Origin of the sequence: Lacisediminihabitans sp. (assembly GCF_043726815.1) — a bacterium.
Taxonomy (GTDB): domain Bacteria; phylum Actinomycetota; class Actinomycetes; order Actinomycetales; family Microbacteriaceae; genus Lacisediminihabitans.
Map to the genome: position 1 here is coordinate 1 of NZ_JAYSJZ010000034.1, position 53,416 is coordinate 53,416.

Genomic DNA, 53,416 nt, shown 5'->3' on the forward strand with positions numbered 1-53,416 from the left:
GACGCTCGAGGTCGATGTCGATGACCTTCACGAAGACCTCGTCACCGACCGAAACGACCTGCTCGGCGAGCTCGACGTGCTTGCCGGAGAGTTCCGAAATGTGGACAAGACCCTCGATTCCCTCTGCGACGCGCACGAACGCGCCGAACGGAACCAGCTTGGTGACCTTTCCTGGGGCAACCTGACCGATCGCGTGCGTGCGTGCGAACACCTGCCACGGGTCTTCCTGCGTCGCCTTGAGCGACAGCGAAACGCGCTCGCGTTCGAGATCCACTTCGAGGATCTCGACCGTGACCTCCTGGCCAACTTCGACGACCTCTGAGGCGTGCTCGATGTGCTTCCATGAGAGTTCGGAGACGTGAACGAGTCCGTCGACCCCGCCGAGATCGACGAATGCGCCGAAGTTGACGATCGACGACACGACGCCCTTGCGAACCTGGCCCTTGGCGAGGTTGTTGAGGAACGTGGTGCGGCTCTCGGACTGGGTCTGCTCGAGGAGTGCGCGACGCGAAAGCACAACGTTGTTGCGGTTCTTGTCGAGCTCGAGGATCTTCGCCTCGATCTCCTGGCCGAGGTACGGCGTGAGGTCCCGCACGCGGCGCAGCTCGATGAGCGATGCCGGCAGGAAGCCACGGAGGCCGATGTCGACGATGAGGCCACCCTTGACGACCTCGATCACCGAACCGGTGACGACGCCATCCGACTCCTTGATCTTCTCCACGTCGCCCCACGCACGCTCGTACTGAGCGCGCTTCTTGGAGAGGATGAGGCGGCCTTCTTTGTCTTCCTTCTGGAGGACGAGGGCTTCGACAACATCGCCGACCTGGACGACCTCGGTGGGGTCCACGTCGTGCTTGATGGAGAGTTCGCGGGAGGGGATGACACCCTCGGTCTTGTAACCGACGTCGAGGAGGACCTCGTCACGATCGATCTTTACAACGGTTCCTTCGATGAGGTCGCCGTCGTTGAAAAACTTGAGAGTCTTTTCGACCGCGGCAAGAAAATCTTCAGCAGATCCGATGTCGTTGATGGCGACCTGCTTCGGTGCCTTTTCGGTCGTTACGATTGTCATGTAGTAGTTGCTCCAGGATGGACATGTGTTTGGCCGGTCGCAGGGTGGTTCTCTTGGTCTTGCTAGGGGTTGTGTCTCTGACGTGCTGTGTCTCTGACGTGCAGAGTCCCGCGACAGGCAGGCGGATGAAACTTCGCAGAATTGCGACGTTCTAGTCTACCGCCCTGTCAGGCCCCGCGCCACCTCGGTCGCGCGCAACGGCCTCATCGGCTGACGATGTCCCGCAGGGCCCGGTCGAGAACGGGATGTTCGAACCGGTAGCCGGCGGCCTTGAGGCGCTCCGGCACGACCCATCGGCTCTTCAAGACGAGTTCGGTCTCGGTGCGGATCAGCGCCGAGCCGATCTCCAGCATCCAGCGCGGCGCGGCCAGGCCGAACGGCACGCCGAGCACGTCGCGCAGGCGCGCCATGAAGCCGACGCTGTCGGTGGGATTCGGCGAGCTGGCGTTGACCGCCCCGTGGATGTCGCCGTGGTCGCGCACGAAGCTGATGATGCCGAGCACGTCGGCGATGTGGATCCAGCTGAATCTCTGCGCGCCGTGCGGGGTGCGGAACGCGTGGTAGGTGCCCGCCGCACGCCTGGCCGGCGTGGAGAACCACGGCCCGTCCAGTTGCGGGCCGCCGAGTCCGACGCGGGCCAGCCGGCGCAACGGCACGAGGGCGCTGCCGTCGCCGAGCACGATCGCCATCCGGAGCGCCACCCGGCGGGTTCCCGGTAGGTCGTCGGCGAAGAACGCCTCCTCCCACGCCTTCGCCACGCTCACCGAGAAGCCCTCGCCGAGCTCCCCCGTCGACTCGGTCATCGGCCGGTCGTCGGAGTGGCGGTAGATGGTGGCAGTTGACGAGTTGATCCAGAGGGGTGGCGGGGTGGCGCAGGCGCGGATGGCGGAGGCCAACTCCCGGGTCGTGTCGACTCGCGAGCGGAGGATCTCCGCCCGGTTCGCCGGGGTGTACCGGCAGTTCACGCTCTTGCCGGCGAGGTTGATGAGCAGGTCGGCGCCGTCGAGCAGCCGCGCGATGGCGGCGGTGTCATCCCATTCGGCATCCGCGCCCGCACGCCCGACGGTGGACACCCGTGCCCCCTCGCCCCTGAAGGCGTCTGCGAGATAGTGCCCGATGAATCCGGATGCCCCGGCGATCACGACATGATCGGTCACGATCCAGCCTCCCCCGTGCGGATGCCGTAGCGGAACGACCCCGAGTATTCGTAGAGCCTACCGACCAGCGGCGCGTCGATCGTCACGCTGACCTGCTGCAGGCCCGACTCGTCGTCGAAGCTCTCCACGAGCGGCCACCGCGGTGCGGCCGGCGGCGTCGACGATCGGGCGGTTGATTACGGTGAACGGCACGTCGCGTTGCCACACCGCGAACAGCACCCCCTGACGGCCGAGAACCCAGAGAGCGGGCCAGAGCCACCGGCGCGGGGTGCCCACCACGTCGAAGACGCCCTCGCCCCGGCCGAGGCTGCCGACCGGGATGGCGCCGAAGTAGGCGCGCAGCCGCGGGTGAAGCCCGTCAAGGGCTCCCCCCACGACCGCGCGATACGGCGACCCGTCGCCGGGTGCGGCCGACACGACTACTGCAGAAGCGCCGCCTTGAGGGTGTCGAGGCCGACGCCCCCGATGTCGAGCGCCTTCTTGTGGAACGCGCGGATGTCGAAGTCCGCGCCCTCACGGCTGGCCGACTCATCGCGAAGCTGCTCCCAGATGCGCTGCCCGATCTTGTAGGACGGCGCCTGCCCCGGCCAGCCGAGGTAGCGGTTCACCTCGAAGCGCACGAACTGCGGGCTCATGTTCACGTTGTTGCCGAGGAACTCGAACGCGTAGTCGCCAGTCCAGGGCCCGGAGCCGTCTGGCAGCGTCTTCTCGAGGTGCACGCCGATGTCGAGCACCACGCGGGCGGCGCGCATCCGCTGGCCGTCGAGCATGCCCAGCCTGTCGGCCGGGTCGTCGAGGTAGCCGAGCTGCTCCATGAGGCGCTCGGCGTAGAGCGCCCAGCCCTCCGCATGGCCGGAGGTGCCGGCGTTGCGGCGCCAGGTGTTGAGCAGCGCCTTGTTGTAGACGGCCTGCCCGATCTGGAGGTGATGCCCGGGAACGCCCTCGTGATAGACCGTGGTGAGCTCGCGCCAGGTGTCGAACTCGGTGACACCCTCGGGCACGCTCCACCACATGCGTCCCGCCCGGGAGAAGTCGTCGGTGGGAGGCGTGTAATAGATGCCTCCCTCCTGGGTGGGGGCGATCATGCACTCGAGCCGCCGAACCTCGGCGGGGATGTCGAAGTGAACCCGCGAGAGCTCCTCGACGGCACGGTCGCTGGTCTCCTGCATCCACTTCTGCAGCGCGTCGGTGCCGTGCAGCTTGCGCGAGCTGTCCTCGTCGAGGAAGGCGATCGCCTCGAGCACCGAGGCACCCGGCTTGATCTCACGGGCGATGGCCTCCTGCTCGGAGGTCATCCTGGCCAGCTCCTCGATGCCCCACTCGTAGGTCTCGTCGAGGTCGACGACGGCGCCGAGGAAGTCCCGCGAGGCGAGCGCGTAGATCTCGCGGCCCACGGCATCCCGCTCCGGAGCGTGCGGCGCGAGCTCGTTCTGCAGGAAGTCGGAGAGCACCGCGTAGGCGGCGGCCGACTCCTTGGCCGCCGACGCGAGGTCGCTCTTCAGCGACTCCGGCAGCTCGGACTCCCCCGCCTTCGCCCCGCTCGCGAGCTGGAAGAAGAAGCCGGTGTCCGCGACCTGCTTGGCGGCCTGCGCCACCACCTCGCGGATCTGGCGGATGGCCGGCACGTTGCCGGCGGCGATGCCGGTGCGCAGGGTCTCGATGTAGCCGTTCATGGCCGCCGGGAGGTTGCGCATGCGCGTGGCCATGTGCGACCAGTCCTCCTCGGAGTCTGTCGGCATGAGGTCGAAGATCTCCCGCAGGCCCTGCGGCGCGGAGGCGATCACGTTGAGATCACGCTGGTCGAAGCCGGCCTCGTGCTTGTCGATCTGGAGCTGCAGCTCCCGGGCCAGGTCCATCTTGGTCACCGCGTCGACGGCGTCGACAGGGGTGGACGCCTCGATCTGGGCGAGGGTCTTCTTCACCTCGGCGATCACCCGCTCGGCGCCGGCCGGTGAGTAGTCGGCGTACTCGCCCTCCCTGCCCTCCCGGCCGAGGTACACGCGGTACTCGGGGAAAAGGTCGAGCTCGGTGTCGACCCAGGCTTCGGCGATGGCATCGATCGGTGTGGGGGTTCGGACCTCGTGGGTCTCGGTGGAATCAGTCATGCCCCGAGCCTATGACAGGGGGCCGATCGGCCGGGAGGCCGCCATTCCGGCGAGTCGGCGGCTACTCCTTGTCGAGGTCGCGGCCCAGGAGTTCAGCGAGAATGTCGAGGGCCGCATCCGCACCCTCGCCGTCGGCGGCGATGGTGACCTGGTCTCCGTGGTCCACGCCGAGGGACAGGATGCCGAGGATGCTCGCGGCGTTCACGGTCTTGCCCGCCGCATTCGTGATGGTCACCGGCACCCCCGCCTTGGCCGCGGCCTGGCTGAACAGGGCGGCCGGCCGCGCGTGCAGGCCGATGCTCGATGCGACCGAGACGGTGCGTTCTGGCATTTCTGACTCCTTACGGGCGTGCGCGGTGTCTTCGCGGTCTACTTCGAGTGCTTCGGGCGCAGCAACCCGAGAACCTGGTCCGGTGAGGTCGCCGCGCAAAGCGTTGCTGCATTGTCTCGCGCGAGAAGCACCGTGGCTAGCTGTGAGAGCAAGGCAATGTGTCCGTTGCCCTGCGCGGCAATGCCCACACAGACCCGCACGTCGTGGCCGTCCCAGTCCACGCCCGCCGGAAACTGCACGATCACGAGCGCATCGCGGCACACGGCATCGCTGCCGGCGAAGGTGGCGTGCGGGATCGCGATGCCCTCCCCGACGTAGGTCGACACGGACCTCTCCCGCTCGAGCATCGCCTCGACGTGCGAATCGTCGACAGCGCCGCACTCGCGCAGGGCGGCGCCGACCTGCCGGATGGCGTCATCCCGGTCCACCGCCGACCGGCCCAGCCGGATCGATTCCTCGGCGAGCAGCCCGGCGAGGGCCGGTGCGGTCTTCCTGGCCATGGTCAGTGCTCCGTCGGTGTCGTGATTCTCCGGGCGGCCGACACTCAGTGTGCCGCCGCGTCCCAATTCTTGCCGGTGCCCACCTGCACGTCGAGCGGCACCTTCAGGTCGGCGGCGTGGCTCATGCGGTCGGTGACGATCGCGGTGAGCGCCTCCAGCTCGCCGTCGGCCACCTCGAACACGAGCTCGTCGTGCACCTGGAGCAGCATCTGCGAGGCGAGGCCGCCCTCCGTGATGTCGTGGGCGACACCGAGCATCGCGCGCTTCATGATGTCGGCCGCCGAACCCTGGATCGGGGCGTTGAGCGCCTGGCGCTCCGCGTTCTCCCGCAGCACCCGGTTGGACGACTTCAGGTCGCCGAATGGACGGCGACGCCCGAAGATGGTCTCCGTGTAGCCGTCTTCCCTCGCCTGCTCCACGACGCTGCGCAGGTATTCGCGCACCGCGCCGAACCTCGTGAAGTAGTCGGTCATCAGCTGTTTCGCCTCGGCATTGTCGATGCGCAGCTGCTTCGACAGCCCGAAGGCGCTCAGTCCGTAGGCCAGGCCGTACGACATCGCCTTGACCTTGCTGCGCATCGCCGAGGTGACGTCTTCCGGCGCCACTCCGAAGATGCGCGCGCCGACGAACCGGTGCAGGTCCTCGCCGGTGTTGAAGGCCTCGATGAGTCCGGGATCGCCGGACAGGTGGGCCATGATCCGCATCTCGATCTGCGAATAGTCGGCGGTGAGCAGGGTCGTGAACTCCGGACCGCTCTCGAAGGCCGAGCGGATCTCGCGGCCCACCTCGGTCTTCACCGGGATGTTCTGCAGGTTCGGGTCGGTGGACGAGATGCGTCCGGTGCTCGTTCCGGTCTGGTCGTAGCGGGTGTGCACCCGGTTGTCCGGTTCGATCGCCTTCTCGAGAGTCTCCACGATCTGGCGGAGCTTGGTGGCGTCCCGGTGCTGAAGCAGCAGGCCGAGGAACGGATGCGGATTCTGCTCCTGCAGGTCGGTGAGTGACGCCGCGTCGGTGGAGTATCCGGTCTTGTTGGACCGCGTCTTGGGCATGCCGAGGTCTTCGAAGAGCACCTGCTGAAGCTGCTTGGGCGAACCGAGGTTGATCTCGCGTCCGCCGATCTCGGCGTAGGCCTGGCGCGCCAGGTCGGCGGCCTTCTCCCCCAGCTCGCGGTTGAGCCGGCTGAGGATCTCCCGGTTCACCGTGATTCCGGTGCGCTCCATCTGGGAGATCACCGGGATGAGCGGAACCTCCATCTCGTCGAGCACCGCGCGGGAGCCGGCATCCAGACGCTCGGCGAGGTATTCGGTGACCCGCAGGATGTACCAGGCCTCGGTGGCCACGCTCTGCGCGTCGGTCTCGGGAACGAGCTGGTTGGGGTCGGACTCGACGAGGCGGTCGCCGAGGAAGTCGTAGACCTGGGCGCCGAGGTTCTGGGCGTGGCCGCCCGGCTTCACGAGCCAGGCGCCGATCGTGGTGTCGAACGCGATGCCGCCGAGCTTCAGCCCGGCCCGCTCGAGCGCCTTGATGGCCGGCTTCGAGTCATAGAGGTACTTGGGGGCGGGACCGGCGAGCCAGCTCTCGAGGGCGGCATAGTCCGGTCGCCCAGGCGCCCACGGCACGTAGGCGCTGTCGTCGATCGACGCGATCCCGAGGCCGGCCAGGCCCTCCGGGCCGTATTCCAGCTGCAGGCCGAGCGGCACCGTGCCCGAGCCGGACACCTTGTCTAGCCAGTGCCCGAGCTCCTCGTCCACGAGGGTGCGCACCACGGGGATGCCGAAGTCCGAGTCCGTGGCGATCGCCTGCGTCGCATCCGTCGACAGCGTGTCTCCGGCGGCGGCGGCGATCTTGAGCACGCGCTCGAGGAGAGTGCGGAACTGGAGCCGGTCGAAGACCGAGCGAACGGCCGTCTCGTCGATGGGTCGGCGCGCGAGGTCGGCGGGACCCACCGGCAGCTCCACGTCGGTGAGGAGGTGGTTGAGCCGCCGGTTGCGGATCGCGTTCTCCTTCTGCTCGCGCAGCTTCTCGCCCACGACGCCCTTGATCTCGTCCGCATGGGCGAGCACCCCGTCGAGGCCGCCGTAGAGGTTGATCCACTTGACGGCGGTCTTCTCCCCCACCTTGTCGATGCCGATGAGATTGTCGCTCGTCTCGCCGACGAGGGCCGCGACATCCGGATACTGGTGCGGCTCGATGCCGTACCGGTCGAAGACGGCGTCCCGGTCGTAGCGCTTGAGCTCGGAGACCCCGCGCGCGTTGGGGTAGAGCAGCGTGACGTCGTCGTTGACCATCTGGATGGCGTCGCGGTCGCCCGAGACGACGAGCACCCGGTAGCCCTGGGCGGCGCCCTGTGTGGCGAGGGTCGCGAGGATGTCGTCCGCCTCGTAGTCCTCCTTCGTCACCGTGGTGATGCCGAGGGCGTGCAGCGCCTCCTCGAGCAGCGGGATCTGCCCCACGAACTCCGGTGGCGTCTCCCCCCGCGTGCCCTTGTACTCGGGGTACTCGCGGGTGCGGAAGGAGTACCTCGAGATGTCGAATGCCACCGCGAGGTGGGTGGGCTTCTCGTTCTGGAGGAGGTTGATCAGCATCGCGATGAAGCCGTGAATGGCGTTGGTGTGTTGCCCCTCACGGTTCTGGAAGCTGTCGACGGGGAGGGCATAGAACGCCCGAAACGCGAGCGAATGCCCGTCGATAACGAGGAGGGTAGGCTTTTCGTTGTCCGGCACGCAGCCAGCCTAACCGTGGCTGCCGACACGTCGAAGACACAGCCCAAGGAAGCCCATGACCAAACTCCCCGAGCACCTCGCGCCCGAACTCTTCGACCGGCTGATCGCCAGCGGCGGCGGCGAACTCGCGCGCAAGATGGGTATCGAGTACCTGGAGCTGTCGGCGGAGCACTCGGTGGCGACTATGCCGGTGGAGGGCAACACCCAGGTGATCGGAATCCTTCACGGCGGCGCCCACGTCGTGCTCGGCGAGTCGCTCGGCTCGATCTCCTCGGCCATCCACGCCGGTCCCGGCCGGGTCGCGGTCGGCATCGAGATCAACGCCACGCACAGCCGATCGATCTCGAGCGGCACGGTCACGGCCACCTGCATCGCGCTCAGCCTCGGCCGCACGCTTGCGACCCATGAGATCGTGATCCGCGACGAGCAGGGCCGCCGCCTCTCCACCGTGCGGATGACGAACTTCCTCAAGGACCAGTAGGCGCGAGCCGTCCCGTGCCGAAGGCGCCGGAGATGCGTGACCCACGGGCGCAAGGCGGAACGGGAAACTCCGGGTGCGGTGCACCCCCGCCGGCTACTTCTTGGCGGAGAGCTGCTCGATGATCGCCTGGGCGACATCGTGCATGGTGAGGCGTCGGTCCATGGATGCCTTCTGGATCCAGCGGAACGCCTCCGGCTCAGTGAGCCCCATCTTCTCGTTGAGCAGGCCCTTGGCGCGGTCCACGAGCTTGCGGGTCTCGAAACGCTCGACGAGGTCGCTCACCTCGGCCTCGAGGGTGATGATCTGGGCGTAGCGCGCGAGAGCGATCTCGATCGCGGGCAGCAGGTCGTTGGGCGTGAACGGCTTCACCACGTAGGCGAGGGCGCCGGCCTCGGTGGCTCGCTCGACGAGCTCCTTCTGGCTGAACGCCGTGAGAAGCACGACCGGGGCGATGTGGTTCTTGGAGAGCCTCTCGGCGGCGGAGATGCCGTCGAGGAGGGGCATCTTCACGTCCATGATCACGAGGTCTGGTCGCAACTCGGTCGCGAGGGCGACGGCAGTCTCGCCATCACCGGCCTCGCCGACGACCTCGAATCCGGCGTCCCGGAGCGTTTCGACGATGTCGAGGCGAATGAGCGACTCGTCTTCGGCCACAACAACGCGGCGGGGGGTCTGAGGAGCGCTTTCCTGGTCTGTCACGCGCTAAAGCCTACGGTATTCTTTGAGACGTTATCGTGCGCCGGTGTGGCGGAATGGCAGACGCGGAGCACTCAAAATGCTTTGCTCGAAAGGGCGTGGGGGTTCGAGTCCCCCCACCGGCACAATTAACGGGCGGGCCGCGGCCCGGTTCTCGGATGCCACCGCGGTCACCGGCTCGACGGCGTCGGGCTGGGTGTCGGTGTCGTGGTGCTTGTCGCGCTCGGTGATGGCTCCGTGTCGCCGGAGACCGCGGAGGCCGCGATGAGCGTGGCGCCGACCGCAAGCGCGCAGACGGCGAGCACGATTCCCGCCACGAAGACGGCCACCGTTCCGCGCACCCGGCCGAGCTTCTCCGCCATCGATCCGACCGCCTCGAGCACGACGGAGGGCTCGAACCCGGACAACTCCTTGCTGCCGGGCGGGGCGGCCACGGTGACCGTGGTGGGCTTGGCGACCGAGAGCCGCCCGCGCAGTTCGAGGGCGGCGAGCCAGCCGCCGAAAGTGATGATGGCCACCCCCAGCATCAGGGCAATCACGGCAAGGTAGGCGCCGAACCGCTCGACGAAGGTGCCGTTGATCACGTCCCCCTTCCCCACCGTCTGGGCGGCGGAGGCGAGTCCGATCGAGGAGGTGATGGATGCCGTGAGGATGATCTCCAGCAGGATCGCGATCCCCGTCACGATTCCGGTGATCCAGGCGAAGCGCTGGTCCCACAGGCCCTTCTCCACCTCGAACACGTACTTGTCCGGCGGTTCGGCCTCGTCCGGTGGTTCTCCCCCGACCTCGGTCCACGCGGCCGTGGCGGGTTCGGGGGGTGTGAAATTGCCGGTGGAATCGCTCATCTGGTCCTCCTCGACCGCGTCGTTGCGATTCGCTCATGATTGCACTCGGCGGGCGTGGGGGGAAGGGCAATGAGCCGTCAACGACTTGACGGGATGGGACGCCAGTCCTCGTGTGCGAGGCTCGAGGGACGCGATTCCCGCCCCGCATTGGAGCCTCCGCATGCACCAGACCGCCGCACTGCTCGGCAAGACCGCGCTCGTCACCGGGGTCTCCCGACGCAAGGGAATCGGTTTCGCCGTCGCCCGGCAGCTGGCCGAACTCGGCGCCGACGTGTTCATCCAGCACTTCGTTCCCCACGATGCCGGCCAGCCCTGGGGTGCGGACGATCTGGCCGAGGTGCGCTCGGGGATCGTCTCGGCGCAACGCGAGGGTGCCGCCTTCGGGGATCTGTCACTGGACCTCGCGGAGCCCGCCGCGGCAGACGCCCTCGTGACGGCCGCCCGGGCGCTCACCGGCAGACTCGACATCCTCATCTGCAACCACGCCAGGAGCGGCTCGGACGGCTCGATCTTCGACATGACGGCCGAGTTGCTTGACGGCCATTGGGACGTCAACACCCGCTCGACGCTCCTGCTCACCCGGGCGTTCGCCGAACAGTTCAGCGGGCACGGCGGCTCCGCTCCGCTGCGCCCGGGAGAGCGCGCGGCGCCGCCCGGGCCGGTGGACGAATTCGCCACGGGACGAGTGATCTGGATGACCTCCGGACAACTCCACGGCGCCGTGCGCGGGGAGGTCGCCTACGCCACCAGCAAGGCGGCCCTGGCCGGGGTGACCCCCACCGTGGCGAGCGAACTCCTGCCGTGGGGCATCGTGCTCAACACCGTCAATCCCGGGCCGGTCAACACCGGCTATCTCGACCCGGAGACCACGGATCGCCCCCTCGACGAGATCGAACGCGCCGTGCGTGAGACGCCATTCGGTCGCTTCGGCCGGCCCACCGATCCGGCCCGCCTCATCGGCTGGCTCGCCACCGACGAGGGCCGCTGGATGGTCGGTCAGGTGCTGACGAGCGACGGCGGATTCGGGCTCTAGCGTGGCGCAGCCGCCCCATTCTCTTTACTGAGGTACCCTCAGACTATGGCGGGCACGGACTGGATGACGGAGACCTCCCTGAAGCCGACCGCCTCGTCGGCCTTCGGCGGCCTTCTCGGCCTGCTCGGATTCAGCGTGATCGCCGGTGTGCTTGTCGCCGCACTGTTCACCCCGATGATCGCCATCACGAGCAAGGCGACAATGGGCGCGCTGAACGTCTTCGACCGGCTGCCCGAGTACGTGACCCTCGGCCAGCAGTCGCAGCGCACGGTGCTCTACGGCCTGCGCGCCGGTCAACCGGTGCAATTCGCCCAGATCTACGACCAGAACCGGCAGGAGGTGAAGTGGGATGCCGTCTCCGACTTCGCCAAGGACGCCCTCGTGGCCGCGGAGGACGTGCGGTTCTACCGGCACGGCGGCGTCGACCTCGCGGGCATCGCCCGGGCCACCCTCAACAACCTCGCCGGAAAGAAGCTCCAGGGCGCCTCGAGCATCGAGCAGCAGCTCGTGAAGCAACTGGCCATCCAGCAGGCCATCGCCACCATCACGGACCGCAAGAAGCTCGCTGCGGCCAAGGCCGCGGCCCAGGCGACGACCCTCGATCGAAAGCTCAGGGAGGCCAAGCTCGCCGTCGGACTCGAGAAGCGCTACAGCAAGCACCAGATCCTGCTCGCCTACCTCAACATCGCCGGGTTCGGCGGCAACACCTACGGCATCGAGGCCGCAGCTCAGCAGTACTACTCCACGACGGCCAAGGCGCTCACCCTCGCCCAGGCCGCGAGCCTCATCGCCATCGTGCAGCAGCCGAACCTGCGCGCCCCGGGCTCGCCCGACAACTGGCAACGCAACCAGAGCCGCCGGGACGCCATCCTCGGAAGCATGCTCGACGAGTCGATGATCTCCCGGCAGCAGTTCGACGAGGCGATCGCGGTGCCGGTCGACGCCACCACGGTGAAGCTCAGTGCCGCCACCAATGGCTGCTCGTACGCCTCGGCGGCGAAGCCGTTCTGCGACTACGTGATGAACAGTGTCAAAGACCTGACGAGTCTCGGCGCGACGCCGGCCGCCCGCCAGGCGGCGTGGGAGCGCGGCGGATACTCGGTCTACACGACGATCGACCTCGACCAGCAGGAGGTCGCCGAGGCCGACCTCGCGGCGCGCACCCCGGCCAGGGAGACCCGGTTCGCGCTCGGCAGCGCGGTCAGCACGGTGCAGGTCGGCACCGGTCGCATCATCACCATGGCGCAGAACAAGGCGTTCGACGAAACCGGCCTGGCCGACCCGGCTGAGTCCACCGCCATCAACTTCAATACCGACAAGAGGTACGGCGGGTCGTCCGGATTCCCCACCGGCTCCACCTACAAGCTCTTCACCCTCGTCAACTGGCTGCAGAACGGCCACGGGCTGCAGGAATACGTGGACGCGAACATCCGCTCGTACCGGTCGTTCCCGTCCCGGTGCGACCCGGGCGGCGTCTACACCGTTGCCCGCGGCTACTCCCCGAAGAACGACAGCGGGGTGAGCCAGGGGCAGATGAACGTGCTGGCCGCCACCAAGGGATCGGTCAATGCGGCCTTCGTGAACATGGCGTCGAAGCTGGACCTCTGCGACATCCGGGACGTCGCCACCTCGATGGGCGTGCACAACGCGGACGACAGCGAACTCGCCCACGACCCGGGCACGATCCTGGGCACGAACACCCCGTCACCGCTCACCATGGCGAACGCCTACGCCACCGTGGCGGGTGGCGGCAAGCTCTGCCAGCCGATCGCCGTCGACCGCATCATCGCGCCGGACGGGAAGGAATTGCCGGGCCAGGCACAGAGCTGCAGCCAGGTGATCTCGCCGGAGGTGGCAGCCGCCGCCGCCTTCGACCTGCAGGGCCCACTCCAGCCCGGCGGTACGGGCGCGAGCGCGAACCCCCGGGATGGCACGCCCCTCCTCGGCAAGACCGGCACCGCCGAGGCGTTGCACAGCTACATGGTGGCGGCCAGTTCGCAGACCTCGACCGCGGTGTGGATCGGCAACATCACGGGCTTTCAGAACCTGCGTCGCATCTCCATCGGCGGCACCCTCGCCTCGAACCTCCGCACCGCCGTGATGAGGCCGATTCTCGCATCGCTCGACGCGAGCGCGGTCTACGGCGCAGGTCACGCGTTCCCGGAACCGCCGCCCGCGCTGCTGCGGGGGTCGACCATCCGGATGCCGAACGTCGTCGGCCAGAGCGTCTCCGCCGCAAAACGACTCGTCGAGCAGATCGGACTGGCCTTCGCCCAGGGCGAGGTGGTCTCCTCGGCGCTGCCGGCAGGAACTGTCGTGTCGTCCGATCCGAGCGCCGGCTCCAGCATCTCCCGGGGCGGGACCGTCACGGTCACGGTGAGCGACGGGGCCGCGGCACGCAAGACCGGTCCGCCAGACAAACACCCGGGCGGCGGCGATCACCCGGGAAAGGGCTAGCGATTCTTGAGCGAGGTCTGCGACCCGTCGCTCTCGATCGCGATCGGCGGCGACCCGCGTGGCGGCGAGCACCATGTTGGCCGGCGCCGGACTGTGTGCGACTCCGCTTCCTGGTGCCCAACGGGTCAGGCTGACGGTTCGACGGGTTGGCGAAGGATGGTGCGAAGCCTCTCGGGGGCCGCACTGCGCGGATCGCCCAGATAGATCTCGTGGTGTCTGCCCCGGGGTCGCGAACCGCGGGCGGCGATGCCCGCGTGCAGAGCGGCGATGCTCGTGGACTCGGTGGCGTAGGGCCCGACGTGCATGATCTGGGCGGATGGGCCCTCCGCCCACCGTTCGAAGCGGAGTGCACCGATCGCGCCGCCCTTCGCCCGGGCCTGCTCCATCGCGCGTTGGATGACCGTCTCGTCGATGGGCGGCAACTGGGCGATCATCGCGCGCCATCGCCAGGTGCCCCGGTCGGACTCGGTGAAGGACTCCGGATGGGCGAGCTGATCCGCGGTGGCGCCCTCCGCCCACCAGAGAGCCTCGAGCGGCATGACCCGCGGGGCGGCACCGGTCTGCTTCTTCACCAGGAAGTGGGCGCCATAGCTCACGGCGTAGAGGGCCTTCAGCGCCGCCTGGAACTCCGGGCCGGCCGGGGCGCCCCCTCCGTCGATCGAGAAGAATGCGAGTTCCGGAACGTCGACGAAATCGACGCGGCCCTTTCGCGCGGTGAAGAGCGCATCGAGCTCTGCGATTCCGGTGCTCTTTGCCATCGTCAACCTTCCGACGCTCCGTGCGCGAATCCCGAGACTACGGTCCACTGAATTGACAATGAAGGGACTTAGGTCACGCCAGGCGGAGTCCGGTCGCGGCGAGGATCGAGTCCCGGCCTGCGTGGCGCCGGGAGGCACTTCGGATAGGTTGACTTCGTGGAACGTCGAGAGTTGCTCACGGCCCTGGCTGCTGCCGCCGTACTCTCGCTCGCGGGCTGCGCCATCGACCGGTATCCGATCGAACCGAACGCCCGATCCTCCCCCAGTCCCACCGACTCGCCGAGCGCCCTCCCGACCCCCTCGCCGACCTCCTCCCCGACGGCATCACCGACAGCGACACCGACACCGACGCCGCCCACCTCGTCCCCCACGCCCTCCACGACCCCTACGACGCCTCCCGTCGAGCCGCCGGCGCTCGTGAAGGTGCCCCTGCCGGGCGGCAAGATCTACAGCCTGCCCGGAAAGGGCAACCTCCTGGCCTGGACCGTGGACGACGGCACCAACAGCGCCGTCGTGGCCGCGTACGCCCGATTCGCCCGTGACAGTGGCACCAGACTCACCTTCTTCGTCAACGGCCAGAACCCGTCATGGACGGACAACGCCCCGGCCCTGCGCCCGATGGTCGAGAGTGGCCAGATCCAGCTGGGCAACCACACCTTCTCGCACCCGAATCTCCTCAAGCTCTCGGACGCCGGGATCGTGAGCGAACTGCAGAAGAACGACCGGTTCATCCGCAACCTCTACGGGGTGAGTTCCGCGCCGTTCTACCGTCCGCCATACGGCTACACGAACGCCCGCACCGAGGCGGTCGCCGCGAGCATCGGCTATCGTGCCCCGGTCATGTGGTACGGCTCGCTGTCCGATTCCGGCCTCATCACCCCTCAGCAGGTTGTGGACTTCGCGACCACCTGGTTTCTGCCGCAACACATCGTGATCGGGCACGCCAATTTCGCGCCGGTGACCACGGTGTACCCGCAACTGCTGGAGATCATCCGGGAACGCAACCTGAGAACCGTCACCCTCAACGATGTCTTTCGGGTCTGACCCCTAGAGCTGGAACACGAGCGGCGGGTAACTCACCCTCGTCGAGTACCAGAGCCACGACGACCCGGCCGTCTGCTCGATCGACCCGTAGACCTGCTGCGACGGCTGCACGTCCTTGAGGATGAGCGTGATCGTCTGCCTGCCGTTGACCGGCTTGGCGCCGGCGCCGGACAGCGTTCCGGAGCCCGCGTAGCCGCCCACCGTGAACGTGCTCGGACCGTTCGTCTCCACGGTGAAGGTCATCACGTAGGTGCCGACAGTGCTGATTCCGTAGGCGCTCGGCGCGAAATGCATCGACACCGCCGGATTGCGCGACGGGGTCGCCTGGCGATCGAATCCCGCGTAGGGGGCAGCGGCATCCGTCTGCACGATCGTCGCCATGATGAGGGTGAGGTTGGTGCGGCCGAGGCCCACGGTCTTGGTGGGGGTGAGCGTCTCGATCGGGGTGAAGAAGAAGTACGGGCTGAGGCGGATGTCGCCTACCCGATACTTCGTCGCCCAGTCCTCCATGGTGACGTCGGTATCGAAAGTCGCGAGGTCGATCGTGCGGTCGTCGAACGCGTCGGCAACCGATTCTGAATCCGTTGTGTCGTCCATGCTGTCCTCCAGAGCTCGTCGGGTGGTGCGCCGGGGTCTCGGGAATCGACCCCTCACACACAGGAGTCTGGAGACAGCGGGGAAATACCGCAAGAGAGAGATCAGTCGCGGCCCGTGCCGCGCACGCGCCGCGAGAGTGCAGGACATACTGGAACGGTGGGGAACATCGATGACGAGACAAGGCGCGCCTGGGAAGTGGCGTCTCAGAAGCACATTCGCGAATACGAGGCCCTGCTCACCGAGGCCCGTACCGCGACATTGCTGCCGACCGAAGAGCGGCTTCTTCGGCCGCTTCTGGAGGCCGGAGCCGACGTCGTGCACCCGATGAGCGGACACGGGATCGACGACGTCGCTCTGGTCAGCCTCGGTGCGCGGTCGGTCGTCGGCGTCGACTACAGCCCGACCGCCGTCGCCTCCGCACAGCGGCGCGCGCACGAGCTGGGAGTACCCTGCCACTACCTGGTGGCGCAAATGCCGAACAGCACGCTGGACTCCGGATGCGCCGATCTGATCTACACCGGAAAAGGCGCGCTCATCTGGGTCGACGACCTCGCGGCCTGGCTCATGGAGCTGACCCGTCTGCTGCGGCCCGGCGGCCACCTCTTCATCTACGAGGCGCACCCGCTGGTGCCACTGTGGGCGTGGGACACCGACGAGATCCGGGTGCGTGCGGATCGCAGCTATTTCGCCCGCACCAACGTCAACGACACCTTTCCCGCCCACGGTGCGGTGGAACGGCAGAACACCCTTGCCGAGCTCGTGATGGCCCTCGTGCGCGGTGGGTTCGCGATCGAGCATTTTGCGGAGCATCCCGAACCGTTCTGGCGACCGGACGGTGCCGCGGCTGCGGCGTGGGACGGCCGGGTGCCCAACAGCTACAGCCTGCTTGCCAGGATGCGCGACCAGGGCGCGGGCCGTGACGGTGGTCGGTTCTAGGCTGCCGCTCGAGGAGGGTCTTCGATGCCGGAGCGGGTCGAGCAGTGGTGGTCCAGGCGCCAGTGGTCAAAGGGCACGACCGTGCCGTACGAGATCGGGCGGTTCCGCGCGGACTGGGAGCGCTATCCCGTGCTGGTGCGGCAGTACCATCCCGATCTCAATCACGGCATCACCCTCACCCAGGTGCCGCCGGCCGCCGACGTCTACCTCGTGTGGCAATGCGACTCCGGGCACCGGTTCGTGGCCACGCCGGATGAGCAGCGGCAGCGCCCGGGAACCTCCCGCAGACGCTCCACCTGGTGCCCGGACTGTGCGGCGCTCGCGGTTCGACGTCGGGCCCCGACCCCGACGGCCGCCTGGAAGAGCGCCGCGCCCGAATCCGCGGCGTCCCCACCTGAACTCGCCCCGTACGCCTGCGGGCATCCGCGGGATCCGGATCGAATCGAGGCCGCTCCCGGCGGGGCGGGGCCAGCAGACGACCGCTGCTCCCTGTGCCTGCGCCTCGACAGCGCGCCGGTCACTCGCGACGAGCTGCTGTCGATCGTGGCCCCCCGGATGCGCGGGCAGCTGGCGGACGAGACCCGGGTCGGCCGCCGCTACACCTGGCTCTGCCCGAAGGGGCACGGCAGCTACGAGGCCACGATCGAGCGGATGCTCGGCGGCAGTCGCTGCCGAACCTGCCTGCACGCGCGCGCCGCGGCCGACCGGGTCGAGGTCGGCGAGGCGTTCTCCAGCCCCTGGGCCCCGGCCACCGCCTCCGCGGCCGAGGCCGACCTGCGGCAGCGACTCTCCACGCGGCTGGCGGTCGACCTGGCGCAGAATGCGGTGCGGGTGCCTCGACCGTTCTTCAGCCACGTCGAGGTCTGGCCCGACATCGTGATCGCCGAACTGCGGGTCGCCATCGAATACGACACCACCGGCCGGGACGGCCTCGAACACGTGGGGCGGCGAGAGCAGACCGACCGCCGAAAGGACCGGCTGCTGCGCTCGGCGGGCTGGGAGGTGATCCGGGTGCGCTGCGGCAAGCTGCAGCCCATCGGACCGCACGACATCCAGGCATCCGGAGTGTCGGCGACCCTCATCGAGAGAGTGCTCGACGAACTGCGCGAGGTGCGCGGAGATCTCATCGTCAACTCCTACCTGGCCTAGGCACGCCGCGAAGAGGCAAACCCAGATTCTCCGGCCAGCGTCATTGCCGCGCCCGCGCGGTCGACTCGCCAAAAACCCGGAGGATTGCCAGCGCCCACGGACCGCGGACCCAGACCGACTGCCTACGCTCGCCCGGTGCCCAAATGCGGCCAGCTTCGGCCTCCTGCCGGAATCGGCCGCGGGTTAGAGAGAGGTATTCGCAATGACTCAGAACCAGAGCAACGCCGTGTTCAACACCCCCCTGAAGAAGCGCATCGCCGTCGGCGCCGCATCCGTGCTCACCGCCGGAGCACTCCTCGGCGTCGGTGTCGCCGGTGCATCGGCATCCCCCCTCACCCCCTCGACCCCCACGGCCAGCGCCTCCGCGTCGGCTCACACGGACGGCCACCACGGCCACGCCTTCGGCGCCACCGTCGCCAAGCAGATTCGCGAGGCGTTCTTCCAGTCCACCGTCGACGGCGCGAAGGCACAGAAGCTCGCCGTGCTCGCCGTCGGTAAGACCGAGCTTCTCACGAAGCTTCCGGCCGCGCTCCAGACCGACCTCGGCACGCTCGCGAAGGCGCCGGCCGCCGACGCGACCAAGGACGCCGAGAAGATCTCGACCACTGCCCTCGCCGGTGGATACGGCCAGGAGATCAAGTCGGCCGCGACCAACCTCAAGAGCGGCGCGAAGCATCCGTTCGCCGGATCGCTTCGCGACGAGCTCCGCAGCGACATCGCCCAGGGCAAGGACCTCGGTCAGTCGGCCGAAAAGGTCGCCACGACCCTCATCGGGCACCCCGACCTGTTCGCCCAGCTGCCGGCCAACCTGCAGTCCGACCTCACGGCGATCAAGAACGCGCCGGCCCCGCAGGCGGGCGTCGAGGCCACGAAGGCGGAGGCCACCGCCCTGAGCGGCGGATACGGCGCGCAGATTCAGAAGATCGCCGAGCGTCTTCAGGGCGCCACGGCGGGCCAGTAGCACCAGCAGCACGGATCGGCCGATGGCCGGGGGCGACACGCTCCCGGCCATCGGCACGCCCGGGCGCACTCCCGACCGGGCGGGCCCTCAAGCCGGGGCGATGAGCCAGAGCACCGGCAGCGCGGTCATCGCGACGATCGCCCCGCCGAGCAGGAGGCGGGACCAGAGGGGGCTTCTCCAGCGGCCGAGCAGCCGCTCGTCCCTGGCCAACCACCAGATCACCGCCATGAGGATGGGCGCGGCCAGCCCGTTCGTGACGGCGGCGATGAACAGGAACTGGATGGGGTCGAGGCCGATCAGGTTGAGGGCGAGCCCCACGACGATGGACACGAGGATCACCGCGTAGAAGGCCCGCGCCTGGCTGGGCCGACGCTCCAGGCTCTCCCGCCAGCCGAAGGTCTCGGCGATCGCGTATGAGGTGGCGCCGGCGAGCACCGGAACGCTGAGGAGGCCGGTCCCCACGATTCCGAGCAGGAAGAGCACCCCGGCGAACGGCCCGGCGAGCGGAGTGAGGGCCTGCGCGGCCTGCTCTGCCGTCTGAACGGTGGTGATGCCCGCGCGGTGCAGCGTGGCGGAGGCGGTGATCATGATCGCCGCCATCACGAACACCCCCGTGGCCATCCCGGCGAAGACGTCGCCGCGCATCGCCCGAATGTGCATCTCGTTGACGGCGTAGTCCTTCTCAGCCGCCCTGGCCTCCATCTCCTCGGCGGACTGCCAGAAGAACAGGTACGGCGAGATCGTCGTGCCGGCGAGGCCGATCAATAGGGCGATGTCCGTCTTCCCCCAGTCGATGCGCGGAACGAGGAGCGAAAGTCCCACCTGCGGCCAGTCCACGTTCGCGACGAACAGCACGGCGACATACGCGAGCAGCGACAGGCACAACCAGCGGAGGCCCTTGGCGTAACGGTGGTACGGCACGTAGATCTCGGCGAGCACGATCAACACGCCGAACCCGACAACCCCGAGGAACTGCGGCACCGGCACGAGCAGTCGGAGGGCGGCGGACATCGACCCGATGTCGGCGGCGATGTTCACCGTGTTCGCGATGGTGACGAGCGCCACGCAGAGGAACAGCAGCGGTCGGGGCAGCCGATCCCGGATGATGCCCGCGAGTCCCTTGCCCGTGACGAGGGCCAGCCGCGCGCAGGCCTCCTGCACCGCGAACGCCAGCGGGAGGAGCACGGGAGCGCTCCAGAGCAGACGGTTGCCGGTGGCCGCCCCTACCTGGGAGTAGGTGCCGATGCCCGATGGATCGTCGTCGGCGGCCCCCGTGACGATCCCGGGACCGAGGCGCCGGAAGTAGCCCCTGCCGCGGATGCGCGAGCGGACGGCATGGTGGCGTTCCCTTCGCGAGGGTGCCGCGTCCGAGGCGATGTCGTGTGACACGCACACCTCCATCGAGTCCCTCGAGGGCGGCCACGTCGCCGCCCGACCGCGCTGAGGCCAGCGTAGCCGGGCGCGCCGCGGCACCTGTGACCAAAGCCCCTAGTCGTCCGTCGACGCGCTGGATAGTTTCGCAGCACAGGAATGGTTACGCACGAAGGGCGGCACGACGTGATCGAGAAGACGGTAGTGGGCTGGGATGGCACGGCCTCCGCACGGGCGGCGGTGGACTGGGCAGTCGAGAGGGGCGTCGGCAAGGAACTGCATCTGGTGCAGGCATCGGACGAACACATCGCGGCCTCCGAGTTCTTCGCGGCCAACTCCCCGGCCGCCGCCGCGCGGATCGCCCTCATGGAAGACGCCGACCGCATCCGGGAGGCCTACCCGGCAATCGCCATCGAGTCCGAACTCGTGCAGGGTGACCCGGCGGAGGAGCTCGGCCGATACTCGTCGTCCACCACCCTCATCGTGGTCGGCGCGCCCGCGAAGGCCTCGCCCTCGTTCCGCTACAACTGGTCCGTGGGCTCGCGGCTCGCGGCATCCGCCCGGGGACCCGTCGCGATCGTGCCGGCCGACGGCGGGGAGGGCAGCGGCATCGTCGTGGGGGTCGATGGATCACCGTCGTCCCACGGAGCCCTCACCTTCGCCGCCGAGGAGGCGCTGCGCCGGAGCGAGTCGCTGCGCGTCGTGCACGCCTGGCTCGAGCCCGCGGTCTGGCAGGACGTCTACGTTCCGGACGACGACTTCCTCGAGTCGCTCGAGACCATGCACCGGCATGTGCTCGACGAGGCGCTCGCGACCGTGGCCCGGGACTACCCCGGCGTGAGCGTCGAACACTTTCTCGCCCGCGGCAGGGCCCAGGACGTGCTCGGCGAGGCGGCACGGGGGGCGAGCCTGCTCGTGGTCGGCAATCACGGACTGCACGGAATCCGCCGACTCCTGCTGGGGTCGGTGAGCCATGCACTCGTGCTGGGCATCACCACGCCGCTCGTGGTTGTGGGAGCCGTCGCGTCGCTCGGCTGACCCTAGTCTGGCCGGGCGATTCCGTCCGGCCCCCGCTCGGCGCGGCCGGGTTGTGGCTTCTGCACGGCGAACTCTCCGCCCACACGGCCGCCGAACGGGCGCCCGTGGTCCGCATACTCCTCGCGGAAGAAAGCCATGGCCACTGGCCCATCTCGATCCGGGCGCCGGTGCGCAGGATCTGGCCGACGCCCTTTTCCCGCTCAACACCCCCGGCGACCTCTCCGCGAGGGTAGAACACGTACTCGTCGTTCTCGTCGTGCCGGATCTCGGCGTGCACGGGGTCGAGGCCCTCGAGCCGCAGGTGCGCCTGTTCGCTCGATCCGATCCGCGTCACCGTGGGCAGAAGGTCGAACTCCCGCGGCGGTCGGCCGTCCCAGTTCTCCGACCCGACCACGAAGATCAGCCTGGGCCGGCCGGATCCCGGCGTGTAGTGGGTGGTGGTCACCCGTCGCCGCACCCTCCGGCTCACCGTCGGCACGAGCGGGAACAGGGTGGGCGGTGGCAACAGGATGGACTGCGCGGCCGACGGATCCGGCCGGCGCAGAAGCGGGGCGAGCGCCTTGGTGCTGCCCAGCACAATGTGCGGCGAACGGGTGACCAGACGCTGGTTCAGCGGGGCGTTCACGGCACCGATTCGCCCGATCAGCCCGTGCGGCCCGGAGAACGACACGGTGAGTCCGAGCGCGGCGACCTCGGCCGCGATCGCTCGCAGGTCGGAGAGCTTCACTGCCCGGCGCTGCACGAAGAGTTCAGGCTTGCTGGCATAGACCTCGACGTGGGTGCCGCTGGCCGTCACCGTGCCCTCGAGCGAGTCGCTCGTCGAGTCGGGGGTCCCCGGCTCCACGAGCGAGAAGGTGAGGTCGATGTCCAGGCGGGCTGGGGACGCCATGGTCAGGCGCGATGCGGATCTGAGCCGGCGGCGAGGTCGTCACTCGTGGTGACGCGGAGAGTGCCGTTGAGCTTCCAGGTGGCCCGCGGGGCGTCGGGGCCGATGTCGCGCGGCACCTCCACCGTCATGTCGATGAAGCTGTAGTTGACGGCCGCGCCGCGGCCCGTCAGGTACGACCACATCTCGCGGCCCAGGTCTGTCCAGTCCCGGATGTCGTGGCCCTGCGGGCCCTCCGAGGTGTCGAATGGTCCTGCGGCATTCTCGATTTCGGCCATGGTGGAGTCCTTCCCGATCACTGTGTGACCGCTCGTCTCGCACCCGCGACGTCGCAGTCCCGATGAGTGACGGCCCCGCTGCCGCGGAGCCGTCGATAGTGATTTCCACACTAAAGCCAGAATTGAGACTGGCCGCCAGCTTCACAGCAGACGGCCAGACTCAGGTGCGGATCCGCCCTCCCCGCCCCTTCCGAAATCCATGCATTTCTCGCCCTACCTCGGCGTGTTGCTCCTGCCCGACGGCGTGTTGAGCAGGATTGCATGGATTTCGGAAGGTGGAGCGGAAGGTGGAGAGCGGGCGCGGGCGGGCTACTCCGCCGCGTACGCCGGCGCGACCGCGTTGTGGGCGTCGCCCACACGGTGCACCCGCATGTCGTTCGTGCCGCCGGAGATTCCGGGAGGGGACCCGGCGATCACGACGACCTTCTCGCCGATGTCGGCCCGGCTCGAGCCGAGCAGAACGTCGTCAACCTGGCCGAACAGGGCGTCGGTGTGGGTCTTGCGGTCCACCAGGTAGGTTTCGGTGCCCCACACCCAGGCGAGGCGGTTGCGGATGCCCTCCTCCGGGGTGAAGGCGATGATCGGGATGTGGTGGCGCAGGCGCGACATCCGGCGCACGGAGTCGCCGCTCTCGGTGAACACGCAGAGGTACTTGGCCTCGACGAACTCGGCGACCTCCGCGGCGGCGAGGGTGATCGCGCCGCCCTGGGTGCGCGGCTTGGTTCCGAGCGGGGGGATGCGCTCGAGTCCATGCTCCTCGGTCGACTTGATGATGCGGGCCATCGTCTGAACCGTGATGACCGGGTACTCGCCCACGCTCGTCTCACCGCTCAGCATCACGGCATCCGCTCCGTCGAGCACGGCGTTTGCCACGTCCGAGGTCTCGGCGCGGGTGGGGATCGGACTCGAGATCATCGATTCGAGCATCTGCGTGGCCACGATCACCGGCTTCGCCATGCGGCGGGACAGCTCAACGGCGTGCTTCTGCACGATCGGCACCGCCTCGAGCGGAAGTTCGACGCCGAGGTCGCCACGGGCGACCATGATGCCGTCGAAGGCGTCGATGATGGCCTCGAGGTTGTCGACGGCCTGCGGCTTCTCGATCTTGGCGATCACCGGAAGCTTGACGCCCTCCTCCTCCATGATCTCGTGCACGCGGATGATGTCCTCGGCATTGCGCACGAAGGAGAGCGCGATGAGGTCGGCTCCGAGGCGGAGGCCCCAGCGCAGGTCGGCCTCGTCCTTGTCGGAGAGGGCCGGCACGTTGACGGCGACACCCGGCAGGTTGATTCCCTTGTTGTTACTCACCGCTCCGCCGACGACGACCTCGGTCGTGACGACAGTTCCGTCGGTGGAGAGCACCTTGAGCTTGACCTTGCCGTCGTCGATGAGGAGCGGATCGCCCTCTTTCACGTCGTGCGGCAGGCCCTTGAAGGTGGTGCCGGAGATCTCCTTGTTGCCCACGATGTCTTCGATCGTGATCTTGAAGATGTCACCGACCGCGAGGTCGTACGGGCCGTTCTCGAACTTGCCGAGACGGATCTTGGGGCCCTGGAGGTCCACGAGCACCGCCACGGCGCGACCGGAGTCCTTGCTCGCGCGGCGGACGTTGGAGTAAACCTCCTCGTGCACGTCGTAGCTGCCGTGGCTGAGGTTCATGCGGGCGACATCCACTCCTGCCTCGACGATCGCCCTGATGTTTTCATAACTCGATGTTGCCGGCCCGAGGGTGGCGACGATCTTTGCGCGTCTCATCTGTTTCTCTCTTTTTAGGTGCAAATCGAATCGCGGGGCACGAAAGGTACCCCTGGTCTAGAGGGAAATCGCTCGGTCCGTCGGACGGATCGGCGACGGGAGTTCTGTGCTGCCCTCGAGGTAGCGGTCGACGGAGGCCGCGGCGGCGCGGCCCTCGGCGATGGCCCACACGATGAGCGACTGGCCGCGACCGGCATCACCGGCGACGAACACGCCGGCCTCGCTGGTCTGGTAGTCGTCGTCCCGGTCGACGTTGCCGCCGGCCATCGGTACGCGCAGCTGGTCTTCGAGACGGTCGCTCTCCGTGCCGGAGAACCCGAGGGCCAGCAGCACCAGGTCGGCGGGGATCTCGCGCTCGGTGCCCGCCTTGGGCACCCGGCGGCCGTCGAGGTATTCGGTCTCGGCGACCCGGATGGCGCGAACCTCGCCGACCTCGTTGGCGAGGAACTCCACGGTGGAGGCGAGGTAGACCCGCTCTCCGCCCTCCTCGTGGGCGCTCGTGACCTCGAAGAGGGTGGGCGACATCGGCCACGGCTGGTGGCTCGGGCGCTCGCTCGGCGGCTGCAGTCCGATCGCGAGGTTCGTCACCGAGAGCGCGCCCTGACGGTGGGCGGTGCCGATGCAGTCGGCTCCGGTGTCTCCGCCGCCGAGAACCACGACGTGCTTGCCCTCCGCGCTGACCTGGTCGGTGACCGTGTCGCCGGCTCCGACCCGGTTCTGCTGAACCAGGTACTCCATGGCGTAGTGCACGCCCGGAAGGTCACGCCCGGGGATCGGCAGGTCGCGCGGCTTGAGCGCGCCGGTCGCCACGACGACGGCGTCATACCGCGCGCGCAGGTCGTCCCACGGAATGTCGACGCCGATGTTGACGCCGGCCCGGAAGCGGGTGCCCTCGGCCTGCATCTGGCGCAGTCGGGACTCCAGGTGCTTCTTCTCCATCTTGAAGTCCGGGATGCCGTACCGCAGCAGTCCCCCGATGCGGTCGTCGCGCTCGAAGACGGCCACCGTGTGGCCGGCCCTCGTGAGCTGCTGGGCGGCGGCGAGCCCGGCCGGGCCCGAACCGACGACCGCGACGGTCTTGCCGGTGAGGCGCTCCGGCGGGTGCGGTTCGACCCAGTCGTTGGCGAAGGCCTGGTCGATGATGGAGACCTCGACCTGCTTGATGGTGACCGCCGGCTGGTTGATGCCGAGCACGCACGAGCTCTCGCACGGCGCCGGGCACAGCCGGCCGGTGAACTCCGGGAAGTTGTTGGTGGCGTGCAGCCGCTCGATGGCCTGCCGGCCCTCGCCGCGCCACATCAGGTCGTTCCACTCGGGAATCAGGTTGCCGAGCGGGCAGCCCTGGTGGCAGAACGGAATGCCGCAGTCCATGCAGCGGCCGGCCTGCTTGCGCACGGTGGCCGTGTCGCCCTGCTCGTAGACCTCTTTCCAGTCCATGAGCCGCAGGCTCACCGGTCGACGGGCCGGGAGCTCTCGCTCCCGCGTCTTCAAGAATCCCTTGGGGTCAGCCACCGGTCACCTCCATGATTCGACTCCAGACGACGTCGCCGTCCGGATCCAGTCCCTCGGCGACGGCGGTCGCCCGGGTCGCGATCACTGCCGCGTAGTCGCGAGGGAGCACCTTCACGAATCGCGCCATTGTCGCATCGAGGTCCCCGAGCATCCGTCTCGCCACGGCCGAGTCCGTCTCGGCCAGGTGCTTCTCGAGCAGGTCCTTGACGATGGCGACGTCACCGGCGCCCAGGGGCAGCAGTTCGAGCTCGCCCGAGGCGAGCGAGTCGCGGTTGACGCGCTCGGGGGCCAGGTCGTAGATGTACGCGGTTCCCCCGGACATTCCGGCGCCGAGGTTGCGCCCGGTGCCGCCCAGGATGAGCGCGAGTCCACCCGTCATGTATTCGAGCGCGTGGTCGCCCACGCCCTCGACGACCGCGGTGGCCCCCGAGTTGCGCACGAGGAAGCGTTCGCCCACGATGCCGCGGATGAACATGCTGCCCTGGGTCGCGCCGTACCCGATCACGTTGCCGGCGATCACGTTCTCTTCGGCGAGGAAGCCGCTCGTGCGGTCCGGACGGATCACGATCTGCCCGCCGCACAGTCCCTTGCCGACGTAGTCGTTGCTGTCGCCGGTGAGGCGCAGGGTGATGCCGCTCGGCAGGAACGCCCCGAACGACTGCCCGGCTGTTCCGCTCAGCAACACCTCAATCGTGCCGGCCGGGAGTCCGTTCTCGCCGTGCCGAACCGTGACCTCGTGGCCGAGCATCGTGCCCACCGCGCGCTCGGTGTTGCGGATCGGGAGAGTGATCCGCACGGGCTCGCCGCTGAGCAGCGCGCCGGCGCTCTGTCGGATGAGCTCCACGTCGAAGTGCTTGTCGAGTTCATGCTCCTGCGTCGTGACATTGGAGCGCGGCTCGTCCGCGCCGAATTCGGGCCCGCTCAGGATGGGGGTGAGGTCGAGCCCGTCGGCCTTCCAGTGTTCGATCGCGCCGTTCACATCGAGGAGCTCGGCGTGGCCGATCGCCTCCTCGATGGAGCGGAAGCCCAGCTGGGACAGGTACTCCCGCACCTCCTGGGCGAGGAACTCGAAGAAGTTGACGACGAACTCCGGCTTGCCGGTGAACCTCGCGCGCAGTTCCGGATTCTGGGTGGCGACGCCGACCGGGCAGGTGTCGAGGTGGCAGACGCGCATGAGCACGCAGCCGGACACCACGAGCGGGGCGGTGGCGAAGCCGTACTCCTCGGCCCCGAGCAGGGCGGCGACGATCACGTCGCGGCCGGTCTTCATCTGGCCGTCGACCTGCACCACCACGCGGCCGCGCATGCCGTTGAGCATGAGCGTCTGCTGCGTCTCGGCCAGGCCGAGTTCCCACGGCGTTCCGGCGTGCTTGAGGGAGTTGAGCGGGCTCGCGCCGGTGCCGCCGTCGTGTCCGGAGACCAGCACGACGTCGGCGAGTGCCTTGGTGACGCCGGCCGCGACCGCCCCGATGCCGGACTGGCTCACGAGCTTGACGTGCACCCGCGCCTCGGGATTGGCGCGCTTGAGGTCGAAGATCAGCTGCTTGAGGTCTTCGATCGAGTAGATGTCGTGGTGCGGGGGCGGCGAGATGAGCCCGACCCCGGCGGTCGCGTGCCTGGTGCGCGCGATCCAGGGGTACACCTTGGTGGGCGGCAGCTGGCCGCCCTCGCCGGGCTTCGCCCCCTGCGCCATCTTGATCTGGATGTCCGTGGCGTGCGTGAGATACATGCTCGTGACGCCGAACCGGCCGGACGCCACCTGCTTGATCGCGCTGCGTCGCTGCGGGTCGAGGAGCCGGGCGGTGTCTTCGCCGCCCTCCCCCGTGTTGCTCTTGGCGCCGAGGCTGTTCATCGCGATCGCGAGAGTCTCGTGCGCCTCGGCGCTGATCGAGCCGTAGCTCATCGCGCCGGTCGAGAAGCGCTTCACGATCGACGAGACGGACTCCACCTCGTCGAGCGGCACCGTCTGGCGCACCCCGTCGCGCAGCTTGAACAGCCCGCGGAGCGTCATCAGGTGCTCGGCCTGCTCGTCGACGAGCCGCGTGTAGTCGCGGAAGATGTCGTACCGGCGGGCGCGCGTGGCGTGCTGCAGGCGGAACACCGTGTCCGGGTTGAAGAGGTGCGGCGGCCCGTCGCGACGCCACTGGTACTCGCCGCCGATGGCGAGGCGCTCGTGAACGCTCGTGGCGCCATCCTCTGGGTAGGCCGCGGCGTGACGCGCGGCGCTCTCCGCCGCGACGACGTCGATGCCGACGCCGCCGAGCAGGCTCGAGGTGCCGGTGAAGTACTGGTCCACGAAGTCCTGGTCGAGCCCGACCGCCTCGAAGGCCTGCGCTCCCGCGTACGAGCTCACGACCGAGATGCCCATCTTGGACATGATCTTGAGCACGCCCTTGCCGAGCGCCTTGATGAGGTTCTTCACGGCCTTCTCGGGGGTGATGCCCGAGACCATCCCGCTGCGCACCAGTTCCTCGGCCGATTCCATGGCGAGGTACGGGTTGACCGCGGAGGCGCCGTAGCCGATGAGGAGGGCCACGTGGTGCACCTCGCGCACGTCCCCGGCCTCGACGATGATGCCGACCTTCATGCGGTTCTGCTTGCGGATGAGGTGGTGGTGCACCGCGGCGAGCATGAGCAGGGAGGGCACCGGCGCCATGTCCTTGTTGGAGTCGCGGTCGGAGAGCACGATGAACAGCGCGCCGTCCTCGATGGCCGTGTCGACCTCGTCGCACATCGCGGCGATCCGCTGTTCCATGGCCTTCTGGCCCTCGTCGACGCGGTAGAGGCCCCGGATGGTGCGGGTCGGGTTGAAGAACGCCCGCGACGACTTGGGGGCGATGTGCTGGATCTTGGCCAGCTCGTCGTTGTCGATCACCGGGAAGTCGAGGATCACCTGGCGGGCGTGCTCCGGGGTCGCGGCGAGCAGGTTGCGCTCCGGCCCCAGGCCGAGCTTGAGCGAGGTGACGACCTCTTCCCGGATGCTGTCCAGCGGAGGGTTGGTCACCTGGGCGAACTGCTGGGTGAAGTAGTCGAACAGCAGTCGCGGGCGCTCGCTCAGCACCGCGATGGGCGTGTCGGAGCCCATGGCTCCGAGAGGCTCCGCGCCGTTGAGGGCCATCGGGCCGATCAGGATGCGCACCTCCTCCTCGGTGTAACCGAAGGTGCGCTGGCGGCGCGTGACCGAGGCCGGGGTGTGCACGATGTGCTCGCGCTCCGGCAGGTCGCGGAGGTTGATGCGACCGTTGGCGAGCCACTCGCCCCACGGCTGCTCGGCGGCGAGGTCCTTCTTGATCTCGTCGTCTTCGATCAGGCGGCCGGCCTCGGTGTCGACGAGGAACATCTTGCCCGGGCGGAGGCGGCCCTTGCGCACGATGCGGGCCGGGTCGATGTCGAGCACGCCGATCTCGCTCGCCAGCACGACGAGACCATCGTCCGTGACCAGGTAGCGCCCGGGCCGCAGTCCGTTGCGGTCGAGGGTCGCGCCGACGAGGCTGCCGTCGGTGAAGACGAGGGCGGCCGGGCCGTCCCACGGCTCCATGAGCATGGAGTGGTACTCGTAGAAGTCGCGCCGCAGCGGGTCGATGTCCGTCTGGTTCTCGTAGGCCTCCGGCACCATCATCATCATGGCGTGAGGCAGCGAGCGACCGCCGAGGTTGAGCAGTTCCACGACCTCGTCGAAGGAGGCCGAGTCGCTCGCGCCCGGGGTGACGATGGGCAGGATGGGGGCGAGGTCGCCGAGCAACTCGGATTCGAGCTGGGACTGGCGGGCGCGCATCCAGTTGCGATTGCCCTGCACCGTGTTGATCTCCCCGTTGTGGGCGATCATGCGGAACGGCTGGGCGAGCGGCCAGGACGGGAAGGTGTTGGTGGAGTAGCGCGAGTGCACGAGGGCGAGCTTCGACGCGAAGCGCTGGTCGGACAGGTCCGGGTAGAAGGGCTCCAACTGGAGCGTGGTGACCATGCCCTTGTAGACGATGGTGCGGCAGCTCAGCGAGGGGAAGTAGGCGTTGAGTTCGCGTTCTGCCCGCTTGCGCAGCCGGAACGCCTGCCGGTCGAGTTCGATGCCGTGCACCGGGTCGCCGTCCGTGGCCGGCCGGGTGCTCGAGAGGAACAGCTGCTCGAAGAACGGCATCGCCTCGCGCGCCAGGTTGCCGAGGCCGTCGGGGCGCACGGGAACCCCGCGCCAGCCGAGCACGCGCAGGCCCTCCTCGGCGGCCAGCGCCGCGATGGCGCGCGTGATGTCCGCGCGCTCGTCGACGTCGGTCGGGAGGAACGCGGTGCCCACGACGTAGCGGCCGACGGCGGGCAGGTCGAAGTCCACCACCGCGCGGAAGAAGGCATCCGGAATCTGGGTGACGATCCCCGCGCCGTCGCCGGTGCCGGCGTCGGAACCGATGGCACCGCGGTGTTCGAGGTTGCGGAGGGCGCCGAGCGCGGCATCGATGATGTCGTGACCCGCTGTCCCGCGGAGCGTCGCGACCATCGCGAGGCCACACGCATCGCGTTCACGAGCGGGGTCATACATGCCGGATGCGGCCGGCACCGCGCTAAACCGGGAAAAGGCTGGCGTGAGAGCCATTCTGAACCGTCCTCACGAGAGAATCAGGGCGTGTGGGACTTCGCTGGCCCGGGGAGGATGATGGCGATCGAGCCTCGGATCCGGCCCGCTACCTGTGACGTCGTCAGTACTACGACCGTGGGCCAGCCTCGCTTGTGACGGACTTCCTGGCTTTCGACGCAACGGACGGTGTTGTGGTGTCGACCTCGGCATCGTTGCCATCTTCGTCGCTGTCCGTGTACGTGTCGTCAGAGTCTACCGCAGCAGCGGGCGACCATTCGCGACCGGGCAGGTAGACACTCGGCTCGAGACCGGGGTGACGGCGAGTCTGTACGACGATGATCACCAGGCCGACGAGCACGGCGCCCCACGCCGCCCAGACGTTGGTACGCACGCCCAGGAAGATCAGGCTGGGGTCGATGCGGATCGACTCGAAGAAGCTGCGGCCGATGCCGTACCAGACGAGGTAGAGGCCGAGCACCTTGCCCCACTGCAGTCGGTAGGCGCCCGGAACGGGCACCGGCAGGCCGAAACGCTCGCTGCGGCGCCAGCTGTGCTTGCGCTCGACGGCGAGCAGCACGATGACGCCGATGACGTTCCAGATGATCTCGTACAGGAAGGTGGGGTGGAAGAGCGTGCCGGCCGGGAGCCCGGCCGGGAAGGCGGGGTTGCTGGACTCGATCTCGAGCCCCCACGGCAGGTTGGTGGGCAGTCCGAACAGCTCGTGGTTGAACCAGTTGCCGAAGCGGCCGAAGGCCTGGGCGAGCAGCAGTCCGGGCGCGAGGGCATCCGCAAAGCTCCAGAACCGCACCCCGGCGATCCGGCAGCCGATGTAGGTACCGAGCGCGCCGAAGATGAGCGCGCCGAAGATGGCGATTCCGCCCTCCCAGATGGCGAACACGTGCCAGAACGCGTGAGTCGGCCCGAAGTAGTCGTCCGGGTGGGTGATCACGTGGAAGAACCTCGCGCCGATGATGCCGAACGGCACCGCCCACAGCGCGATGTCGAGAACGACGCCGCCGTCGGCGCCGCGGCGCTTGAGGCGGTAGTACGTCATGACCGTCGCCACGACGATGCCGATCAGGATGCAGACGGCGTAGGCGCGAATGTTGATGTCGAACCCGAACCACGAGAGACCGATGTCCCGAAGCCACTGGCCGAGGTTGAAGACCTGCCACGACTGGTCGGGACTGGGAATGCTTGCGGGGAGAACCAAGATCCAGGGTGCCTTTCGTACCGGAGCAGCGGAGAACTAGCTAAGCGTACAGCCCGTCGCGAGGCGGGCCGCCGTCGCGGCGACGGCGGGCACTCCCCCGTCGGAGAGAGCCTTGACGAGCGCGGAGCCCACGATCGCCCCGTCGGCGTACTGCAGCACTTCTCGCACCTGTTCCGGCGTCGAGATGCCGAGGCCGACACAGGTGGAGGTGGCGCCGACGGCCCGCAGGCGCGCCACGAGGGTCTTCGCGGCGCTGTCGACGTCGCTGCGTGCGCCGGTGATGCCCATGGTGGAGACCGCGTAGACGAAGCCGCGGCTGCGGGCCACGGCCTGGGCCAGCCGCTCGTCGGTGGACGACGGTGCCGCGAGGAACACGCGGTCGAGACCGGTGCGCTCCGAGGCGGCGAGCCAGTCGCGCGCCTCGTCCGGGATGAGGTCCGGCGTGATCAGTCCGGCCCCGCCGGCGGCGAGGAGCTCGTCGGCGAACCGATCGACCCCGTACTGCACAACCGGATTCCAGTAGGTCATCACGAGCACCGGCACGTCCACCCGCGAGGTGATCTCCGCCACCGCGTCGATGCCGTCCCGGATGCGGAACCCGGCGTTGAGCGCCTGGAGGGTCGCCGCCTGGATGACGGAGCCATCCATGACCGGGTCGGAGTATGGCAGGCCGAGTTCGATCACGTCGACGCCGCTCTCGGCGATCGCGACGGCGGCCTCGATGCTGGTGCGTAGGTCGGGGAACCCGGCCGGCAGGTAGCCGATGAGGGCACCGCTGCCGGCTGCCTTGCGCGCGGCGATGACCGAGGCGACGCCCGTCACGCGTTGTCCCCGCGGGCGCCGTCTTCGACGTGCTCCGTCGTGGGCGTCGCGGTGTCGAGGATGTCGAAGTACCTGCCGGCGGTCTCCATGTCCTTGTCGCCTCGTCCGCTCAGGTTCACCAGGATCACCGAGTCCGGACCGAGCACGCGCCCGAGCTCGAGCGTGCCGGCGAGGGCGTGAGCGGACTCGATGGCCGGAATGATGCCCTCGGTCCTCGAGAGCAGGCGCATCGCGCTCATGGCCTCGTCATCCGTCACCGGAAGATAGCGCGCGCGGCCGATGTCGGACAGCCAGGCGTGTTCTGGACCGACGCCCGGGTAGTCGAGGCCCGCGGAGATCGAGTGCGAGTCCACGGTCTGGCCGTCCTCGTTCTGCAGCATGTAGCTGCGCGCGCCGTGCAGCACGCCGGGCCTGCCCTTGGTGATGGTCGCCGCGTGCCGCGGCGTCTCCGCACCCTCACCGGCCGCCTCGTAGCCGAACAGGGCGACCTCCGGGTCGTCCAGGAAGGCGTGGAAGATGCCCATCGCGTTCGACCCGCCGCCGACACAGGCGGTGACGGCGTCCGGCAGGCGCCCGGTGAGGTCGAGCACCTGCTGGCGCGCCTCCTCACCGATGATCTTGTGGAAGTCCCGCACCATGACGGGGAACGGATGCGGACCGGCGACCGTGCCGAGCAGGTAGTGGGTGGAGTCGACGTTGGCGACCCAGTCCCTCAGCGCCTCGTTGATGGCGTCCTTGAGCGTGCGAGAACCGGCGGTCACCGGGATGACCTCGGCCCCGAGCAGCCTCATCCGCGCCACGTTGAGGGCCTGTCGCTCGGTGTCGACCTCGCCCATGTAGACCAGGCACTCCATGCCGAACAGGGCGGCGGCGGTGGCCGTGGCGACGCCGTGCTGGCCGGCGCCCGTCTCGGCGATGAGCCGAGTCTTGCCCAGTCGCTTGGCGAGAAGGGCCTGGCCGAGCACGTTGTTGATCTTGTGCGAGCCGGTGTGGTTGAGGTCTTCGCGCTTGAGGATCACCCGGGCACCGCCCGCGTACTCCGCGAAGCGCGGGACCTCGGTGATGATCGATGGGCGACCGGTGTACGTCGCGTGAAGCTCGGCGAGCTCCGCCTGGAAGGTCGGGTCGACCTTCGCCGCCCTGTAGGCGGCGTCGAGCTCGTCGAGGGCGGCGATGAGCGACTCCGGCACGAACCGGCCACCGTATTCGCCGAAGTACGGCCCCTGTTCGTCGCGCAGCGCCATCAGACGGCCAGGAATTCTGCGAGGGTGCGCACGGGGTCCCCTGTGACGAGGGCCTCGCCCACGAGCACGACGTCCGCGCCGGCCTCGCGGTAGTGCGCCACGTCGGCCGCCGACTTCACGGCGGACTCCGCGACCCGGATGACACCGGACGGGATGTGCCCGGCCAGGCGCCCGAAGAGCTCCTGGTCGAGCTCGAAGGTCGAGAGGTCGCGGGCGTTCACGCCCACGAGTCCGGCGCCGATGTCGAGCGCGCGGGAGAGCTCGTCCGCGCTGTGCGTCTCGACGAGGGCCGCCATCCCCAGCTCACGGGTGAGGGTGAAGAGGCCCTGCAGGGTGTCCTGGTCGAGCGCCGCGACGATGAGCAGCACCAGGTCGGCTCCGGCGGCTCGCGCCTCGAAGACCTGGTAGGGGTCGGCGATGAAGTCCTTGCGCAGCACCGGAAGCCGCACCGCGTCGCGAACGGCCTCGAGATCGGCGAGCGATCCACCGAACTTGCGCTGCTCGGTGAGCACGCTGATGGCGCTGGCTCCCCCGCGCTCGTAGGACGAGGCAAGAGCGGCCGGATCGGGGATGTCGGCGAGGGCGCCGCGGGACGGGCTCGACCGCTTCACCTCTGCGATGATCTTCACGCGATCGGCTGGGGCGAGGGCGACGAGGGCGTCGATGGCGGGCTCACGGGCCAGCGCGGCCGACTCCACCTCGGCGAGGCCGCGACCGGCGCGGCGATCGGAGGCGTCGTGCAGGGCGCCGGCGACTAGATCGGCTAACACCGGGTCAGTTGTCCTTCGTCATGGTCTTCGCGCCGTTGATGCCGTAACCCATCCTGGCGAGCACGGCGCCGACGATCAGCCCGATCACGAGGAGGACAGCGGACGCCCAGACGACGACCGGGAGGTCGAAGAAGAACGCGACGGTACCGATCGCGAAGGCAATCAGCATGATGATCACAGCGGTCCAGGCCGCCAGCGAGTTGCCTTCGCCTGGCTCTGGAAATTCGTCGCTCACAGGTCTCCTTCGTGGGTGTTCAGCCAAAAGTCTAGCGTGAGGTCGGATCGCTGCCGCCGCTCAACGTGTCCCAATCGGAGACCGCGTTGGCGCCGGGTTCCGCCGGTTCGAAGGTCACCGGCTGGTAGCGCCGGGAGGAACCGGGCCAGCGCCGTGAACTCGCGAGAACGAAAATCCCCAGGCCGATCGTGGCCACGCCGACGACGACCGCGATCCACGGCCAGGCGGTCTGCGTCACCGAGAGCACGAGGGCGGAGACCGAGGCGGTGCCGCTCACGCCGGTGGCGGCCGTGACGGCCGTGGAGGATGCGGCAACCGGATTCGCCAGGGCGACGACGCTCGAGAAGGCCACCGTGAAGCCCAGGAGGGCCTGCAGCACGCCGAGCACGACCCGGAACACCGGCCCGGCGATCGCGAGGGCCGCCACCAGAGCGAGGCCGGCGAGGGCGAGGGCGATCAGTCCCGGCGCGGCGACCCCGCCGGTCACGCTGAGGGCGGTCGTGCCGGACCCGGAGGCGCCGAGTCCCAGCGAGAACCACTGGCCGGTCCAGGTGAGGAGCGTGAGCCCGCTGACGACCAGCCCACCGAGCAGGCCGATGCTCTTGAGTCGACGGCCCGAGGTCATCCGTTCACCCGGCGCATGGCGTTGGCCACCGCCACAGCGCGCAGGGGGGCGGCCGCCTTGTTCTGGCTCTCCTGGTGCTCGGCCGCCGGCACGGAGTCGGCCACCAGTCCGCCGCCCGCCTGCACGTAGGCCGTGCCGCCGATGATGGTCGTGGTCCTGATCGCGATCGCGAGGTCGAGGTCACCGGCGAAGCCGAAGTACCCCACGACTCCCCCGTAAACGCCGCGCTGGGCGACCTCGAGCTCGTCGATGATCTCGAGCGCGCGCGGCTTGGGCGCGCCGGACAGGGTGCCGGCCGGGAAGGTGGCCCGGAACACGTCGAGCGAGTTCGCCTCGGGCCGCAGATCGCCCTCCACGGACGACACGAGATGCATGATGTGGCTGAACCGTTCGACCCGCATGAACTCGGTCACCTCCACGGTGCCCGGGATGCACACCTTGAGCAGGTCGTTCCTCGCGAGGTCGACCAGCATGAGGTGCTCTGCCCGCTCCTTCGCGTCGCCCAGCAGCTCCTCGGACAGCGCGAGGTCCTCCTCCGGGCTGGCTCCGCGCGGGCGCGATCCGGCGATGGGATGCATGTAGACGCGATCGCCCTCGATCTTGACGAGCGCCTCGGGCGACGATCCGACGATCCAGTATGGTTCGCCCGCCGGTGTGAGAAGCGAGAGCAGATACATGTACGGGCTCGGGTTCAGGGTGCGCAGCACGCGATAGACGTCGATCGGATGCGCGCTGATCTCCTGGTCGAAGCGCTGCGAGATCACCACCTGGAACACGTCGCCGTCGCGGATGTACTGCTTCGCCCGCTCGACCAGGGCCATGTACGCGTCCGGCTCCATTCGAGGCAGCGGCGTGGACGGCACCGTGAGATCGACCTCGGCAAGCCACGCCTCGGTCGGCTCGGCGAGCCGAGTCTGCATGCCGTCGAGCCGCTGCTGCGCCCCCTCCCACAGGTCGTCGCCAGTCTCCACCCCGTCGTTGAGCGCCGTCGCGATGAGCAGCACGCTGCCGGTGCGGTGATCCACGACCACCAGTTCGGCCACGAAACTCATCGCCTGGCCGGGCACCGCGTAGTCCGCGGGCGGCACGTTCGGCAGCCGCTCGATCTGGCGGATCGCCTCCCAGCCGATGAAGCCGACCAGACCGCCCGTGAGGGGCGGATGACCGGGCACGTGCGGCGTTCCCCATCGCTCGTAGAGGTGGCCCAGGGCCTCGAGCGGGGCGGTCGGGGCGTCGGAGCCGAGGGCGCGCTCGGCGGAGAGGCCGTAGTCGAGCCACACCGCGGCATCCGTTCCGCCCTCGTCAGCGGACTGCGTGAGCACACCGAAACTCGACACCCCGATGAAGGAGTAGCGCGACCAGATGCCGCCCTGCTCGGCCGATTCGAGCAGGAAGGTGCCCGGGGCGCCGGCCGCGAGCTTGCGGTAGATGCCCACCGGGGTCTCGCCGTCGGCGAAGAGCTCGCGGATCACCGGGACGACCCGGTGGTCGCCCAGCAGCGAGTCGAACTGGGCGCGGGAGGTCGTGTCATTCATGGCTGGATCCTTGATCGCTGGACGAGCCGACGACCGGCTCGAGCGGGTCGACGTCGAAGCAGGCGTGTGCGCCGGTGTGGCATGCCGCACCGATCTGCTCGACGGTCACCAGCAGGGTGTCGGAGTCGCAGTCGAACGCCGCGGTCTTGACGTACTGCCGGTGGCCGGACGTGTCGCCCTTGCGCCAGTACTCCTGCCGGGACCGGGACCAGAAGGTGACCCGGCCCTCGGTGAGGGTGCGGCGCAGGGCCTCCGCGTCCATGTAGCCCAGCATGAGCACCTCACGGGTGTCCCACTGCTGGATGATGGCCGGGAGCAGTCCGTCGGCGTTGAAGCTCGCGCGCCGGAGCACGGCATCCACGCTCTTGTCGGCCACGTCACTCGAATACGCCATGGTTCTCCCTCACCAGGATTCCTGCCCTGGCCAACTCGTTCTTGACATCGCCGACCGTCAGCTCGCCGTTGTGGAACACCGAGGCCGCGAGCACGGCGTCCGCGCCGGCCGCGATTGCCGGGGCGAAGTCCTCGACGCGACCGGCGCCTCCGCTGGCGATCACCGGAACGCTCGACACCTCCCGCATGAGTCTCACGAGCTCCAGGTCGAAACCGGCCTTGGTGCCGTCGGCGTCGATGGAGTTGACCAGCAGCTCGCCCGCCCCGCGCTCGATCACCTCTCTGGCCCAGTCGAGGGCGTCGAGGGTGGTCTCGCGGCGGCCGCCGTGGGTCGTGACGACGAAGCCGGATGCCGTGCTCGCCGAGCGCTTCACGTCGAGCGACAGCACGAGCACCTGGGCCCCGAACCGGTCGGCGATCTCGCCGACCAGCGGCGGCCTCATGATCGCCGCGCTGTTCAGCCCGACCTTGTCGGCCCCGCTGGCGAGCAGTCTGCTCACGTCCTCCGTGCCGCGCACTCCCCCTCCGACGGTGAGCGGGATGAAGACCTGTTCCGCCGTCGCCCGCACGACGTCGTACGTCGTGTCGCGGTTGTCGACGGTGGCCGTGACGTCGAGGAAGGTGATCTCGTCCGCGCCCTGCTCGTAGTAGCGCCTGGCGAGTTCGACGGGGTCGCCGGCGTCGCGCAGGTTCTCGAAGTTGACCCCCTTCACGACCCGGCCGGCAGCCACGTCGAGGCACGGGATCACACGCACCGAAACGGGCATGGTCAGATCCGAGCCGCGTGGATGGGGCTGACCAGGATGGCGCGCGCCCCGAGATCGTAGAGCGCGTCCATCACCTGGTTGGTGTCGTGGCGGGGAACCATCACCCGCACGGCGACCCAGTCGCGGTCGCGCAGCGGCGACACCGTCGGCGACTCGAGGCCGGGGGTGACGGCCGAGGCCGCCTCGATCAGGGCGAGCGGGAGGTCGTAGTCCATGAGCACGTACTGTCGGGCGACGAGCACACCCTGCAGTCGCCGGTGCAGCGTGGCGATCCCCGGCAGGTCGTCCCGCGCGCTGATCAGCACCGCCGAGGACTCGAGAATCACCGGGCCGAAGATCTCAAGACCCTGCGCCCGCAGCGTGGAACCGGTGGAGACGACGTCGGCCACGGCATCCGCCACCCCGAGGCGCACGGCGGATTCGACGGCGCCGTCGAGGGAGACGAGGTCCACCGTGACACCCGCCTTCGCGAGGAACCCGCCGACCAGGCCGGGATAGCTCGTGGCGACGCGGTGCCCGGCGAGGTCGTCGAGGGAGCCGAACCGGCCGCTCGGGCCCGCGAAGCGGAAGGTGGACGCACCGAAGTCGAGGCTCGCGATCTCGACGGCGCTCGACCCGGAGTCGAGCAGCAGGTCACGGCCCGTGATGCCCACGTCGAGGGCGCCGGAACCGACGTAGGTGGCGATGTCGCGCGGACGCAGGTAGAAGAACTCCACATCGTTGCGCGGATCGGCCACGTTGAGGGCGCGAGGGTCCCGTCGACCGGCGTAGCCGGCCTCGGAGAGCATTTCGGCCGCGGTCTCGCTCAGGGAGCCCTTGTTGGGCACTGCGACTCGCAACATTTCGATCATTCTCTTCTCAGCTGCTGGGGGTGGATGCGGCGGACGGCTCACAGATGTCGGTAGACATCCGCCGGCGTCAGGCCCTTCGCCACCATGAGCACCTGGAGGTGGTAGATCAGCTGGGAGATCTCCTCGGCCGTCTCGACGTCCGACTGGTATTCGGCGGCCATCCACACCTCGGCGGCCTCCTCCACGATCTTCTTGCCGATCGCGTGCACGCCGGCGTCGAGCTCCGCGACGGTGCCGGAGCCCGCGGGGCGGGACACGGCCTTCTCGCTGAGCTCCAGGAAGAGATCGTCGAACGTTTTCACAGGCACAACGTTACCGGTGGTTGGGCGGCGACCCGTCACCGCTCTGCGGTTCGAGCCGCACGACGACCGCCTTGGAGACGGGGGTGTTGCTGCCGTCGGCCGCGCTGCCAAGCGGGATCAGCACGTTCGCCTCCGGGAAGTAGGCCGCCGCGCAACCCTTCGCCGTCGGGTACGACACCACCCGGTAGCCCCGGAGCACCCGGTCCGGCTCGTCCAGCCACTCGCTGAAGATGTCGACCCGCTGGCCGTCTTCGAGCCCGAGTTCGGCGATGTCCTGCGGATTCACGAACACCACGTCCCGGCCGTTGTGGATTCCGCGATACCGGTCGTTGAGGCTGTAGATCGTGGTGTTGAACTGGTCGTGCGAGCGCAGGGTCTGCAGGATGAGGCGGCCGGCCGGCCGTTCCAGGTGTTCGAGGTGGTTAACCGTGATCATCGCCCGGCCGGTGGCGGTGTCGAAGGTGCGCGAGTCGCGCGGGCCGTTCGGCAGCACGAAGCCGCCCTTCCGCCGCACCTGCGCGTTGAAATTCTCGAAACCGGGCACGACACGGCTGATGTGGTCGCGGATCACGTCGTAGTCGCGCTCCATTCCGGCCCAGTCGACGGGCACGCTGTCGCCGAGCACCGCCGTCGCGAGCCGGGTGATGATCGACACCTCGGAGAGCAGCCCTGGATCGACCGGCGGCACGCTGCCGTGGGTGGCGTGCACCGCGCACACCGTGTCCTCCACCGACAGGAACTGCGGGCCGCTCGCCTGCAGGTCGAAGTCGGTGCGCCCGAGCGTGGGCAGGATCAGCGCCTCCCTGCCCGTCACCACATGCGAACGGTTGAGCTTGGTCGACACCTGAACCGTGAGTTCCGTGCCGCGCATCGCCGCCTCGGCCGCCTCGGTGTCCGAGATGGCGGCGACGAAATTGCCGCCGACGGCGAAGAAGACCTTCACGTCTCCGCGCTGGAGGCCCGCCACGGTCTTGAGCGAGTCCATGCCGTGCTCCCGCGGCGGGGCGAAGCCGAACTCCGCCTCGAGAGCGTCGAGGAAGGGCCGAGGCATCTGCTCCCAGATGCCCATCGTTCGGTCGCCCTGCACGTTGCTGTGACCGCGGATCGGCGACGCCCCGGCCCCGGGCTTTCCGATGTTGCCGCGCAGCAGCAGCAGGTTGATGATCTCCTTGAGCGTATCGACGGCCTTCTTCTGCTGCGTGAGCCCCATCGCCCAGGTGATGATCACCCGGTCGGCCGCCAGGTAGCGCTCGGCCAGCTCGTCGATCTCGGACGCGGCGATCCCGGTCGCGGCGAGCACCGCGTCCTCGTCGAGGTGCGCCAGGTGGGCCCGGAAGTCGTCGAGTCCCTGGGTGTGGCGGTCGAGGAAGTCGTGGTCGAGCACGGTGCCGGGGTTCGCGTCCTCCGCGTCGAGCACGCGCTTCGACACGGCCTGCAGGAGGGCCATGTCGCCACCGGACCGGATCTGCACGAACTGGTCGGCGATCGGGGTGCCCTTGCCGAGCAGTCCGCGCACCCGCTGCGGGTTCTTGTAGCGCAGGAGGCCGGCCTCGGGCAGCGGGTTGACCGCGACGATGCTCGCGCCCGAGCGCTTCGCGTCCTCGAGCGCGGTGAGCATCCTCGGATGATTCGTGCCCGGGTTCTGGCCCATGATGATGATCAGGTCGGTGCGTTCGAAGTCGTCGTAGGCGATCGTCGACTTGCCGATGCCGATAGTCTCGCCGAGAGCCGTGCCTGTCGACTCGTGGCACATGTTCGAGCAGTCGGGCAGGTTGTTCGTGCCGAAGGCGCGGGCGAACAGCTGGTAGACGAACGCCGTCTCGTTGGCGGTGCGGCCGCTCGTGTAGAACGCGGCCTCGTCGGGAGAGGCGAGCCCCTTGAGACGGTCGGCCACGATGCCGATCGCCCGCTCCCAGCTCACCGGCTCGTAGTGATCGGAGCCCGCCGCCTTGTAGACCGGTTCCACGAGCCGGCCCTGCATGCCCAGCCAGTACTCCGACTTGTCGAGCAGGTCGGTGAGGGAGTGCTCCGACCAGAAGCTCGACGGCACGGTGACCGGGGTCGCCTCCCAGGTGACCGCCCGCGCGCCGTTCTCGCAGAATTCCAGCGTCTTGCGCTCATCCGGATCTGGCCAGGCGCAGCTCATGCAGTCGAAGCCGTCCTTCTGGTTGATCGACGTGAGCAGTTTCGCGGTTCGGGTGAGGCCCAGCTGCGCGATCGCGGGCTCCATCGAGTGGTAGATGGCCGGCAGGCCCACCGCCCAGTCCTCCTTCGGCTTCACCGTGAGATCGGGGTAGGAGTTGCCCTCGTTGATCGGCTTCTTCGTCACTTCGCGACCGCCTCTTCCCGAGCGCCGGGTGTTCGCGAGTCGACCCCAGACACGAGCCGGTGCTCGCCCGCATAGACGACCATCGACGGGCCGCGCAGGAAGCCGACAACCGTCATGCCGATCTCGACGGCCAGGTCGACGGCGAGCGACGACGGCGCGGAGACGGCGGCGAGGAACGGGATGCCCGCCATCGAGGCCTTCTGGGTCAGCTCGAAGCTCGCCCGGCCCGAGACCATGAGCACCATGCCGCGCAGCGGGAGCAGACCCTGGGTGAGCGCCCAGCCGACGACCTTGTCGACCGCGTTGTGCCGGCCCACGTCTTCCCGCAGCACGAGCATCTCGCCCGTCGACCCGTCGAAGAGCGCCGCGGCGTGCAGGCCGCCGGTCTTCTCGAACACGTCCTGCCCGGCCCGCAGCCGGTCGGGGAAGACCGCCAGCAGCTCGGCGGCGATGCGCAGGTCGTCGTCGGCGACGTCGTACGCCGACAGCGTGCGCTCCGCGTCGATGCTCGCCTTGCCGCACAGGCCGCAGGAGCTGGTGGTGAAGAAGTTGCGCTCGAGGCTCGGGTCGGGCGCCGGGACGCCGGGGCCGAGAGTCACGTCGAGGACGTTGTAGGTGTTCTCCCCGTCCACCGTCGCCCCCGCGCAGTAACGGGCCGCGGCGAAGTGTTCGGCCCGCGAGACCACGCCCTCCGAGACGAGGAATCCCGCCGCCAGATCGAAGTCGTGCCCCGGGGTGCGCATCGTGATGGCGAGGGCCCTGCCTCCCACCCGGATCTCGAGCGGTTCCTCGACGGCGAGCACGTCTTCGCGCCTCACCGCCCCTCCGCCGACCGTGATCCGAGTTACCCTGCGCCGCACCGTGATTCTGCCCATGGTCCATGCCTAGCATCGCCGGGCCTCGGACGCACCACTGCCGCACCCTATTCATGGCAGATTCTGCGGCTGGCGCTCGGTCCTAGAGTTGTCGGCATGAACTTCGACGCCATCGTGCTCGCCGGGGGCCGGTCCTCCCGGCTCGGCGGTGAGCCGAAGGCCACGCTGCGGATCGGCGACCGCACGCTGCTCTCGATCACGCTGGATGCCGCGGCGGCGGCGCGGGCCCGACGAACGGTCGTGGTGGGCGATCCGGCCCTGCCGGCGCCGCCCGGGACGCTCGTAGTACGGGAGTCGCCGGCCTTCGCCGGGCCCGCGGCCGCGATCGCGGCCGGGCTGACGGCGCTGGGGGACGGTCTCTCCGACTACCTGCTCGTGCTCGCCTGCGACATGCCAGCGATCGCGGGGGCCGTGCCACCGCTGCTCGAGCGGGCCGCGAACTCGGTCGACGGGGCCATCGCGGTCGACGAAGCAGGAAGCCCGCAGTACCTGGCCGCGATCTACCGCACGGCGTCGCTCACCGCGGCCGTGCGCTCGAACGCCTCCCGACTCGAGAACCTCTCGGTGCGCGCGCTGCTCACCGGGCTCGACCTGGCCCGCACGACGGTGCCGCCGGGCTCGACGAGCGACGTTGACACCTGGTCGGATGCCGCCCGCTTGGGCATCGACGCCGCCTCATCACCCAAGGAGACCCCCATGCCCGCACAGGACGACGACCAGAAGATGGCGGCACTCGCCCGGTGGAGCGAGCGGCTGAGCACGGAACTCGGCGTTGACGGGATCGACGTGGATGTGGACGCCGTTCTCGCCCTCGCCGGCACCGTCGCGCACGAGGTCATGCGGCCGGCGGCGCCCCTCAGCACCTACATCGTCGGCTACGCGGCCGGCCTGGCCGCTGCCGACGGTTCCCTCGCGCCACGCGCGGCCTTCGAGCGCGCGGCCGCGGCCGCGGCCGCCCTCGCCCGGTCGGGCGAGCTGTGAGCGCTGGCCCCGGCGGCGGGGGCGTGCAGTGGCACACCGCCCGCGCGCTCGCCTCGTCGGCGGCGGCAAGGCTTCCCGCCGAGACCGTGCCGCTCGACGAGGCCATCGGCCGGGTGCTGGCCGCCGACGTGCTCGCACTGTGCGACCTGCCGCACTACGCCTCGTCGGCCATGGACGGCTGGGCGGTGCGTGGCGACGGCCCGTGGGCCATCACCACGGGCGCCCTCTCCCCCGGCACGGCCTCGGTGGTGCAGACCGGCGGCGTCATTCCGCACGGTGCGGATGCCGTGTTGCGCAGCGAGAGCGGGAGCGTGCGCGTGCGGGGTGGCCGGTCGGTTCTCTCATCCACCACCGACGAGCCTCGCCACGCCCAGCACATCCGCACCGCGGGCGACGAGGCGCGTCTCTCCGATCTGCTGATCGCCGCCGGCACGCCCATCAACCCGGCGCACGTCGCGGTCGCGGCGGCGGGCGGCCACGACGAGCTGGGGGTGATCTGCCGGCCGCGGGTCGCGCTGATCTTCACCGGCGACGAGATTGTGGAGTCCGGCATCCCCGGTCCCGGCCGGGTGCGAGACAGCTTCGGTCCCCAGCTTCCGGCGGTGGTCGGCATGCTCGGCGGAGCCGTCGTCTCGGCGTCTCGCGTTCGCGACGATCTGGCGGCGACCATCGCGGCGCTCGGTGGCGGTACGAGCGACTCCGACCTGGTCATCACGACGGGAGGCACGGGGGACTCGTCCGTCGACCACATCCACGCCGCTCTCCGGTCGATCGGCGCGGAGGTGCTGGTCCCCCGAGTGGCCATGCGCCCGGGCGGCCCCAGCCTGCTCGCACGGCTGCCGGACGGTCGCCTCCTGGTCGGCCTGCCCGGCAATCCGCTCGCCGCGATGATGGGCCTCGTGACCCTCGTCGAGCCAGTGATCGCGGCACTCGGCGGCAGGCCGGAGCCCGTGCTCGGCACCGTGGCCACCGCCGAGCCCCTGCCAGGACGGGCCGGCTCGAGCGTCCTCGTGCCCTATCGCCTTCTGGACGGTCGCGCGGTCGCCAACCCGTGGCTCGGTTCGGGCATGATGCGCGGACTCGCGGAGGCCGCCGGAGTTCTCATCGTGCCGCCCTCCGGCGTTCCGGCCGGCGGGACGGCAGAGACCGTCGCCCTGCCCTGGGGCTGAGCGCCGACGCGGTCGATGTCACGGGTCAGCGCACTCCGAGCAGATCGATGATGAAGATGAGCGTGCGGCCGGAGAGCCGGTGCCCGCCACCCGCCTCACCGTAGGCCAGGTGCGGCGGCACGACCAGCTGGCGGCGACCGCCGACGTTCATGCCGGGGATTCCCACCTGCCAGCCGGCGATGAGCGAGGCGAGCGGGAAGTCGACGGACTGTCCGCGGTTCCACGAGGAGTCGAACTCCTCGCCCGTCTCCAGGTCGACGCCCAGGTAGTGCACGTCCACGGTGTCGCCGGGCTTGGCCTCGGCCCCGGTGCCGATCTCGATGTCGCTGATGACGAGCTCGACGGGGGCATCCCCCTCGTAGAACTCGATTTCGGGCTTGGTCTTGTTGGACTCAGTCATGGGTCAATTCAAGCAGAGTCGGCACGTTCGCAGGTTCAGTGCGCGTGAGCGGATGCGGCCGCCCGGAGCGCCGCGATCTGCACCGCCGCGTCGCCGCCGTTGAACACGCTTGACCCGGCGACGAAGGTGTCGGCCCCGGCCTCCGCGGCCGTCACGATGGTCTCCTCATTGATGCCGCCGTCGACCTGGAGCCAGATGTCCAGGCCCTGCCGGGTCACCGCCTCGCGCAGCAGGCCGAGCTTGGGCATCGTCGACCGGATGAAGCTCTGGCCGCCGAAGCCCGGCTCGACCGTCATCACGAGCACCTGGTCGAACTCGGGCAGCAGGTCCAGATACGGCTCGATCCGCGTGCCCGGCTTCACCGCGAGGCCGGCGCGGGCGCCGATGTCCCTCAGCCGCCTGGCGAGGTCGACGGCATCCGTGGCCGCCTCGGCGTGGAAGGTCACCGAGTACGCCCCGGCCTCCGCGTACCCGGGTGCCCAGCGGTCGGGATCGTCGATCATCAGGTGCACGTCGAGCGGCAGGGGCGTCACCCGCTGCAGCGACTCGACCATCCGCTGCCCGAAGGTGAGGTTGGGCACGAAGTGGTTGTCCATCACGTCCACGTGCACGAGATCGGCGGTCGCGATGCGACCGAGCTCACGCTCGAGGTTCGCGAAATCGGCCGTCAGGATGCTCGGGTTGATACGCACGGTCATGAGTCGAGCCTAGAGGGAACGCTGCATCAGGCTGATGAACATGGCGTCCGTGCCGTGCCGGTGCGGCCAGAGCTGCACGTTCAGCCCGGTCTCCCCCAGGTCCAGCGGACGCTTCGTCACGCCCTCGAGCACGGCCGGGGTGTCGAGTCTGACGATCCCCTCCGTCTTCGCCAGCACCGTGTCCACGACGACCCTGGTCTCGGCGAGATGCGGCGAGCAGGTGACGTAGGCGAGGATGCCGCCCGGCGCGAGCGCCCGGAGGCCGGACTCCAGCAGCTCGGCCTGCAGCACGGCGAGCTCCGCGACGTCCTTCGGCTGCTTGCGCCAGCGCGCCTCCGGCCGGCGCCGCAGCGCCCCGAGGCCCGTGCACGGCGCGTCGATCAGGATGCGGTCGAACTGCCCGGGGAACCGCGCGCCGACGGTCCTGCCGTCGAACTCGAGCACCTGGGGCGGGTCGGCGAACACCGAGAGCGCCTTGCGCACGAGTTCGGCTCTCGCCGGAGTCACCTCGTTGGCGACGAGAGTCGCTCCGCCCTCGAGCGCCTCCGCGGCCAGCAGGGCCGCCTTGCCGCCGGGGCCGGCGCAGAGGTCGAGCCAGCGTTCCCCCCGCACGATCGGACGAGCCCGGCTGAGCGCGAGCGCCGCGAGTTGGGAGCCCTCGTCCTGAACCCGCGCCCGACCCTCGTCGACAGCAGGCCACAGCCCGGGGTCCCCGCCGTCGCTCACCGCGGCGAGCGGGGAGTACTTGGCCTTCTGTGCGCCCCGGATCTCGGAGATCGTGGCGAGGCCGGGAAGGGCCACCAGGCTCACCCGCGGGGCGAAGTTGTCGGCGATGAGCAGGTCCTCGAGCTCGTCGACCCTGCCCTCGGCGGCCAGGGCGCGCCGGAAGGCCCGAACAACCCAGACCGGATGCGAATGCTCGAGCGACAGTCGCTCGTCGTCGCTGCGGGGGCTCGCCATCACTCGGGTGCGCCACTCGTCCGGGGTGCTCCGTGAGATGGTGCGCAGCACCCCGTTGACGAAGCCGGCGGCCGAGCGCGTTCCGACCTCGTGGGCGAGGGACACCGACTCGTCCACGGCGGCGTGCTGGGCCACCCGCATCGACAGCAGCTGGTGGGCTCCGAGCCGCAACACGTCGAGAATTGGCGAGTCGATCTCCTCGGTCGGGCGATTGGCGGCGAGCCGGATCACGGCGTCGTAGTAGCCCTGCTGACGCAGGGTGCCGTAGGTCAGTTCCGTCGCGAGCGCCGCATCCTGCTGGCCGAGACGCGCGCGCTCGAGCTTCACCGGCAGCAGGAGGTTGGCGTAGGCATCCGACTCCCGCACGGCCATGATCACCTCGATCGCCACCCGGCGCGCGGGTTGCACCCGGCCGGCCGGGGCGGGCCGGGAGTCTCGGCGTCGTTCGCCGCGCACGCCGCTCACTGGGCGACCAACGAGGATCCGGCCGCGCGCCCGCGCCACCAGTCGGCGGCGCGCATCGCCTTCTTGCCCGCCGGTTGCACCGAGAGCAGTTCGAGCGGCTCGCTGCCGGTGCCCGCGAGCAGGCGCTTGCCCGACAGCGCGAGGTGCCCCGGCGAGAGGCGCGGTTCGTCCCGGGCGATCTGGCTGTCGAGCACCTTGAGTCTCAGGCCGTCGAGGGTCGTGAAGGCTCCGGGCTCCGGGGTGACTCCGCGGATCGTGTTCAACACGGTGGTCGCGGGCTCTGTCCAGTCGATGCGGCCGTCCTCCAGGTCGAGTTTGGGTGCGAGGGTCACGTCGCCCTGCTGGCGAACAGCACGCGCCGTGCCGTCGGCCAGCGCGTCGACGACGCGGACCAGCAGCTCGGCGCCGGAGACGGCGAGCGAGTCGAGCAGGTGGCCGGCGGTCTCGTGCGCGCCGACCGGTTGGGTGAGGTGGCCGAAGACGTCCCCGGCGTCGAGCTCCGGCACGAGCTGGAATACGGATGCCCCGGTCAGGTCGTCGCCCGCCATGATCGCCCGCTGCACGGGGGCGGCGCCGCGCCAGCGGGGCAGGAGCGAGAAGTGCAGGTTGATCCAGCCGAGCCGCGGCAGGGAGAGCAGGGGCTCGCGCACGAGGCCCCCGTAGGCCACGATCACTCCGAGGTCTGGCCGCAGCGCGGTGATCGCCTCGGTGGCGGCCCCCGCGAGACGATTGGCCTTGATCAGCGGATAGCCGAGTTCTTCCGCCGCCGCCGCGACCGGGGTCGGCGTGAGCTCACCGCGTCTGCCCTGCGGCGAATCCTCCCTGGTGACGACCGCCAGCAGCTCGTGCCGGCTCGCCGCGATCGCCTGCAGGCTGGGCACGGCGGCCGCCGGGCTGCCGGCGAAGACCAGCTCCAGATCACTCATTCGTCAGCTCGTTCCGGTAGTCAGCCGAGAACCTGCTCGGTGTTGTCGAACGACAGTGCGTCGTCGAAGCGGACTTTAAGTGTAGGCAGTGGTGCGCGCCCCGCCGCCCCACCCGCGCGCTTTCGCCGATTGGTTGCGTTGCGGATGACCTCGGCGCGCAGGGCGGATGCCACGGGCGCGCCCTCCCCGTAGTCGAACCGCACGATGGCCCGTACGCCGCCCGCCGCAAGTTCCACCGGGCCGAGCACGTCGACCCGCTCGATGCCCGCGATGGACTCGACGGCCCGCTGCACGTCGTCCTCCCCGCCGCTCACCGTCGCCACGCGCACGGCCGGAGGGAACCGCAGCCGGCGGCGGTCGGCCAACTCCGACCGGGCGTAGTCCGAGCGCCGCCAGGTGGCGAGGGCGGAGGCGAGCGCTCCCCCGACGCCGACCAGCACGCTCGTGGCGCCAGGGGCGGCGAGGGCCACGGCGTTGCACCACCAGCGCAGGCAGTCTTCGCCCACCCGCAGGCTCTCCCTGGCGATCATCCGCTCCCCGTCGAGCAGCAGTACGGCCCGGTAGCCGCCGGCCGCGACCGGCTCGGCACCCCGGGTGGCGATCACCAGCGCGGGCTCTGACCCCACGGTGAGGATGGGCCGCTCCCCGTCGGCGATGATCACGCGCACGCCGGGGAACGCGCGGCCCAGGTCCTCGGCGGTGCGACCGGCGCCCTGGCCGACGAGACGGAGCTTGGTGCCCTCGCAGTTGCCGCAGGCCCAGGCCGCGGCGATCGCCCCGCACCAGCCGCAGGAGGGCACTGCACGGGCGCTGCGGAGCCCGAGCGGGCCGTCGCACTTGGCGCAGCGGGCGGTCTGGCCGCAGGTGCCGCAGGACAGCCGGGGGGCGTAGCCGGGACGAGCCACCTGCACGAGAACCGGGCCGTGTTCGAGGGCGGCCCGCGCCTCCCGCCACGCGCTCGAGGGGATGCGGGCCTGGGCGGCGAGCCTGTCCTGCCCCGCCTGCTGGGACGTCGGGATCACCCGCGGCTGGTACGAGCGCTCCGGCCCGACCTCGCCGAGCCAGCCGAGCTCCACCAGCCGCTCCACCTCGGTGCTCCTGGCGTGGCCGAAGAAGATCAGCGCGCTGCCCTGCTGCTCCTGGCGCACGAGCGCGGCATCCCTGGCGTGCACGTACGGGCTGAGCGGTTCGACGTGCAGCGGGTCGCCGTCGTCCCAGATCGCGATCAGGCCGAGCCTCGATGCCGGGGCGTAGACGACGGAACGGTTGCCGACGATGGCCAGCGGGGTCTCACCGAGGCAGGCGAGCACCGCCCGGTACCGGTCGGGGTTCGACTGCCGCGCGTCGAGGTGAACCACCCGCTCGGGCGGCAGCACGGCCTCGAGCGCCGCCACGAGTTGCTCCTGGTCGCGGTAGTCGGGAACGCACAGGATGGCCGAGCCGCCCCGCGCGAGCGCGAGCGTCGCGGCGGCCGCCATCTCGGTGGCCCAGTGGCCGACCCAGCGGCCGCCGGGGACCTCCACCACGACCGGCACCGAATCGACGGTGAGCCGCTCGCCCCCGGCGAGGGCCGACTCGAACCGGGCGGTGTCGAAGCCCGGCACGGCGACAGTGTGCACCGGCTCCGCCGGCTCGGCCGATTCACCCGCCAGCCAGGCCTTCTCCACGCGCACCTGGCGCTTGGGAACCGCCAGACGCACGATGTCGCTCGCGTTGCCGGCCGCGCGATCCGCGAGTCTTCGCGCGAGGGACCAGACCTCCGGGGTGAGGATGCGCACCGGGGATACCACGGAGTCGAGGTCGCTCAGCACGCCGGTGTAGCCGCCGGCATCCCCCACCTCCACGATCATGCCGTCGGCCACGCGCCCCGCCGAGCGCAGCGGCACCTTCACCCGCACCCCAGGCACCGCCTGGGCGATGAGCTCCGGCGGAATGTTGTAGTCGAAGAGACGGTCGAGCTGCGGCAGAGGCGAATCGATGAGCACCCGGGCGACTCGCGCCGAGGCGGACACGGCTAAAGCCCGGCAGCGCTGCGCAGGTCGTCCACGCGGTCGAGCCGTTCCCAGGTGAATTCGGGCAGTTCGCGCCCGAAGTGGCCGTAGGTGGCGGTGGCGGCGTAGATGGGGCGCAGCAGGTCGAGGTCGCGGATGATCGCCGCTGGGCGCAGGTCGAACACCTGGCGGATCGCCTCGATGATGGACGCCTCGTCGACATGTGCGGTGCCGAAGGACTCGACGTACAGGCCCACCGGGGCGGCCTTGCCGATCGCGTAGGCGACCTGCACCTCGAGGCGGTCGGCGAGCCCGGCCGCGACCACGTTCTTGGCGACCCAGCGCATGGCATAGGCGGCCGAGCGGTCGACCTTGGACGGGTCCTTGCCGCTGAAGGCCCCACCGCCGTGACGGCTGGCCCCGCCGTAGGTGTCCACGATGATCTTGCGGCCGGTGAGCCCCGCGTCGCCCTGCGGGCCGCCGATCTCGAACCGGCCGGTGGGGTTGATGAGCACGCGCGGGTCGACGCTGTCGAGCTCGATGCGGTCGAGCACCGGGCGGATCACCAGCTCCTCGATCTCGGCGCGGAGCGTCTGGGTGCTCACGAGCGGCGAGTGCTGGGTCGACAGCACCACGGTCTCGACGGTGCGCGGAACGATTCCGTCGTAGCCGATCGTCACCTGAGTCTTGCCGTCGGGCCGGAGGTAGTCCACGACCCCGGTCTTGCGCACCTCGGCGAGCCGTTCGGCCATGCGGTGGGCGAGCCAGATCGGCACCGGCATGTACTCCGGGGTCTCGGTCGTGGCGTAGCCGAACATGATGCCCTGGTCGCCGGCGCCCTGCCGGTCGAGGTCGTCTCCGCTCGCCTCCTCGCGGCTCTCGAAGGCGTCGTCGACGCCCTGCGCGATGTCCGGGGACTGGCCGCCGATGGAGACGGAGACGCCGCAGGAGCGACCGTCGAACCAGACATCGGAAGAGGTGTAGCCGATGTTCCAGATGCGGTCACGCACGATGGTGGGAATGTCGACGTAGCCCGAGGTGGTGACCTCGCCCGCGACGTGCACCAGGCCGGTCGTGACCAGGGTCTCCACGGCGACGCGACTGTGCGGGTCCACCGTGAGCAGGGCATCCAGGATGCTGTCCGAGATCTGGTCGCAGATCTTGTCGGGGTGGCCCTCGGTCACCGACTCCGACGTGAAGAGACGTAGGGGTGCGTGCGCTGATGCGGTCATGTCTGCCTCGCTAGGAATGTGTCTCGTGTCATGCGGCAGGGCGGACGGCTGAGTCGATCAAGCCCCGGGACGCGCCAGAACGTCGAGAATACGACCAGCCACCGACGCCTTGCTGCCTGAAGCCTCAATCACTATATCGCCGCGCCTGTCGAGCACGATGACCGTGTTGCCTTCCGTGGCGAAGCCCTCGTTCCAGCCCACCCTGTTGACGACAAGAAAGTCGCTGCCCTTGCGCGCCACCTTCGCCCGGCCCAGCTCGAGCAGTCGGTCACGGTCGGTCTCGGTCTCCGCGGCGAAGCCCACCACCACCTGCCCCGGGCGACGGTTCTCGCCGAGGGTGGCCAGGATGTCCGGGTTGCGCACGAGCTCGAGCGTGAGTCGATCGCCCTGCTCGTCCTTCTTGATCTTCGACTCGGCGACCCGCTCCGGGCGGTAGTCGGCGACGGCGGCCGCCATGATGATCACGTCGGCGTCACGCGCCGCGAGCTCCACGGCGTCCGCCAGCTCGAGCGTGGACACGACGTGCAGCACGTGGATGGAGGCCGGGGCGTCGATCTCGAGGTTCGCCCCGATGAGAGTGACCACGGCCCCGCGGGCGGCGGCCGCGATCGCGATGGCGGCTCCCTGCCTCCCGCTCGAGCGGTTGCCCAGGTAGCGCACCGGGTCGAGGGCCTCCCGCGTGCCGCCGGCGGTGACCACGATGCGCCGTCCGGCGAGATCCTTGGGCACGAGCACGGCGAGGGCGGCGGCGGCGATGTCGTCCGGTTCGACCATGCGGCCCGGCCCGGAGTCGGCGCCGGTGAGCTGTCCGACGCCCGGTCCCACGATCGTCACGCCGCGGGATCGCAGGGTGGCCACGTTCGCGACCGTCGCCGGGTTCTGCCACATCTCGGTGTGCATCGCCGGGGCGAGCACGATCGGCGCGCGGCTGGCGAGAATGGTGTTGCCGAGAAGGTCGTCGGCGAGGCCCGCGGCGAGCTTCGCGATGGTGTTCGCGGTTGCCGGAGCGACCACGATGAGGTCGGCGGCCTGCCCGATCGCCACGTGCCGCACCTCGGCGACGCCCTCGTAGAGGTCGGTGTGCACAGGATTACGGCTGATGGCCTCGAGAGTGGGCTTGCCCACGAACCGCAACGCGGCATCCGTCGCCACCACGTGCACGTCGTGTCCGGCGAGCACGAGGGCTCGAATCACGCCCACGGCCTTGTACGCAGCGATGCCGCCGGTTATTCCGACGACGATGTTCAACCGGCCACTCATGCGAGGAGCGTACTCACGTGAGAAGCACCGAGGGAAGCTACTCGGCCGGCTCGGCGAGGGCCTTCACGACGAGCTTGTCCTCGTTGATCTCGTGCATCGCCACCGAGAGCGGCTTGTCGTCGATCGTCGAGTCGACGAGGGGTCCGACGTTGTCGAAGAGGCTTCCCTCGTGGAGGTCGGCATAGTAGTCGTTGATCTGGCGCGCGCGCTTTGACGCAAAAATCACCAGTGCGTACTTCGAGTCGACCTTTGACAGCAACTCGTCGATGGGTGGGTCAATTATTCCGGTCTGCTTGTCAGCCATGAACGTTTCCTTTGAGTTGAGACGGTGAATTGGGGGGCCACGCCACGGTGCATTGGGCAGTCTGGACGGGGCTTCGGTGGATCGTGAGTCGGTGCGCCTGACCAGCGGCTACGGCCGGTGCGAAGGCAGTGCCGTCAATTCTACGACTTCTCGCGCGGCGGCGGCGACTTCGGTATTGACGACACGATAATCGAACTCATCCTGAGCAGCGAGTTCGACTCGCGCGGTCTCGAGTCTTCGAGCCTGATCTGCCGGATCTTCCGTACCGCGACCGGTCAGCCGTCGAACCAGTTCCTCCCAGCTTGGCGGCAAGAGAAACACGAGGATTGCGCTCGGAAGCTCGCCTTTAACGGTGCGGGCGCCCTGCAGATCAATCTCAAGTAACACGTTTTTCCCGGCCTCGAGGGCGGCGTCGATCGGCGGCCGCGGAGTTCCGTAGCGAAACGAATTGTGAACGACCGCCCACTCGAGCAACTCCCGCGTCTCGATCATCCGATCGAACTCGTCGTCGCGCACGAAGTAGTAGTGCACGCCATCGATTTCGCCGGGCCGCGGCGGTCGAGTCGTTGCGGAGACGCTCAGATAGATCTCGGCATAGTTCTCCCGAATGCAGGCAGAGACAGATCCCTTGCCGACCGCCGTCGGGCCGGCCATGACGACGAGTCGACCGGGAGCAACTCCACCCTCCCGATTGAGCAGGTAGTTCCACAGCTCGGAGCGCTGTCGGCTCCCGAGACCCGCGGTCCGCTTCGACTCCGCAATACCGAGCCGCGCCATGACCTTTGCGACCCGTAACGGGCCCAGCGTCGGAACACTGGTCAGC

At 69.3% G+C, this 53,416-nt stretch carries 49 protein-coding genes and 1 tRNA gene; 11 read left to right on the forward strand and 39 right to left on the reverse strand.

Translation table 11 applies throughout. The annotated features are described in order from the left end of the window. The 7 genes from rpsA to polA form a co-directional block, all read right to left on the reverse strand. Window positions 1–1,072 (reverse strand): 30S ribosomal protein S1 (gene rpsA, locus ACHZD8_RS03525; protein WP_394768761.1); only part of this gene is annotated, 1,072 nt, incomplete at its 3' end. Between the two features lie 203 nt (window positions 1,073–1,275). Then, on the reverse strand, window positions 1,276–2,229 hold the full coding sequence (locus tag ACHZD8_RS03530) for an epimerase (RefSeq protein ID WP_394768762.1): 954 nt from the start codon (window positions 2,227–2,229) through the stop codon (window positions 1,276–1,278). Between the two features lie 57 nt (window positions 2,230–2,286). After that, the gene (locus ACHZD8_RS03535) at window positions 2,287–2,646 is read right to left on the reverse strand and encodes a DUF4166 domain-containing protein (protein ID WP_394768763.1); all 360 of its coding nucleotides are present in this window, start codon (window positions 2,644–2,646) and stop codon (window positions 2,287–2,289) included. A 2-nt stretch (window positions 2,647–2,648) separates the two neighbouring features. Then, window positions 2,649–4,334 (reverse strand): DUF885 domain-containing protein, encoded by a 1,686-nt coding sequence (locus tag ACHZD8_RS03540; RefSeq protein ID WP_394768764.1) that lies wholly within the window; start codon window positions 4,332–4,334, stop codon window positions 2,649–2,651. A gap of 61 nt (window positions 4,335–4,395) precedes the next feature. Continuing rightward, on the reverse strand, window positions 4,396–4,665 hold the full coding sequence (locus ACHZD8_RS03545; RefSeq protein ID WP_394768765.1) for an HPr family phosphocarrier protein: 270 nt from the start codon (window positions 4,663–4,665) through the stop codon (window positions 4,396–4,398). Window positions 4,666–4,703: 38 nt separating this feature from the next. After that, a complete protein-coding gene (locus ACHZD8_RS03550; RefSeq protein WP_394768766.1) occupies window positions 4,704–5,165 on the reverse strand; it encodes a PTS sugar transporter subunit IIA in 462 nt (153 codons plus the stop codon). Between the two features lie 44 nt (window positions 5,166–5,209). Further along, window positions 5,210–7,888, reverse strand: coding sequence for a DNA polymerase I (gene polA, locus ACHZD8_RS03555; RefSeq protein WP_394768767.1), 2,679 nt, complete (start codon window positions 7,886–7,888; stop codon window positions 5,210–5,212). A 55-nt stretch (window positions 7,889–7,943) separates the two neighbouring features. On the opposite strand from polA, the gene ACHZD8_RS03560 reads away from it, so the two are divergent. Beyond that, complete coding sequence (locus ACHZD8_RS03560) at window positions 7,944–8,369, forward strand: hotdog fold thioesterase (protein ID WP_394768768.1); 426 nt, start codon at window positions 7,944–7,946, stop codon at window positions 8,367–8,369. Between the two features lie 93 nt (window positions 8,370–8,462). Here the strand turns inward: ACHZD8_RS03560 and ACHZD8_RS03565 are convergent, their stop codons facing one another. Further along, on the reverse strand, window positions 8,463–9,068 hold the full coding sequence (locus ACHZD8_RS03565) for an ANTAR domain-containing response regulator (RefSeq protein ID WP_147782294.1): 606 nt from the start codon (window positions 9,066–9,068) through the stop codon (window positions 8,463–8,465). A 39-nt stretch (window positions 9,069–9,107) separates the two neighbouring features. Between ACHZD8_RS03565 and ACHZD8_RS03570 the strand changes: the two genes are divergently transcribed. Further along, window positions 9,108–9,190 (forward strand) — tRNA-Leu (locus ACHZD8_RS03570). Between the two features lie 45 nt (window positions 9,191–9,235). On the opposite strand, the gene ACHZD8_RS03575 is transcribed toward ACHZD8_RS03570, so the two are convergent. Further along, the gene (locus ACHZD8_RS03575; RefSeq protein ID WP_394768769.1) at window positions 9,236–9,910 is read right to left on the reverse strand and encodes a hypothetical protein; all 675 of its coding nucleotides are present in this window, start codon (window positions 9,908–9,910) and stop codon (window positions 9,236–9,238) included. A 160-nt stretch (window positions 9,911–10,070) separates the two neighbouring features. Between ACHZD8_RS03575 and ACHZD8_RS03580 the strand changes: the two genes are divergently transcribed. Together ACHZD8_RS03580 and ACHZD8_RS03585 are read left to right on the forward strand one after the other, a co-directional pair. After that, window positions 10,071–10,943 carry an SDR family oxidoreductase gene (locus ACHZD8_RS03580; RefSeq protein ID WP_394768770.1) on the forward strand — a complete coding sequence of 291 codons (873 nt, stop codon included), beginning with the start codon at window positions 10,071–10,073 and terminating at the stop codon, window positions 10,941–10,943. Between the two features lie 45 nt (window positions 10,944–10,988). Beyond that, window positions 10,989–13,400, forward strand: coding sequence for a transglycosylase domain-containing protein (locus ACHZD8_RS03585; RefSeq protein WP_394768771.1), 2,412 nt, complete (start codon window positions 10,989–10,991; stop codon window positions 13,398–13,400). Between the two features lie 125 nt (window positions 13,401–13,525). Here the strand turns inward: ACHZD8_RS03585 and ACHZD8_RS03590 are convergent, their stop codons facing one another. Then, window positions 13,526–14,158 (reverse strand): hypothetical protein, encoded by a 633-nt coding sequence (locus ACHZD8_RS03590; protein ID WP_394768772.1) that lies wholly within the window; start codon window positions 14,156–14,158, stop codon window positions 13,526–13,528. 156 nt (window positions 14,159–14,314) lie between these two features. Here ACHZD8_RS03590 and ACHZD8_RS03595 point away from each other — a divergent pair, with 156 nt between their 5' ends. After that, complete coding sequence (locus ACHZD8_RS03595; RefSeq protein WP_394768773.1) at window positions 14,315–15,202, forward strand: polysaccharide deacetylase family protein; 888 nt, start codon at window positions 14,315–14,317, stop codon at window positions 15,200–15,202. Window positions 15,203–15,205: 3 nt separating this feature from the next. On the opposite strand, the gene ACHZD8_RS03600 is transcribed toward ACHZD8_RS03595, so the two are convergent. Next, window positions 15,206–15,799: a hypothetical protein gene (locus ACHZD8_RS03600; protein ID WP_394768774.1), complete on the reverse strand. Its 594-nt coding sequence runs from the start codon at window positions 15,797–15,799 to the stop codon at window positions 15,206–15,208. A gap of 195 nt (window positions 15,800–15,994) precedes the next feature. Here ACHZD8_RS03600 and ACHZD8_RS03605 point away from each other — a divergent pair, with 195 nt between their 5' ends. From ACHZD8_RS03605 to ACHZD8_RS03615, 3 genes are all read left to right on the forward strand, one after another. Then, the gene (locus ACHZD8_RS03605) at window positions 15,995–16,735 is read left to right on the forward strand and encodes a class I SAM-dependent methyltransferase (RefSeq protein WP_394768775.1); all 741 of its coding nucleotides are present in this window, start codon (window positions 15,995–15,997) and stop codon (window positions 16,733–16,735) included. Between the two features lie 24 nt (window positions 16,736–16,759). Further along, a complete protein-coding gene (locus tag ACHZD8_RS03610; RefSeq protein ID WP_394768777.1) occupies window positions 16,760–17,884 on the forward strand; it encodes a zinc-ribbon domain-containing protein in 1,125 nt (374 codons plus the stop codon). A gap of 202 nt (window positions 17,885–18,086) precedes the next feature. After that, the gene (locus ACHZD8_RS03615) at window positions 18,087–18,845 is read left to right on the forward strand and encodes a hypothetical protein (protein WP_394768778.1); all 759 of its coding nucleotides are present in this window, start codon (window positions 18,087–18,089) and stop codon (window positions 18,843–18,845) included. Window positions 18,846–18,932: 87 nt separating this feature from the next. Here ACHZD8_RS03615 and ACHZD8_RS03620 read toward each other — a convergent pair whose 3' ends face one another. Continuing rightward, complete coding sequence (locus ACHZD8_RS03620) at window positions 18,933–20,234, reverse strand: Nramp family divalent metal transporter (RefSeq protein ID WP_394768779.1); 1,302 nt, start codon at window positions 20,232–20,234, stop codon at window positions 18,933–18,935. 141 nt (window positions 20,235–20,375) lie between these two features. On the opposite strand from ACHZD8_RS03620, the gene ACHZD8_RS03625 reads away from it, so the two are divergent. Beyond that, window positions 20,376–21,254, forward strand: a complete 879-nt coding sequence (locus tag ACHZD8_RS03625; RefSeq protein ID WP_394768780.1) for a universal stress protein — start codon at window positions 20,376–20,378, stop codon at window positions 21,252–21,254. Here ACHZD8_RS03625 and ACHZD8_RS03630 read toward each other — a convergent pair. From ACHZD8_RS03630 to fdhD, 18 genes are all read right to left on the reverse strand, one after another. Beyond that, window positions 21,208–22,143, reverse strand: coding sequence for an FHA domain-containing protein (locus tag ACHZD8_RS03630; protein ID WP_394768781.1), 936 nt, complete (start codon window positions 22,141–22,143; stop codon window positions 21,208–21,210). The two genes, ACHZD8_RS03625 and ACHZD8_RS03630, sit on opposite strands and share 47 nt — an antisense overlap. Window positions 22,144–22,145: 2 nt before the next feature. Then, window positions 22,146–22,418, reverse strand: coding sequence for a hypothetical protein (locus ACHZD8_RS03635; protein ID WP_394768783.1), 273 nt, complete (start codon window positions 22,416–22,418; stop codon window positions 22,146–22,148). A gap of 309 nt (window positions 22,419–22,727) precedes the next feature. Beyond that, window positions 22,728–24,173: a pyruvate kinase gene (gene pyk, locus ACHZD8_RS03640; RefSeq protein ID WP_394768784.1), complete on the reverse strand. Its 1,446-nt coding sequence runs from the start codon at window positions 24,171–24,173 to the stop codon at window positions 22,728–22,730. Window positions 24,174–24,230: 57 nt separating this feature from the next. Continuing rightward, a complete protein-coding gene (locus ACHZD8_RS03645) occupies window positions 24,231–25,685 on the reverse strand; it encodes a glutamate synthase subunit beta (protein ID WP_394768786.1) in 1,455 nt (484 codons plus the stop codon). Then, complete coding sequence (gene gltB, locus ACHZD8_RS03650) at window positions 25,678–30,264, reverse strand: glutamate synthase large subunit (protein WP_394768787.1); 4,587 nt, start codon at window positions 30,262–30,264, stop codon at window positions 25,678–25,680. The genes ACHZD8_RS03645 and gltB overlap by 8 nt, the downstream gene beginning before the upstream one ends. 109 nt (window positions 30,265–30,373) lie before the next feature. Further along, window positions 30,374–31,459: a prolipoprotein diacylglyceryl transferase gene (gene lgt, locus ACHZD8_RS03655; RefSeq protein ID WP_394768788.1), complete on the reverse strand. Its 1,086-nt coding sequence runs from the start codon at window positions 31,457–31,459 to the stop codon at window positions 30,374–30,376. Window positions 31,460–31,495: 36 nt separating this feature from the next. Continuing rightward, window positions 31,496–32,281: a tryptophan synthase subunit alpha gene (trpA, locus tag ACHZD8_RS03660; protein ID WP_394768789.1), complete on the reverse strand. Its 786-nt coding sequence runs from the start codon at window positions 32,279–32,281 to the stop codon at window positions 31,496–31,498. Then, on the reverse strand, window positions 32,278–33,525 hold the full coding sequence (trpB, locus tag ACHZD8_RS03665; RefSeq protein ID WP_394768790.1) for a tryptophan synthase subunit beta: 1,248 nt from the start codon (window positions 33,523–33,525) through the stop codon (window positions 32,278–32,280). The genes trpA and trpB overlap by 4 nt, the downstream gene beginning before the upstream one ends. Beyond that, complete coding sequence (gene trpC, locus ACHZD8_RS03670; protein WP_394768791.1) at window positions 33,525–34,295, reverse strand: indole-3-glycerol phosphate synthase TrpC; 771 nt, start codon at window positions 34,293–34,295, stop codon at window positions 33,525–33,527. Before trpC ends, trpB begins: the two co-directional genes overlap by 1 nt. A gap of 4 nt (window positions 34,296–34,299) precedes the next feature. Then, on the reverse strand, window positions 34,300–34,530 hold the full coding sequence (locus tag ACHZD8_RS03675; RefSeq protein ID WP_394768792.1) for a DUF6704 family protein: 231 nt from the start codon (window positions 34,528–34,530) through the stop codon (window positions 34,300–34,302). 31 nt (window positions 34,531–34,561) lie between these two features. Continuing rightward, window positions 34,562–35,155: a Trp biosynthesis-associated membrane protein gene (locus tag ACHZD8_RS03680; RefSeq protein ID WP_394768793.1), complete on the reverse strand. Its 594-nt coding sequence runs from the start codon at window positions 35,153–35,155 to the stop codon at window positions 34,562–34,564. After that, a complete protein-coding gene (locus ACHZD8_RS03685) occupies window positions 35,152–36,690 on the reverse strand; it encodes an anthranilate synthase component I (RefSeq protein WP_394768794.1) in 1,539 nt (512 codons plus the stop codon). The genes ACHZD8_RS03680 and ACHZD8_RS03685 overlap by 4 nt, the downstream gene beginning before the upstream one ends. Beyond that, window positions 36,683–37,084 (reverse strand): phosphoribosyl-AMP cyclohydrolase, encoded by a 402-nt coding sequence (gene hisI / locus ACHZD8_RS03690; protein WP_394768795.1) that lies wholly within the window; start codon window positions 37,082–37,084, stop codon window positions 36,683–36,685. Before hisI ends, ACHZD8_RS03685 begins: the two co-directional genes overlap by 8 nt. Beyond that, complete coding sequence (hisF, locus tag ACHZD8_RS03695) at window positions 37,068–37,850, reverse strand: imidazole glycerol phosphate synthase subunit HisF (protein ID WP_394768796.1); 783 nt, start codon at window positions 37,848–37,850, stop codon at window positions 37,068–37,070. The genes hisI and hisF overlap by 17 nt, the downstream gene beginning before the upstream one ends. A gap of 2 nt (window positions 37,851–37,852) precedes the next feature. After that, on the reverse strand, window positions 37,853–38,692 hold the full coding sequence (hisG, locus tag ACHZD8_RS03700; RefSeq protein WP_394768797.1) for an ATP phosphoribosyltransferase: 840 nt from the start codon (window positions 38,690–38,692) through the stop codon (window positions 37,853–37,855). Window positions 38,693–38,739: 47 nt separating this feature from the next. Further along, window positions 38,740–39,003 (reverse strand): phosphoribosyl-ATP diphosphatase, encoded by a 264-nt coding sequence (locus tag ACHZD8_RS03705; protein WP_394768798.1) that lies wholly within the window; start codon window positions 39,001–39,003, stop codon window positions 38,740–38,742. Between the two features lie 10 nt (window positions 39,004–39,013). Beyond that, the gene (locus ACHZD8_RS03710; protein ID WP_394768799.1) at window positions 39,014–41,332 is read right to left on the reverse strand and encodes an FdhF/YdeP family oxidoreductase; all 2,319 of its coding nucleotides are present in this window, start codon (window positions 41,330–41,332) and stop codon (window positions 39,014–39,016) included. Beyond that, on the reverse strand, window positions 41,329–42,207 hold the full coding sequence (fdhD, locus tag ACHZD8_RS03715; protein ID WP_394768801.1) for a formate dehydrogenase accessory sulfurtransferase FdhD: 879 nt from the start codon (window positions 42,205–42,207) through the stop codon (window positions 41,329–41,331). The genes ACHZD8_RS03710 and fdhD overlap by 4 nt, the downstream gene beginning before the upstream one ends. Before the next feature lie 96 nt (window positions 42,208–42,303). Between fdhD and ACHZD8_RS03720 the strand changes: the two genes are divergently transcribed. Together ACHZD8_RS03720 and ACHZD8_RS03725 are read left to right on the forward strand one after the other, a co-directional pair. Continuing rightward, window positions 42,304–43,188 (forward strand): NTP transferase domain-containing protein, encoded by an 885-nt coding sequence (locus ACHZD8_RS03720; protein WP_394768802.1) that lies wholly within the window; start codon window positions 42,304–42,306, stop codon window positions 43,186–43,188. Beyond that, window positions 43,185–44,357 (forward strand): molybdopterin molybdotransferase MoeA, encoded by a 1,173-nt coding sequence (locus ACHZD8_RS03725; protein WP_394768803.1) that lies wholly within the window; start codon window positions 43,185–43,187, stop codon window positions 44,355–44,357. Before ACHZD8_RS03720 ends, ACHZD8_RS03725 begins: the two co-directional genes overlap by 4 nt. Before the next feature lie 25 nt (window positions 44,358–44,382). Here ACHZD8_RS03725 and ACHZD8_RS03730 read toward each other — a convergent pair whose 3' ends face one another. The 9 genes from ACHZD8_RS03730 to gmk form a co-directional block, all read right to left on the reverse strand. Then, on the reverse strand, window positions 44,383–44,757 hold the full coding sequence (locus ACHZD8_RS03730; protein WP_394768804.1) for an FKBP-type peptidyl-prolyl cis-trans isomerase: 375 nt from the start codon (window positions 44,755–44,757) through the stop codon (window positions 44,383–44,385). A 35-nt stretch (window positions 44,758–44,792) separates the two neighbouring features. Next, window positions 44,793–45,455, reverse strand: a complete 663-nt coding sequence (gene rpe, locus ACHZD8_RS03735) for a ribulose-phosphate 3-epimerase (RefSeq protein ID WP_394768805.1) — start codon at window positions 45,453–45,455, stop codon at window positions 44,793–44,795. Window positions 45,456–45,464: 9 nt separating this feature from the next. Beyond that, window positions 45,465–46,880 (reverse strand): RsmB/NOP family class I SAM-dependent RNA methyltransferase, encoded by a 1,416-nt coding sequence (locus tag ACHZD8_RS03740; RefSeq protein ID WP_394768806.1) that lies wholly within the window; start codon window positions 46,878–46,880, stop codon window positions 45,465–45,467. Beyond that, window positions 46,877–47,797: a methionyl-tRNA formyltransferase gene (gene fmt / locus ACHZD8_RS03745; protein WP_394768812.1), complete on the reverse strand. Its 921-nt coding sequence runs from the start codon at window positions 47,795–47,797 to the stop codon at window positions 46,877–46,879. The genes ACHZD8_RS03740 and fmt overlap by 4 nt, the downstream gene beginning before the upstream one ends. Before the next feature lie 29 nt (window positions 47,798–47,826). Further along, the gene (locus ACHZD8_RS03750; protein ID WP_394768807.1) at window positions 47,827–49,818 is read right to left on the reverse strand and encodes a primosomal protein N'; all 1,992 of its coding nucleotides are present in this window, start codon (window positions 49,816–49,818) and stop codon (window positions 47,827–47,829) included. A 2-nt stretch (window positions 49,819–49,820) separates the two neighbouring features. Continuing rightward, window positions 49,821–51,029, reverse strand: coding sequence for a methionine adenosyltransferase (gene metK, locus ACHZD8_RS03755; RefSeq protein ID WP_394768808.1), 1,209 nt, complete (start codon window positions 51,027–51,029; stop codon window positions 49,821–49,823). A gap of 57 nt (window positions 51,030–51,086) precedes the next feature. Continuing rightward, complete coding sequence (gene coaBC / locus ACHZD8_RS03760) at window positions 51,087–52,289, reverse strand: bifunctional phosphopantothenoylcysteine decarboxylase/phosphopantothenate--cysteine ligase CoaBC (protein ID WP_394768809.1); 1,203 nt, start codon at window positions 52,287–52,289, stop codon at window positions 51,087–51,089. Between the two features lie 37 nt (window positions 52,290–52,326). Beyond that, window positions 52,327–52,593: a DNA-directed RNA polymerase subunit omega gene (gene rpoZ / locus ACHZD8_RS03765; protein ID WP_394768810.1), complete on the reverse strand. Its 267-nt coding sequence runs from the start codon at window positions 52,591–52,593 to the stop codon at window positions 52,327–52,329. A gap of 108 nt (window positions 52,594–52,701) precedes the next feature. Beyond that, complete coding sequence (gene gmk / locus ACHZD8_RS03770; protein WP_394768811.1) at window positions 52,702–53,415, reverse strand: guanylate kinase; 714 nt, start codon at window positions 53,413–53,415, stop codon at window positions 52,702–52,704. Window position 53,416 lies beyond the last annotated feature (1 nt).

What these genes read in the sequence shown, in the direction of transcription:
- ACHZD8_RS03540 (WP_394768764.1), bottom strand. Translation starts at nt 4,334, where the DNA reads ATGACTGATTCCACCGAGACCCACGAGGTCCGAACCCCCACACCGATC.
- ACHZD8_RS03545 (WP_394768765.1), bottom strand. Translation starts at nt 4,665, where the DNA reads ATGCCAGAACGCACCGTCTCGGTCGCATCGAGCATCGGCCTGCACGCG.
- ACHZD8_RS03550 (WP_394768766.1), bottom strand. Translation starts at nt 5,165, where the DNA reads ATGGCCAGGAAGACCGCACCGGCCCTCGCCGGGCTGCTCGCCGAGGAA.
- ACHZD8_RS03560 (WP_394768768.1), top strand. Translation starts at nt 7,944, where the DNA reads ATGACCAAACTCCCCGAGCACCTCGCGCCCGAACTCTTCGACCGGCTG.
- ACHZD8_RS03575 (WP_394768769.1), bottom strand. Translation starts at nt 9,910, where the DNA reads ATGAGCGATTCCACCGGCAATTTCACACCCCCCGAACCCGCCACGGCC.
- ACHZD8_RS03580 (WP_394768770.1), top strand. Translation starts at nt 10,071, where the DNA reads ATGCACCAGACCGCCGCACTGCTCGGCAAGACCGCGCTCGTCACCGGG.
- ACHZD8_RS03585 (WP_394768771.1), top strand. Translation starts at nt 10,989, where the DNA reads ATGGCGGGCACGGACTGGATGACGGAGACCTCCCTGAAGCCGACCGCC.
- ACHZD8_RS03590 (WP_394768772.1), bottom strand. Translation starts at nt 14,158, where the DNA reads ATGGCAAAGAGCACCGGAATCGCAGAGCTCGATGCGCTCTTCACCGCG.
- ACHZD8_RS03600 (WP_394768774.1), bottom strand. Translation starts at nt 15,799, where the DNA reads ATGGACGACACAACGGATTCAGAATCGGTTGCCGACGCGTTCGACGAC.
- ACHZD8_RS03610 (WP_394768777.1), top strand. Translation starts at nt 16,760, where the DNA reads ATGCCGGAGCGGGTCGAGCAGTGGTGGTCCAGGCGCCAGTGGTCAAAG.
- ACHZD8_RS03615 (WP_394768778.1), top strand. Translation starts at nt 18,087, where the DNA reads ATGACTCAGAACCAGAGCAACGCCGTGTTCAACACCCCCCTGAAGAAG.
- ACHZD8_RS03625 (WP_394768780.1), top strand. Translation starts at nt 20,376, where the DNA reads ATGGTTACGCACGAAGGGCGGCACGACGTGATCGAGAAGACGGTAGTG.
- ACHZD8_RS03630 (WP_394768781.1), bottom strand. Translation starts at nt 22,143, where the DNA reads ATGGCGTCCCCAGCCCGCCTGGACATCGACCTCACCTTCTCGCTCGTG.
- ACHZD8_RS03635 (WP_394768783.1), bottom strand. Translation starts at nt 22,418, where the DNA reads ATGGCCGAAATCGAGAATGCCGCAGGACCATTCGACACCTCGGAGGGC.
- pyk (WP_394768784.1), bottom strand. Translation starts at nt 24,173, where the DNA reads ATGAGACGCGCAAAGATCGTCGCCACCCTCGGGCCGGCAACATCGAGT.
- gltB (WP_394768787.1), bottom strand. Translation starts at nt 30,264, where the DNA reads ATGGCTCTCACGCCAGCCTTTTCCCGGTTTAGCGCGGTGCCGGCCGCA.
- trpB (WP_394768790.1), bottom strand. Translation starts at nt 33,525, where the DNA reads ATGGCGCTGCGCGACGAACAGGGGCCGTACTTCGGCGAATACGGTGGC.
- ACHZD8_RS03680 (WP_394768793.1), bottom strand. Translation starts at nt 35,155, where the DNA reads ATGACCTCGGGCCGTCGACTCAAGAGCATCGGCCTGCTCGGTGGGCTG.
- ACHZD8_RS03685 (WP_394768794.1), bottom strand. Translation starts at nt 36,690, where the DNA reads ATGAATGACACGACCTCCCGCGCCCAGTTCGACTCGCTGCTGGGCGAC.
- hisI (WP_394768795.1), bottom strand. Translation starts at nt 37,084, where the DNA reads ATGGCGTATTCGAGTGACGTGGCCGACAAGAGCGTGGATGCCGTGCTC.
- hisF (WP_394768796.1), bottom strand. Translation starts at nt 37,850, where the DNA reads ATGCCCGTTTCGGTGCGTGTGATCCCGTGCCTCGACGTGGCTGCCGGC.
- hisG (WP_394768797.1), bottom strand. Translation starts at nt 38,692, where the DNA reads ATGTTGCGAGTCGCAGTGCCCAACAAGGGCTCCCTGAGCGAGACCGCG.
- fdhD (WP_394768801.1), bottom strand. Translation starts at nt 42,207, where the DNA reads ATGGGCAGAATCACGGTGCGGCGCAGGGTAACTCGGATCACGGTCGGC.
- ACHZD8_RS03720 (WP_394768802.1), top strand. Translation starts at nt 42,304, where the DNA reads ATGAACTTCGACGCCATCGTGCTCGCCGGGGGCCGGTCCTCCCGGCTC.
- ACHZD8_RS03730 (WP_394768804.1), bottom strand. Translation starts at nt 44,757, where the DNA reads ATGACTGAGTCCAACAAGACCAAGCCCGAAATCGAGTTCTACGAGGGG.
- rpe (WP_394768805.1), bottom strand. Translation starts at nt 45,455, where the DNA reads ATGACCGTGCGTATCAACCCGAGCATCCTGACGGCCGATTTCGCGAAC.
- metK (WP_394768808.1), bottom strand. Translation starts at nt 51,029, where the DNA reads ATGACCGCATCAGCGCACGCACCCCTACGTCTCTTCACGTCGGAGTCG.
- coaBC (WP_394768809.1), bottom strand. Translation starts at nt 52,289, where the DNA reads ATGAGTGGCCGGTTGAACATCGTCGTCGGAATAACCGGCGGCATCGCT.
- rpoZ (WP_394768810.1), bottom strand. Translation starts at nt 52,593, where the DNA reads ATGGCTGACAAGCAGACCGGAATAATTGACCCACCCATCGACGAGTTG.